Source organism: Halomonas citrativorans, assembly GCF_900163645.1.
Lineage (GTDB): Bacteria > Pseudomonadota > Gammaproteobacteria > Pseudomonadales > Halomonadaceae > Vreelandella > Vreelandella citrativorans.
In genome coordinates, this window is sequence record NZ_FUKM01000048.1 from 1 (window position 1) to 57671 (window position 57671).

At 53.6% G+C, this 57671-nt stretch carries 50 protein-coding genes and 1 pseudogene (1 of these 51 running past the window's edge); 12 read left to right on the forward strand and 39 right to left on the reverse strand.

Annotated features, from left to right (window positions below):
• From CZ787_RS11190 to CZ787_RS11205, 4 genes and pseudogenes are all read left to right on the forward strand, one after another.
• Nucleotides 1–1151, forward strand: a 1151-nt coding sequence (locus CZ787_RS11190) for an RHS repeat domain-containing protein (protein ID WP_176372211.1), incomplete at its 5' end; no start/stop codon positions are given.
• 16 nt (nucleotides 1152–1167) lie between these two features.
• Nucleotides 1168–1563, forward strand: coding sequence for a hypothetical protein (locus CZ787_RS11195; protein WP_087109167.1), 396 nt, complete (start codon nucleotides 1168–1170; stop codon nucleotides 1561–1563).
• Nucleotides 1564–1934: 371 nt separating this feature from the next.
• The gene (locus CZ787_RS11200) at nucleotides 1935–2762 is read left to right on the forward strand and encodes an RHS repeat protein (protein ID WP_087109170.1); all 828 of its coding nucleotides are present in this window, start codon (nucleotides 1935–1937) and stop codon (nucleotides 2760–2762) included.
• A 5-nt stretch (nucleotides 2763–2767) separates the two neighbouring features.
• Nucleotides 2768–2914, forward strand: a pseudogene (locus CZ787_RS11205) (integrase core domain-containing protein); the annotation flags it as partial.
• Nucleotides 2915–3076: 162 nt separating this feature from the next.
• Here CZ787_RS11205 and CZ787_RS11210 read toward each other — a convergent pair.
• The 4 genes from CZ787_RS11210 to CZ787_RS11225 form a co-directional block, all read right to left on the reverse strand.
• Nucleotides 3077–3352 carry a PAAR domain-containing protein gene (locus CZ787_RS11210; protein WP_087109174.1) on the reverse strand — a complete coding sequence of 92 codons (276 nt, stop codon included), beginning with the start codon at nucleotides 3350–3352 and terminating at the stop codon, nucleotides 3077–3079.
• Between the two features lie 76 nt (nucleotides 3353–3428).
• The gene (locus CZ787_RS11215; protein ID WP_254908614.1) at nucleotides 3429–8363 is read right to left on the reverse strand and encodes a DNA repair ATPase; all 4935 of its coding nucleotides are present in this window, start codon (nucleotides 8361–8363) and stop codon (nucleotides 3429–3431) included.
• Between the two features lie 137 nt (nucleotides 8364–8500).
• The gene (locus tag CZ787_RS11220) at nucleotides 8501–10432 is read right to left on the reverse strand and encodes a flotillin family protein (protein WP_087109178.1); all 1932 of its coding nucleotides are present in this window, start codon (nucleotides 10430–10432) and stop codon (nucleotides 8501–8503) included.
• Nucleotides 10433–10455: 23 nt separating this feature from the next.
• Nucleotides 10456–11088: a hypothetical protein gene (locus CZ787_RS11225; protein ID WP_087109180.1), complete on the reverse strand. Its 633-nt coding sequence runs from the start codon at nucleotides 11086–11088 to the stop codon at nucleotides 10456–10458.
• A 524-nt stretch (nucleotides 11089–11612) separates the two neighbouring features.
• On the opposite strand from CZ787_RS11225, the gene CZ787_RS11235 reads away from it, so the two are divergent.
• Genes CZ787_RS11235 through CZ787_RS11245 form a run of 3 tightly spaced genes read left to right on the forward strand, consistent with a single transcriptional unit; the run spans nucleotide 11613 to nucleotide 13957 of the window.
• Complete coding sequence (locus tag CZ787_RS11235) at nucleotides 11613–11885, forward strand: Trp family transcriptional regulator (protein ID WP_087109185.1); 273 nt, start codon at nucleotides 11613–11615, stop codon at nucleotides 11883–11885.
• A 3-nt stretch (nucleotides 11886–11888) separates the two neighbouring features.
• Nucleotides 11889–13301, forward strand: a complete 1413-nt coding sequence (locus CZ787_RS11240) for an anthranilate synthase component I family protein (protein ID WP_087109187.1) — start codon at nucleotides 11889–11891, stop codon at nucleotides 13299–13301.
• Nucleotides 13298–13957 carry an anthranilate synthase component II gene (locus CZ787_RS11245; RefSeq protein WP_087109188.1) on the forward strand — a complete coding sequence of 220 codons (660 nt, stop codon included), beginning with the start codon at nucleotides 13298–13300 and terminating at the stop codon, nucleotides 13955–13957. The genes CZ787_RS11240 and CZ787_RS11245 overlap by 4 nt, the downstream gene beginning before the upstream one ends.
• A 109-nt stretch (nucleotides 13958–14066) precedes the next feature.
• On the opposite strand, the gene rluF is transcribed toward CZ787_RS11245, so the two are convergent.
• The 7 genes from rluF to cysM all read right to left on the reverse strand — a co-directional run bounded on the left by rluF (nucleotide 14067) and on the right by cysM (nucleotide 23915).
• Nucleotides 14067–15101 (reverse strand): 23S rRNA pseudouridine(2604) synthase RluF, encoded by a 1035-nt coding sequence (gene rluF / locus CZ787_RS11250; protein ID WP_087109190.1) that lies wholly within the window; start codon nucleotides 15099–15101, stop codon nucleotides 14067–14069.
• Nucleotides 15102–15137: 36 nt separating this feature from the next.
• Nucleotides 15138–15683, reverse strand: coding sequence for a DUF924 family protein (locus tag CZ787_RS11255; protein WP_087109192.1), 546 nt, complete (start codon nucleotides 15681–15683; stop codon nucleotides 15138–15140).
• A 74-nt stretch (nucleotides 15684–15757) separates the two neighbouring features.
• Complete coding sequence (ppc, locus tag CZ787_RS11260; RefSeq protein ID WP_087109194.1) at nucleotides 15758–18406, reverse strand: phosphoenolpyruvate carboxylase; 2649 nt, start codon at nucleotides 18404–18406, stop codon at nucleotides 15758–15760.
• Nucleotides 18407–18457: 51 nt separating this feature from the next.
• Nucleotides 18458–19279: a nucleoside triphosphate pyrophosphohydrolase gene (gene mazG / locus CZ787_RS11265; RefSeq protein ID WP_087109196.1), complete on the reverse strand. Its 822-nt coding sequence runs from the start codon at nucleotides 19277–19279 to the stop codon at nucleotides 18458–18460.
• Between the two features lie 14 nt (nucleotides 19280–19293).
• Nucleotides 19294–21555: a GTP diphosphokinase gene (gene relA / locus CZ787_RS11270; RefSeq protein WP_087109198.1), complete on the reverse strand. Its 2262-nt coding sequence runs from the start codon at nucleotides 21553–21555 to the stop codon at nucleotides 19294–19296.
• 68 nt (nucleotides 21556–21623) lie between these two features.
• A complete protein-coding gene (gene rlmD / locus CZ787_RS11275; RefSeq protein WP_087109200.1) occupies nucleotides 21624–23018 on the reverse strand; it encodes a 23S rRNA (uracil(1939)-C(5))-methyltransferase RlmD in 1395 nt (464 codons plus the stop codon).
• Complete coding sequence (gene cysM / locus CZ787_RS11280; RefSeq protein WP_087109203.1) at nucleotides 23019–23915, reverse strand: cysteine synthase CysM; 897 nt, start codon at nucleotides 23913–23915, stop codon at nucleotides 23019–23021.
• A gap of 91 nt (nucleotides 23916–24006) precedes the next feature.
• Here cysM and CZ787_RS11285 point away from each other — a divergent pair, with 91 nt between their 5' ends.
• Complete coding sequence (locus tag CZ787_RS11285) at nucleotides 24007–26727, forward strand: ATP-binding protein (RefSeq protein ID WP_087109205.1); 2721 nt, start codon at nucleotides 24007–24009, stop codon at nucleotides 26725–26727.
• Here CZ787_RS11285 and acpS read toward each other — a convergent pair.
• The 12 genes from acpS to rpoE form a co-directional block, all read right to left on the reverse strand.
• A complete protein-coding gene (acpS, locus tag CZ787_RS11290) occupies nucleotides 26711–27088 on the reverse strand; it encodes a holo-ACP synthase (RefSeq protein ID WP_087109207.1) in 378 nt (125 codons plus the stop codon). The two genes, CZ787_RS11285 and acpS, sit on opposite strands and share 17 nt — an antisense overlap.
• 3 nt (nucleotides 27089–27091) lie before the next feature.
• Nucleotides 27092–27922, reverse strand: coding sequence for a pyridoxine 5'-phosphate synthase (pdxJ, locus tag CZ787_RS11295; RefSeq protein WP_087109209.1), 831 nt, complete (start codon nucleotides 27920–27922; stop codon nucleotides 27092–27094).
• A gap of 34 nt (nucleotides 27923–27956) precedes the next feature.
• On the reverse strand, nucleotides 27957–28649 hold the full coding sequence (recO, locus tag CZ787_RS11300) for a DNA repair protein RecO (protein ID WP_087109211.1): 693 nt from the start codon (nucleotides 28647–28649) through the stop codon (nucleotides 27957–27959).
• Nucleotides 28650–28657: 8 nt separating this feature from the next.
• Complete coding sequence (era, locus tag CZ787_RS11305; RefSeq protein ID WP_087109213.1) at nucleotides 28658–29557, reverse strand: GTPase Era; 900 nt, start codon at nucleotides 29555–29557, stop codon at nucleotides 28658–28660.
• Nucleotides 29554–30246 carry a ribonuclease III gene (gene rnc / locus CZ787_RS11310; RefSeq protein ID WP_087109215.1) on the reverse strand — a complete coding sequence of 231 codons (693 nt, stop codon included), beginning with the start codon at nucleotides 30244–30246 and terminating at the stop codon, nucleotides 29554–29556. The genes era and rnc overlap by 4 nt, the downstream gene beginning before the upstream one ends.
• A gap of 65 nt (nucleotides 30247–30311) precedes the next feature.
• On the reverse strand, nucleotides 30312–31115 hold the full coding sequence (gene lepB, locus CZ787_RS11315; protein ID WP_087109217.1) for a signal peptidase I: 804 nt from the start codon (nucleotides 31113–31115) through the stop codon (nucleotides 30312–30314).
• 14 nt (nucleotides 31116–31129) lie between these two features.
• On the reverse strand, nucleotides 31130–32947 hold the full coding sequence (gene lepA / locus CZ787_RS11320; protein WP_087109219.1) for a translation elongation factor 4: 1818 nt from the start codon (nucleotides 32945–32947) through the stop codon (nucleotides 31130–31132).
• A 194-nt stretch (nucleotides 32948–33141) separates the two neighbouring features.
• Nucleotides 33142–34557: a DegQ family serine endoprotease gene (locus CZ787_RS11325; RefSeq protein WP_087109221.1), complete on the reverse strand. Its 1416-nt coding sequence runs from the start codon at nucleotides 34555–34557 to the stop codon at nucleotides 33142–33144.
• 66 nt (nucleotides 34558–34623) lie between these two features.
• A complete protein-coding gene (locus tag CZ787_RS11330) occupies nucleotides 34624–35070 on the reverse strand; it encodes a SoxR reducing system RseC family protein (RefSeq protein WP_176372213.1) in 447 nt (148 codons plus the stop codon).
• A gap of 67 nt (nucleotides 35071–35137) precedes the next feature.
• Entirely contained in the window at nucleotides 35138–35986 is an 849-nt protein-coding gene (locus tag CZ787_RS11335) for a MucB/RseB C-terminal domain-containing protein (RefSeq protein ID WP_254908615.1), read from the reverse strand.
• A gap of 265 nt (nucleotides 35987–36251) precedes the next feature.
• Nucleotides 36252–36986, reverse strand: coding sequence for a sigma-E factor negative regulatory protein (locus CZ787_RS11340; RefSeq protein WP_087109226.1), 735 nt, complete (start codon nucleotides 36984–36986; stop codon nucleotides 36252–36254).
• Nucleotides 36987–37340: 354 nt separating this feature from the next.
• Complete coding sequence (rpoE, locus tag CZ787_RS11345; RefSeq protein WP_087109228.1) at nucleotides 37341–37940, reverse strand: RNA polymerase sigma factor RpoE; 600 nt, start codon at nucleotides 37938–37940, stop codon at nucleotides 37341–37343.
• A gap of 329 nt (nucleotides 37941–38269) precedes the next feature.
• Here rpoE and CZ787_RS11350 point away from each other — a divergent pair, with 329 nt between their 5' ends.
• Nucleotides 38270–39346 (forward strand): 3-deoxy-7-phosphoheptulonate synthase, encoded by a 1077-nt coding sequence (locus CZ787_RS11350; RefSeq protein WP_087109231.1) that lies wholly within the window; start codon nucleotides 38270–38272, stop codon nucleotides 39344–39346.
• 67 nt (nucleotides 39347–39413) lie between these two features.
• Here CZ787_RS11350 and dinG read toward each other — a convergent pair whose 3' ends face one another.
• Both dinG and rhlB read right to left on the reverse strand, forming a co-directional pair.
• Nucleotides 39414–41543, reverse strand: a complete 2130-nt coding sequence (dinG, locus tag CZ787_RS11355) for an ATP-dependent DNA helicase DinG (RefSeq protein ID WP_087109233.1) — start codon at nucleotides 41541–41543, stop codon at nucleotides 39414–39416.
• A gap of 5 nt (nucleotides 41544–41548) precedes the next feature.
• A complete protein-coding gene (gene rhlB, locus CZ787_RS11360) occupies nucleotides 41549–42823 on the reverse strand; it encodes an ATP-dependent RNA helicase RhlB (protein WP_087109235.1) in 1275 nt (424 codons plus the stop codon).
• A 145-nt stretch (nucleotides 42824–42968) separates the two neighbouring features.
• On the opposite strand from rhlB, the gene CZ787_RS11365 reads away from it, so the two are divergent.
• Nucleotides 42969–43217: a hypothetical protein gene (locus tag CZ787_RS11365; RefSeq protein ID WP_087109236.1), complete on the forward strand. Its 249-nt coding sequence runs from the start codon at nucleotides 42969–42971 to the stop codon at nucleotides 43215–43217.
• Nucleotides 43217–44050 (forward strand): exodeoxyribonuclease III, encoded by an 834-nt coding sequence (xthA, locus tag CZ787_RS11370; RefSeq protein ID WP_087109238.1) that lies wholly within the window; start codon nucleotides 43217–43219, stop codon nucleotides 44048–44050. The genes CZ787_RS11365 and xthA overlap by 1 nt, the downstream gene beginning before the upstream one ends.
• 117 nt (nucleotides 44051–44167) lie before the next feature.
• Here xthA and CZ787_RS11375 read toward each other — a convergent pair whose 3' ends face one another.
• From CZ787_RS11375 to CZ787_RS11440, 14 genes are all read right to left on the reverse strand, one after another.
• Complete coding sequence (locus CZ787_RS11375) at nucleotides 44168–45232, reverse strand: hypothetical protein (RefSeq protein ID WP_087109240.1); 1065 nt, start codon at nucleotides 45230–45232, stop codon at nucleotides 44168–44170.
• Between the two features lie 4 nt (nucleotides 45233–45236).
• A complete protein-coding gene (locus CZ787_RS11380; protein ID WP_087109242.1) occupies nucleotides 45237–46007 on the reverse strand; it encodes an energy transducer TonB in 771 nt (256 codons plus the stop codon).
• A complete protein-coding gene (locus tag CZ787_RS11385) occupies nucleotides 46004–46411 on the reverse strand; it encodes an ExbD/TolR family protein (protein WP_087109244.1) in 408 nt (135 codons plus the stop codon). The genes CZ787_RS11380 and CZ787_RS11385 overlap by 4 nt, the downstream gene beginning before the upstream one ends.
• Nucleotides 46404–46946, reverse strand: a complete 543-nt coding sequence (locus CZ787_RS11390) for a MotA/TolQ/ExbB proton channel family protein (protein WP_087109245.1) — start codon at nucleotides 46944–46946, stop codon at nucleotides 46404–46406. Before CZ787_RS11390 ends, CZ787_RS11385 begins: the two co-directional genes overlap by 8 nt.
• Before the next feature lies 1 nt (nucleotide 46947).
• Nucleotides 46948–48312 (reverse strand): MotA/TolQ/ExbB proton channel family protein, encoded by a 1365-nt coding sequence (locus tag CZ787_RS11395; RefSeq protein WP_087109247.1) that lies wholly within the window; start codon nucleotides 48310–48312, stop codon nucleotides 46948–46950.
• Entirely contained in the window at nucleotides 48309–49094 is a 786-nt protein-coding gene (locus CZ787_RS11400) for a DUF3450 family protein (protein WP_087109249.1), read from the reverse strand. The genes CZ787_RS11395 and CZ787_RS11400 overlap by 4 nt, the downstream gene beginning before the upstream one ends.
• A 282-nt stretch (nucleotides 49095–49376) precedes the next feature.
• Nucleotides 49377–49784 carry an NUDIX hydrolase gene (locus CZ787_RS11405; RefSeq protein WP_087109251.1) on the reverse strand — a complete coding sequence of 136 codons (408 nt, stop codon included), beginning with the start codon at nucleotides 49782–49784 and terminating at the stop codon, nucleotides 49377–49379.
• Between the two features lie 44 nt (nucleotides 49785–49828).
• On the reverse strand, nucleotides 49829–50800 hold the full coding sequence (nrdF, locus tag CZ787_RS11410; RefSeq protein WP_087109253.1) for a class 1b ribonucleoside-diphosphate reductase subunit beta: 972 nt from the start codon (nucleotides 50798–50800) through the stop codon (nucleotides 49829–49831).
• A gap of 86 nt (nucleotides 50801–50886) precedes the next feature.
• Complete coding sequence (nrdE, locus tag CZ787_RS11415; RefSeq protein ID WP_087109677.1) at nucleotides 50887–52992, reverse strand: class 1b ribonucleoside-diphosphate reductase subunit alpha; 2106 nt, start codon at nucleotides 52990–52992, stop codon at nucleotides 50887–50889.
• A gap of 59 nt (nucleotides 52993–53051) precedes the next feature.
• A complete protein-coding gene (gene nrdI, locus CZ787_RS11420) occupies nucleotides 53052–53489 on the reverse strand; it encodes a class Ib ribonucleoside-diphosphate reductase assembly flavoprotein NrdI (RefSeq protein ID WP_087109255.1) in 438 nt (145 codons plus the stop codon).
• Nucleotides 53490–53496: 7 nt separating this feature from the next.
• Nucleotides 53497–53718, reverse strand: a complete 222-nt coding sequence (nrdH, locus tag CZ787_RS11425) for a glutaredoxin-like protein NrdH (protein WP_087109257.1) — start codon at nucleotides 53716–53718, stop codon at nucleotides 53497–53499.
• Nucleotides 53719–53970: 252 nt separating this feature from the next.
• Complete coding sequence (locus CZ787_RS11430; RefSeq protein ID WP_087109259.1) at nucleotides 53971–54582, reverse strand: superoxide dismutase; 612 nt, start codon at nucleotides 54580–54582, stop codon at nucleotides 53971–53973.
• A 222-nt stretch (nucleotides 54583–54804) separates the two neighbouring features.
• A complete protein-coding gene (locus CZ787_RS11435; RefSeq protein WP_087109261.1) occupies nucleotides 54805–55731 on the reverse strand; it encodes an electron transfer flavoprotein subunit alpha/FixB family protein in 927 nt (308 codons plus the stop codon).
• Nucleotides 55732–55787: 56 nt separating this feature from the next.
• The gene (locus CZ787_RS11440) at nucleotides 55788–56537 is read right to left on the reverse strand and encodes an electron transfer flavoprotein subunit beta/FixA family protein (protein WP_087109263.1); all 750 of its coding nucleotides are present in this window, start codon (nucleotides 56535–56537) and stop codon (nucleotides 55788–55790) included.
• Between the two features lie 392 nt (nucleotides 56538–56929).
• On the opposite strand from CZ787_RS11440, the gene CZ787_RS11445 reads away from it, so the two are divergent.
• On the forward strand, nucleotides 56930–57671 hold the start of the coding sequence (locus CZ787_RS11445) for an electron transfer flavoprotein-ubiquinone oxidoreductase (RefSeq protein ID WP_087109265.1). 923 nt of this gene lie beyond the right edge of the window; the window shows 742 of its 1665 coding nt (coding positions 1–742); it begins with the start codon at nucleotides 56930–56932; its stop codon lies off the right edge, out of view.

Genomic DNA, 57671 nt, shown 5'->3' on the forward strand with positions numbered 1-57671 from the left:
ACGACGGTGCGGGTAATATGATCGAGCGGCAACAACCGGACGGCGAGCGCCTGACACTCGGCTACGACGGCGCCAACCGCCTGGTAAGCCTCACCCACACCCGCGCCTACGGTCATACCACGGAGGCCGCCTACCGCTACGATGGTCTGGGCCGCCGGATCAACAAGACCGTCCGCCACACCAACGGCACTACTGCCACTACCCACTTCGGCTGGGACGGTGACCGCATCGTGCGGGAAGAAAGTGACAGTCAGCGCTCGACCATCGTCTACGAGCTGGGCAGTTTTGTGCCCATGCTGCGTATTGATGATACCCAGCAGGGCCAAATCCTCAGTGCTTTTGTCACGGATGCGCTGGGTACGCCCATGCAACTGGTTGCCGTCAACGGCGACACGAAATGGCAGGCGCAGCCTGATGATTGGGCGGCGGTGAAACATCAGCGCGGCAATACAGCGCAGCCGATTCGCTTCCAAGGGCAGTGGCACGATGAAGAAAGCGGGCTCTATTACAACCGTCATCGGTATTATGATCCGCAGCAAGGCAGGTACATTAGTCAGGATCCGATTGGGCTCAACGGCGGGACGAATTTGTATGGGTATGTCGCTAATCCAACAGGGGCGGTGGACCCGCTAGGTTTAGTAGGCCAAGTATGTGCAATACCTGGTCCTACTATGGCGGCTTGCGCTTCTGCAGCGCAATGGCTTGCAGGATTAGGAATGGCAGTGACTACAGCCGCTGTAGCTGTTATCTTTGGGCATAATTCTAGCGCGCAAGATGCGGATCAAATAGCCAATGTGCGCCGTTCGGCGGCTGACATTAGTGAGCTCAATGAAAGGAATTCATCTCAAACATACTTCCACTATACCAATGAAGAAAACCTATCTTCAATTATGTCATCAGGTGTTATACGAGCAGACAGCCGGAATCGTGTATTTATGACTACTGAGGGCAATTACTCTCCTGAAGTAGCTCAGCAAGCTCTTTTCATGGGTAGGAGAGGCCAAAGCGCAACACATATGATGTCTTTTCAACTGAGAGACGGTGTACAGTTATTACCTGGCACTCAACCTAATGAGTTAATTCACAACGGCTCACTAAGAATTGGCCGACAAATTAAAAGTGTGACCTATGCCGGGCCCAATCTAAATTAAAAAAGGGTGGATGATTATGACATTTGAAAGTTATTTTGAACTCTTATTTTTACACCGAGCCTTACTTGAAGCTAAATTTTCAGAATCGCCGAACGACCGAGATGTGCCAGTTAGCCCTCAGATAGCAAAAATATCTAATCAAACTGTCGAAGAAATTATTGCTATCTTAGAAAGACAGGAAAACAAGAAAGAAGCAGATAGCTGGAGAGCATGGAGAGAAACTTTAAAATCGCGTCCTCGAGAGCGGGAAATTATAAAATTAAATATAGCCTTAATGAAAGAAAGCAATACTTGGGCCTCACTTTCTAGCAATGAGAAAAAAGATACTATTAAAGACCTTGCTGCGCCATTTTTTATAAATAACGATGAAATTGAAGAAATCATTGATACATTTAAAAACTCAGCACCATAGAATAATTTAATTAAATTGAGGAAGGGTGACCAATTCTCTGTAAAAAAAGTGAACTGAAAACGTATGATAAAACCATCATCGAAAACCGACACTTAATTTCGTGGATCAGTCATACGGTGAACGAATTAGATGATGTAAGCTGTTTTATGAACTTAATCAATGTGAGCAATACTGAAATTGCGCCATCTAATATTTAAGAGCAGGTATCTAATGCCCTGTCTTTACATTAAAGCGGTCGAAATATAGTTAAGCACCTACTATGACAATTCTTTCATGCTCGTAGCCCACAGCGTGCGTGGTGGCATAGAAGCCTTGGGACCGCCCACACCCGCGCCGACGGCTCGCTGCTCAAGCGCGACGAGAACGGCCAGGTGATCGGCCAGGTCACGTCGGATGGACAGCGCTGGACCCTCGAGCGCGACGCCATGGGCGATACGACCAGCGCAGAAGGCCCCGAGCATCAGCGCTGGCAGATTACACGCAGCGAGCGCGGCCAGCGGCTGGCCACCCAACTGCCGGACGGCACCCACAGGCACCACCACTATGACCCGCAAGGTCGCCTGGTCGAGCTGGAAGGCCCCCAAGTCTTCCACCAGCAGTTCTTCTTTGATGACCATGGCCGCCCGGTGCAACGTATCGAGGCTGACGGCAGCCATCAAACCACAGCGTTTGATGACATCGGCCGCCTGAACGAACTCACGCTGGGCAATGGCGCGGTCTACCGCTTTGCCTATGACGACATGGACCGCCTGGCCAGCGAGACCGGTCCGGATAATCGCGAGCAGCAGTACCGCTATGATGAGGCGGGCCAGTTGGTCGAACGCATCGAAGCTAACCGCACAGGACCGGATGGTCAGCCACTGGCCACGCGCTACGCGTATGATACCGCCGGTCGCTTGACCGCTCGCCATCTACCGGCCACCGAACACGCCCCGGCCAGCAGCGAACACTACCGCTGGGGTGCCAACGGTCAATTGGCGAGCGTGACCAACGACCATGGGGAAGTGACGTTCAGCTACGACCACGCCCAGCGGCTGACTGGCGAACAGCAGCGGCATACCGGTATGGAAGGCGGCAGTGGCAGTGGCAGTGGCAGTGGCAGTGGCAGTGGCAGTGGCAGTGGCAGTGGCAGTGGCAGTGGCAGTGGCAGTGGCAAGAGACATTACCAGCCTAAGAGAAGCCTGAATAGATGTGGTTAGTGGATCGTTTACAATGGTTGGAATTGCACCCGTTCGACTCGGTTAGTCATGCCCAGGAACTCGCGACTGAGTGGCTATGGCAATACAATAACGAGCGGCCCCATACCGCTATCGGTGGTGTCCCTCCCCGGCAGCTACTGATGACAGCTTAAATTTCTACGAATAGCCGCTTCGTAAAATGGGGTGATGTCGACAAATACGTCACCCGGCTAACCACTTCGCTGCCAAACCAAGCTTTTTCACGGTCACTGTAGACTCTGAGGTTTACTGGCCAATACCGAAAACGCTAAAAGCACTTCTACCTAAAGAGACGGTTATTGACCAATAATGACCGTTCCTGAGCCGGTGATAACGGTATTGCCATGGGAGCCAACACTGCCCAAAATCGCGGCGGGTTTTCCGTTGACAAAGACTGTGGATGAAACTGCTTGAGTAATTGGGCTGCCACACGCGGATTCGTCGCCCAGCCTTGCAGCAGACAAACTGTCATAAAAAACATCCGGCGAGCCCTTTACCAATGGGTTTTTGCCATGCCCTGGTATAGGGCATGAGGTCATATCAGTAACACGTGCGGCTGGCTTTCCACTCATGATAGAGCTCCTTACGAGGGTGACGTTTATTGATTAAATCTAATAGAAAAACGTATAGGTAAAACGTTAAGCGACATTAGCTCTCCTCCGGCCTTGCCTTTCCCCACTGACCAATGCCTTCAGCAATCAAACTCAGTTGACGCACTACCAGAGCACCGGTTTCCTCGTCTCCGCCCGTTAACTGCCGGCGCTGAAACTCACGCTTGATGCTCTCCCAGCGCTGGCGCTCTCCGTCATCCAACGTATCGCGCAGCTCTTTGAGTTTTAGCAGATTCTCTTCAGCGCCTTGGGTAAGCAGTTGCGCTTCGCCCACGTAGTGGTCGTCAATGATGGCTTCAAGTTCACTCTTACTGAGAATAGGCGATATCTTTTCTGCTAGACGATTCATGTTCCGGTAACTGCCTTGAAGCCGGAAAGGCGGCTCGGTACGGTACTCATCAGCCTGGGCACTGGAGGCGATATACTGCTGATTGACGCGTAAAACCACTTCGCGCACTTTGAACATGTTCTTCAACACGGCTACGATCTCTTCACGTTCAGCAGCGCTGTAATCGTGTTCAAAATCGGTGCTGGGAACCTCGCGCCCTGCAGCTACATCGGCAAACCGATAGAAGTCGTCCAGCCCCCGCGTTGCCAGCGGCGCCAGCACCGTGTTGGCGCTCATCGAGTTCTCGATATAGGAGAGCGCGAACACCTCCTCCATACCGCTTAGCACGTCACCAAGGTTATACACATCGGCGCGGTTGGCGAGCATATCGGGCACCTTGAATACGTCACCACTTTCCGTATATGGGTTACCCGCCATGGCGATACAGAAGCGTTTGCCGCGCATATCATAGGTTTGGGTGCGCCCGTTCCATATACCGTCAATGCGCCGACTGCCATCGCATAGTGAGATAAATTTCTGTAGAAATTCAGGGTGCGTATGCTGAATATCATCAAGGTAGAGCATGACGTTATTACCCATTTCAAACGCCAGATTGAGTTTAACGAGCTCAGCATGGGCAGTGGAGTGCGTAGCAGCTTCAGGATCTAGCGAAGTAACATCATGGCCAAGACTTGGGCAGTTGATCTTCATAAAAATCAGCCCCAGACGATTAGCGACATACTCCATCAAGGTGGTTTTACCGTAGCCGGGCGGAGAAATCATCATCAACAGACCGCTGTTATCGGTACGCCGAGTATCTCCTACGGTGCCCATCTGCTTGGCAAGGTTATCGCCAATGATCGGCAGGTAGCTTTCGGTAATAAGCTTGTTGCGCACGAAGGAGTTGAGCGGCTTGGGCGTGTACTCTTCGAGTCGTAAGCGCTCGCGCTGCTCGCGGAGGATACCCTGGCGCCGCTCCTGAAGCGCTGACCAGTCTCGGATCACGACCTGCTGGTGGTGGCGTAACCGCTCCTGAAAATTATCCAACTGTAATGCCAGCTGCTGTTGGCCAAGCTGCTCGTGCTGGCCCAGCAGGCCCTCTACGGTAAAGGCTAGCTCAACGCTGTGCGGAACACTTTTAAGCCGGTCAGCGGTGTTGAGCATGGCAATGGCTTCGGGCAGGTAATGCAGCCACGCCTCCTGTTTGGCTTGCCGGGCATGGGCTTGAAGCCAGTGCGATGTGATCGTCCAACGTGCGCCGGGCTGGCCCATGACAACGGCCAATGCTTCTTGAAAATGCGCGTAGTGCCCTTGACGCTGCATAGTAGTGGTGAAGCTCTCCACCAAACTGGCAGCGTACTGCGTAACCGGAAAACTCTCGCCCTCCTCTGCCAGCTGGCGCACTAGATACTCATTGGCACTGGCCAATTGGCTCGGTGAGTAAGCAAGCTGATGCGTTTTAAGGAACGCTTCCAGCTGCGGCTCAACCTCTTGCATCAAGGCGCGAATCAAATCGTCGTTATCCATGATCCGACACAAAATACCGGCTGACAGACAGCGTGCCCTTAGGTTGCGCGCAGCGTTTTCATCGCGCAGACGATCCGCCCAAAAGAGCATCGCCAACGCCCTGGGCAGCGGCCCAAATCCAAGCAGCCCCGCGCTTTGGCGCGCAGGCCACAGCGTACGCACGATCAGCGCAGCGTCATGATCATGAATGCCTTTCTCATAGCCTTCTCGGTAGCGCGGGGAGGCAAAGTTGGCGATTTGTCGCTGCAATTCTTCAATATCTTCGACATTGACCTGCTTGGCCCCAGGTGTCGACAGCGTCTGCATAAACAGATAGGCGAGGTACTCAGCGCGATAGACAGCGCGGCTTTCCGAAGGCAGCGACATGTTCCAGTAATCATGCAGCTCCGTCAGGCGGGGATCTTCAAGAGGCTCGTAATATTGAGTACCCGTCAGGTGCAGCATAATGCGCTCATCACGGGGCACCAGCGTCAGATCAAGGTTCTGCTGGTTAACACTAAAACGATGACGCGGCCCCAAGCGAATGACGTTGCCACCGGATTCATAAATATCGGCACGGTCTCGCACGCTGCGCATCGCTGCATCCTGCGACGCACGCAACCGCCCGGCGATATCATCCGCCTCAAGGTTGGCACCTATATTGCGCAGCTCATCCACCATGCTGCGCACTTTGCCCACCATGGCATCGGCGGCAAAGAAGCTATGCAACTCTTCCAGCGTTTCAAAGCGTTCCGTGCGGCGCGTAACATTGGCTAGAATGCGCTGGCTGGCATCGGCCAGGGTGGACACACGGCGCTGGCGTTCATCCTGAAGCTGCTGGCGCCGCCCTTCGATGCTTTCATGGGCGCTTTCACGCTGCTCAAGAATCGTGGTCAGGAATTCATCGAACTCGCCGAACTGACTCTCCAGCTCCTGCAGTTGGTCGAGCATACGGGTCATTAGCTGGTCGCAATCGTCCGGCTCGCGTAACGCCCCTACCCCATTGGCAAGACTTTGCTCGAACAGACGGATTTGCGCTGCAAACTGCGCCTGGGCTTCGGCACTGCCCTGCTCGCGCAGACGAATCTCCGCTTCGGAACGCTGCTGGTTGATAGACGCATAAATACTCGAAATATTTTCGGTAATGCGCGTCTGCTCAATGGCATCGCCACCCGACATGGAAGACAGCAGCCCTTGGATCATATCCAGCCCTGCGGTCAGCTCACGATAACGCGCAACATATTCTGCCAGCTGCAGGCGGGTTTCTGCCTCACCCACCTGCGCCTTAAGCTCTGCCAAGGTTTCACGGTAACCATCCAGCGCTTCAGGCTGAGCCAGAAAGGTAAAGGTCTGCTGTGTCAGCGATGCTTCAGCCTTATCCAAGGCTTGTTCCAGCGTTTGCAGGCGTTCTTCGTCAAGATAACGACGTTCCCGCAGCGCCATTAACCGCCCACGATGATCACGCAACCGCTTCAGATAGGTCACGAAGACATCGGGCGCTTTCCAGCTGCTGGGTTTCAGCTCACGCAGTAAGTCGGCCTGCTGTTTACCTACCTCTTCAAGCGCTTGAGCGGTCTGAGCGCGGATAGCCTGTACTTTTTCGTATTCGTCGAGCATCAACTCAGCGGTATGCTTGAGTTGTTCGAGCGCTTTATGGATAGCGCTAAAGTCAGGTTCGCCAATCCAGTAAAACTGATTCAGCGTTCGGTCGACGCGGCGAATAATGGCGTTGAAGTGCCGCTCGGTCGCCTGCTGTTCGCTGGATAACTGAACGATGCTGTTGAGCTCAGCGATACCGCGCACCAGTTCCGGATTACCGATTCGCCCAAGCGGTGTATCGTTACGCACCGCGTCTTGTGCATGGAATCGCTCCGACATAAACGGCGTGGCCCAGACCTGGATGGGATGAACCAGCGTTGGCTCTTCTTCGGCATAGAATATCGCCAGGTGTCCGTTTTCAAGCAGTGCCGCGCCGTGGCCAACCATCGGTGCATCCACCTGTTTGCGAATCAGGTTATAGCGGTACAGCACCACCTGCCCGGTTTGCGGTGCATAGAAGACGTAAAGAACATCTTCACCATTAGGCGAGCGCACCATGCGCTTGAAACGTAGATCCTCTTCAGGCACTTCATAGGTGGTTAGTTCGCCCGTATTCAGGTAGAACCCCGATGGAAAAATCAGGCCATGATTTTCCGGCAGCTCAATCACCGACCCTGCCATGGCATCGACACGCTTAACGTGTTGCTCAGCGCGGTTAAAAAGATAGTAACGCCACTGCTTTTCGCTAAAAGGCAGGATGCGGATAAGCAATACCGCCCCCAGGTCGGCATATTCAAAGGTGGCATCGTCCAGGGACTGGGAGTCAGAATCGACCGGATCGGTAAAGATGCCTTCGCCGCTACTGGTGTTATTTTCGATCTTGAATGTGATGTTACCGCGCAGATTATCCACGAACACGGTATCAAGAATATTCAGGTGAGGCGCGCGCCCCTGCTCCTGCAAGTCGCGCCCCGCCTCTTGCCAGGCAAAAGCGAACCGCTCTGGAAACACCAAATCGCGCTCACCGCGATTATCGATATAACGGTTTACCTCACCCTGAGCCGTCAACTCCCACCGAAAAACCCGCACATCACTGAGCTTTTCGCCAATCTGAAAAGCAATCAGCAGTTTGTTATTTAGCGTTACCAGCCGCACCAGCGTGGCGTGACTGTAGTACTGCTGCAGTTCCCGGAAGTCCCGAGTGAACTGCTCATCGGTCAAGAAGCTGTCCGTGAGAGGCGCTTCTGCCAGCTCTAATCCGTCTTCATCGTCCTTGAGATAGTAAAGCGCAAAAATATCTTTAGCATCCAAGGCTTTACGCAGCCCCAGCTGCACATTGAACCCAAACAAAATTTGATCGCCAATGCGCACCATGTCGCGAGCGATAGCGTTGTTTTCAGTACGCACCCGGGCACGGCCTAACAGCGCCATGCTGCTGCTTCCGAAAACGCCTGCGCGTGCTTCGTTCAACTGACCGACGGATGTATTCAGCTCACTGCCCTGAGCTCGCAGGCGGCGTTGAATGGTCTCGAATGCTGTGCTTTCTCTAACAATATTCTCGACCGACGACGGCTCCTTCGACATAGCGTCCTTCGACATAGTGTTCATCCTGAAAAAAGTGCTCAAGCGAAATAGCAAAGACCGCAGCGTGATGACACATGCGGTCTTGGGAAGGCTACGGAATATTCGGCTGTATCATGCCAAGCAAGGTGGCTCTTGATGAGCCGCCTCTTTTATCAGGCCGATTCCGAGGACTTGCTCGACCCCATGGCACGGCTGGCAAGGCCTGCCAGCGTGGCTTGAAGCGCCGGGGACTTGTCGAGTACCCCCTGCACCGTCTTGCCATAGCCAAGGCCGGTGGCAAATTTTTCGAAGATATCGCCGTCGCCGCCAATCAGTTCGAACTTGGCATTGTGCAGAGCCGCCGACATGACCTTGCCATTTTCGAGCATGCCCGTGCGCTGTGCTTCAATTTGCGCCATGACTTCCTTCTCATGAACCTCCAGGTTCATGCGGAATTCTTCAAAGTGGCGCGCCTCTTCAGACATGTTGTCGTAAGCACGCAGTTTCTCGACCAAGCCATTCGCTTCGGCCTTGGCCATCGCTTCGCGGGCCTGGGCTTTTGCAGTACCCAGTTTCTCTTCGCCCATTGCTTCAGCTTCAAGGCGCTGTTCGAGCACACGCACTTCCGCCATACCCGTATCTTCATCGGCTTTAGCGGTGGCGGTTTTCACTTCAGCCAAGGCCATGCCTTCGCTACGCTGGGCGTGAGCGCGGGCTTCAAGCACTTGGGCTTCGGCCAAACCATCTGCTGCCAGCAACGCCTGCTGACCGCGTGCCTGCTTCTCTTCGGCCGCAGCGCGCTTCTCAGCAGAATCCAGCTCCGCCTGAGCACGGATGATGGTCTCTTCGGCTTCCAGTTTAGAACGCTCAAACGCCGCTTCGGCTGCGCGCACTTCCTTGAGCTTGCTCTCTTCGGCAACCGCCTGCGCCGCCGTCAGGCTGGTGACCTTTTTACGCTCGGCTTCGGCGCGGTTGCGCACATCGTTGATGTTCTCTTCTTCTTCAGCCACATTCCGCTCAACGGCGATACGCTGGCTGGTGATATCGGCAATTTCCTTGCGCTCTTCTTCCAGCGCTTTTTCCATGCCGATACGCTCAATTTCTACCGCGCGCTCGCGGTTAACGTCTTCAAGCTCTCTGGCCTGACGGATCCGCACCTCCTCGATTTGTACGGCACGCTCGCGCGCCTTGGAGGCCATTTCAATCTGCCGCTGCTTGTTCTCTTCGGCAATCGCCAGCTCTTCGTCGGTCTTGATACGCGCCGCTTCACTCTTGGAACGCTCCTGATGAAGCACCTGCTCGGCTTCTGACTCTTCACGCGAACGCAGGCTTTCGATCTCACGACGCTGGCGAGCCTCCGCATCGGCCTGGGTACGCTCAAGCTCTAACGCTGCTTCGCGGGCCGAGACATTCTTGCGCTGAATTTCGAGTTCCTGATCACGCTCCAAACGGTTGGTTTCAACATTGTGCTTCGCCGTAATTTCGGTGATGCACTTGATACCTTCAGAATCCAGAATGTTATGCGGATCAAGCGAGCTCTTGGGCGTCTGCTCCAGATAGTCAATCGCGACATCTTCCAGCACATAGCCGTTCAGATCCTGACCAATGGTTTCGACGATGGCATCACGGAACTGCTGGCGTTCATCAAACAGCTGCATGAAGTCCATCTTCTTACCGACGGTCTTCAACGCTTCGCTGAATTTGGCATTGAACAGTTCATTTACTGCATCGCGGTCAGACGCCCGGTTCACTCCCACCGACTTGGCTACACGCAGCACATCCTCAGCAGTGGCATTCACCCGCAGATAAAACGCCACGCTGATATCGGCGCGCAAGTTATCGCGGCAGATCAAGCCCTCTTTACCGGTACGGTTTAGCTCAAGGGTGATGACGGAAATCTTCATGATCTCCGCACGGTGAATAACCGGCAGTACCATCGCGCCGGTGAAATACACCTTAGGTGTCGTCGAGAGATCATTGACGATCAGCGTCTCGCCCTGATCAATCTTGCGGTAAAACGCCTTGAACAGTGATAAGAGCGCCATGATAGCGACGACAATAACGCCAATGCCTACTAACAGCGGCATAACCCACGATAAGTCCATTTTCTTCTCCTACATCCAAGCAGTTAATCGGCTAAGCCGGTTTTAAAGTCCTTCTCAGGCATTACCCAGTAAGCGTCTTCGTCGGCGAGATAATGAATTAGAATGGCACGGTCGCCGCGCGCTAAGGGCGTATCACTGCGAATCTGTAATATCAGGTGGTCACCTTCGATATAGGCATCGGCTCGGCCCCGCGCTCTATCAACACTGCCAGAACGCACTGTACACAGCGTACCAGTTAAGCGCTTCTCAGCGGACAGGTGCTGGGCAGGTTTAAATAGAGGGCGTAAAGGGCGAATCACAAAAGAGGTAACGAAGATGCCTATGGCAAAACTAGCCAGAAGTAAGACAATATGAAACAGCCAAAGTAACAAACCAGGACTAAGTTGTGCGCCTAAAAGAAGCTCACCAAAATAACTAAATAACCAGCCGCCTAAAGCGACGAGCGTAATCACTAACGGCAGTGGTACACCCTGAAGACCCAGCGTTGCCAGCAAACCGCCGACCCCCATGGCGCCATCACTGCCCAAGTCTCCCTCTGGCACATCGCTATCGACCATACCGGATAGCGAAATAAGCCAATAAATAACGGCAATGCTTAACAGCACGGTAAAAATGACGGTTGGAAAACCAGTGATAATAGAAAAAAATAGAGGCATTTGCCTGAGATTCCTTAAACAGAGCGTAAGCGCCACCATACAGCGATGCCGCTCTAATAAATCCTTTTCGTATCGGTAAGGGCAGTGCAAAGAGGAAACGATATCGCACTGTTCAATGAAGGCAACCAACCCGAACAGCAAACGCTGAACACCCCTAAAATCGACCAGACGAAACTACAGGAATACTTCTTAAAATCAACAAATCAGTGGCTATTTGCGATATTGCTTACAAATGCCATAGCGAATGTCTTACAAAGAGATTGGCTTAAGGAGACTCTAAAAAAAGTATCTGACATCAGCGATAATATGCTATCTGTAGTGGTTCAATAAAACCCTAGCATCCTCTCCTATTTAGATAACTTGATACGCCAGTGCCCTGCCCCTTGCTGCGCCTAATTGCTCGTAGGGCTATTCCATCGAACGACTTGCTCTTTGAGTGACTTGCCCCTCGAATGACTTGACTTCTTCGCCAACCAATATATCGTACTAGTACGATAGTACAGCATTCAAATATTGGTGCGCTCATGCCTATATCCAGTTCTACCGATGATGTTTACCAAACTGAATTGATTAATTACCTTGTGGCCATTGATAGCTCTGAGGCCATGAATGAAGCACTTGAAAGCCTTCTGACGCCGGCGGAGTATCAGGAAATCAGCAAACGCCTGCAGATTTTTAATTTACTGCGTGATGGCGTGCCACACCGCAAAATTGCTGAATTGCTGGGAGTTGGCATTGCGACGGTTTCTCGCGGCTCGCGCGCGCTAGGCACTTCTCACTCATTACTGGATCGCTGAATCATGACTATCCACGCTCAATCAGATGCTGGCCCGCGTCCGTTTACTCTGTCGCGTAAGCCCCACTACGTCACACTTGCCGCAGACTGTGACTTTTTTGGCCTATTCAAAAAAATAGAGAAGCAGTTCGATACCTGTTACATGCTTGAATCGCTGGGTGAAGACAGCCACATCGCCCGTCATTCAATCATTGGATTTGATCCTGAATATACCATTTACGCGAATGGCCAAACGCTGACCATCGAGGACCGTGCGGGCAAGGCCGAGCACTACCCAAGCGATAATCCTTATGAATTACTGCGCAGCCTGATCCCGCAAAATATTATTTCGCGTAAGTATGCTGGTGGGCTGAGCGGGTATTTAGGCTATGACGCGATGCAGTACTTTGAGCCTACGCTTTCCTTAAAAGCCAATGATGACTTTGATACGTTTCGGTTTGGGCTTTATAAAGATGGGCTTATCCACGATAAGATGACCGGCGAGGTAACCTACTTCTACTACGACCATAGCCGCTTTGATTTCCTGCAAACACTTATCGACGCTGAGGATATCGAGAGCGACGATCTGAAAGTTACCGCGCTTGGCGACACCATGAGCCAAGCAGAACACGCCGCAGCGGTCGCCAAGGTCAAGCAGGATATTATCGACGGCAAGGTGTTTCAGTGTGAAGTCGGGTTTAAAAAGCGCTTTCGTATCGAGGGCGACACGGTCGCTCTGTACGACCAGCTTCGTACGATTAACCCTTCACCCCAGATGTACTACATGAAGTTTGGTGATCAGAAGCTGATAGGAGCAAGCCCCGAGCTGCTGTTTCGCCTGCGCCAGGGTGAAATGGAAACCTTCCCGCTGGCAGGCACCACTACCCGAGGCCAAACGCCCCAGGAAGATACTCAGCTGGCCCGTACCCTGCTTAACGATCCTAAAGAGATTGCCGAGCACAATATGATTGTTGATCTACATCGCAATGATATTGGCCGGGTTGCCCAGTTTGGCACGGTCAAGGTGCGCAGCCTGATGGACATTAAGCGCTTTAGCCATGTTCAGCATATTTCCAGCGAAATCGTCGGCATTATTGCCGAGGGCGAAGACATGTTTAGTGCCTTGGCCAGCAACTTCCCTGCGGGCACGCTTACCGGTGCGCCCAAAATTGAAGCCATGAAAATTATCGATGACCTGGAAAACGATGGCCGGGGCCCTTACGGCGGCGCGGTTGGCCAGTTTTCGTTTAACGGTGACTGCACTTTTGCGATCCCGATTCGTACCGTGTTTGTCAGCGGCGAGCGGGCCTATGTGCAGACCTGTGGTGGCAACGTTTTTGATAGTAACGCCGCCGATGAGTATGAAGAAATACGCCGTAAATTTGCCGGTACGCGTAAAGCCTTAGCCCCCTTTATGGATTCGGAGAGCCTGGCATGAAAGTGTTAATCATCGATAACTACGATTCGTTCACCTATAACCTGTACCAATTTATTGGCGAGATTCTCACTACAGAAAAAAACCGTGGCGCGGTGAATGACTTTGAGATCGTGGTAAAGCGCAACGACCAGGTTCAATTTACCAATATTGTGGCAATGGCGCCGGACCGTATTATTATTTCGCCGGGGCCTGGCTCGCCAGACGACCCACGCTACTTCGGCGTCTGTGCAGAGGTCATCAAAGAGCTGGGGAAGACAACACCGCTGTTAGGTGTCTGCCTCGGGATGCAGGGGATTGTTCATGTGTTTGGCGGCCAAGTGGTGAAAGCACCGCTCCCCATGCATGGCAAGATCAGTCCGGTTACGCATAATCAGCAGTCGGTATTTAAAGGCGTGCCGGACCAGCTTGAGGTGATGCGTTACCACTCGCTAATTGCTGATGCAGGCTCGCTACCCGAGTGCCTGGAAGTGACCGCTGCGGTGGGTAGTCTGGAGGCGATCCACTTTGAACAGCGAGAGCACTGGGAAGCCACTGGGGAGTTCGAGCTGATGGGCGTCAAGCACCGCGACTATCCGATCCACGGCATTCAGTTTCACCCCGAATCATTTGCCACCGAAGGGGGTAAAGAACTGATTGCCAACTTCTTGCTGGAATAATTCATTTTAAAATACACCACAAAAAAAGCGGGAGGCCCTTTAATGGCGTCTCCCGCTTTTTAATGTTGGCGAGTGGTTTAACGACCTTTACCTTCATCGCCTAAAAAGCCTAGTGTTTCGTTTTGGGACGCGGCGCTTTTCCTCGCGCTGCTGGTTTACCTGCCCCAGGCTGCCCTTTACCGAAAGGCTTACCATTACGTTTACCTTGGGCTGCCGGTTTGCCGCCCGCTGCGGCTTTTGCTTTTGGGTGAGCTTTGGAAGTACCGGGCTTGCCCTTGGCGTTTGAGCGCGATTTACTGCCCGCCGCTTTGCCAGCGCTATCGGATTTTGCCCCCGTTCCCGGTTTTCCCTTACGTGGATGTTGCCCAGTAGGTGCCCGAGGCTTGGCTTTCGGCTTAGCCGGTTTAGGAGGCGCTGCACTATCGTTAGCGCTCTCCGTCAGGGCAATGATGGTCTCCACCTCTTTGGGCGTTAAATCACGCCAGTCACCCAGCGCCAATCCCTTCAAAGACACATTCATGATCCGCGTGCGTATTAATTGGGTAACGTCATAACCGAAGTATTCGCACATCCGGCGTATCTGGCGATTTAACCCCTGCACTAGCGTGACAGTGAACACAAAAGTGGACACTTTCTGCACCTGGCACTTCTTGGTGACCTGGCCAAGAATCGGCACACCCTTTTGCATCCCCTCAACAAATTCCTCCGTAATCGGCTTGTTGACCGTTACCTGGTACTCTTTTTCGTGATTGTTGTTGGCACGGAGGATTTTATTAACCAGATCCCCATTATTGGTTAAAAAAATCAGCCCTTGGGAGTCTTTATCCAGCCGACCAATGGGGAAAATACGTGCTCCATGTTTTACGAACTCAACAATATTGTCTTTTTCACTCGATTCAGTCGTGCTCACAATACCAACAGGCTTATTGAGCGCAATCAGAATAAAGTCCTCTTCCTCTTGGGGTTCAATTTCCTGACCATTCACCTTTACACGGTCACCAGCCACTACCTGGTCACCGGTTGTCGCACGACGGCCGTTGATCCAGACATTGCCCTGCTCTACATAGCGGTCTGCCTCACGGCGCGAGCAAAGGCCGCTTTCACTAATATATTTATTGATTCGAGTCGATTTTCGTAATGACATAACACGCCGTAAGGCTAAAAGTGGATAAAAGCGCCGCTAGAAAGAGGAGCCAGGCTGTTCTAGAAAGGCGATTTCTTCATCGCTGGACGCTCTCCCCAATAGCATATTGCGATGAGGGTAACGACCAAAGCGGTCAATAATCGCCTTATGACGAACTTCAAAATCAAGATTGTTTTCAAGCCCTGGCTGGTCGAAGAGTACCATTGCCTGGGCATGAATCGTTTTCGATTCGCTATGCATATAAGGCATATATACAAAGCTGCGCTCTTCAGGCGTTAACGTCATGTCGGCACCTGCTGCCACGGCTTCCTGGGCGAGGGCAAGCGCGAGTGCATCAAACGCAAACGCGCGGGCATTATCGCGGTACATATTGCGCGAAAACTGATCAAGCACAATAATTTCGGCCAGACGCCCCTGCGGTGTATCCCGCCACGTATAACATTCGCACTGGACAACATGGCCGTGCAGCTCTCCAAAACGCGCCATGATAGCGGCGTCCATCTCGGTGTCTTTCTTAAACCACTGCGCCGGGGTTAGTTCATTAAACCAAAACTGCAACACCGCTTGAGCATCCAAATTCATTGCCGCCTCCTGAGAACATACATAAATGCCGCCAGCCGTACTGGCGGTATACGCATTTCTAATGTTGCCGCTAATTAACCCGTATTGCGCAGCCCCGCCGAGATACCTGCCATAGTCACCATTAGCGCCCGGGAAAGGTCACCGCTGATCGCGCCATCGGCGTCGCGGTTACGCTGTAAAAGCTCAGCCTGCAGCCCATGCAGCGGGTCAATGTAGGGGTTACGCACGTCAATGGCCTGGCGGATCAGTGGCGTCTTCTCAAGCAACTCATCCTGCTCGAGTATTTCCAGCACCACGTTTTCCAAGCGCTCAAAACGCTCGCGAAGCTTTTTGCCTAAGGCTTTTAAGGATGGCTCATCCACTAGCCGGTGCTCGTAGTACGCCGCAATGGCCACATCAGCTTTGGCCAGTAACATTTCCAACATATCCAGATAGGTGCCAAAAAATGGCCATTGATCACGCATTTCCTGGAGCAGCTCGCGTCCGCCGGGCTCTTCCAGGCGCTGCAGGAACGCTTCGCCACTGCCTAGCCATGCGGGCAGCATTAGTCGAATTTGGGTCCAGGCGAAAATCCACGGAATCGCACGCAGCGTTTCCACGCCACCGTCCTGACGCCGCTTGGTGGGGCGTGACCCCAGCGGCAGCCTGCCTAGTGCCCCTTCTGGCGTTACCGCACGGAAGTAAGGCACAAAGTCAGGGTCCTCGCGCACCACGCCCACATAACCGACGTGCGCAATGTGAGCGAGCTTATCCATCTCTTCGCGCCAGCGGGGGTCAGGCGCCGGTGGCGGTAGCAAGGTGGCTTCAAGCACCGCGCAAGCGTAGATCTCCATTGACCGCAGCGCGATATCCGGCTGGCCGAACTTGAAGCGAATCATTTCTCCCTGCTCTGTCACCCGCAAACTGCCGTTTACCGAGCCCGGTGGCTGCGACAAGATCGCTGCGTGAGCGGGGCCGCCCCCACGGCCGACGGTGCCGCCGCGGCCGTGGAACAGGGTCAGGTCAACACCGTGTTTTTCACACACATTAACCAGCGCTTCCTGAGCCCGATACTGCGCCCAGGCAGCCGCCAGTTGCCCGGCATCCTTGGCAGAGTCGGAGTAACCGATCATGATTTCCTGACGGTCATTAATCAGTGCTCGGTAACCAGGCAGAGACAGGAGCTGTTCGACAACCGCACCCGCGTGATCCAGGTCGTTGAGGGTTTCAAACAGTGGTGCAATGGGCAGCGTGACTTGGCCACCCACCTCTTTCATTAACAGCGCAACGGTCAGTACATCTGACGGCTCGCCAGCCATGGAAATAATGTAGGTACCCAGTGCCTCTGAATGCTCTTGGGCGATGACCTTAAAAGTATCCAGTACTTCACGACACTCGGCAGAACACTCCCAACGGCGTGGGATCAGGGGTCGGCTAGACGCCAGCTCTTCCAACAGGAACGCCTGGCGCTGAGCTTCGCTCCACTCCTGGTAGTGTCCCAGGCCTAATGTGCTGGTGAGTTCTTCGATCACTTGGGCGTGGCGGCTGGCTTCTTGACGTAAATCCAGCTTGGTCAGCGTTACTCCAAACACGGCGACGCGGCGCAGCGTATCGAGCAAGGCACCATTGGCAATGGTGTCCAAACCCACATCGCATAAAGAGCGGTAGCAAGCCAGCAGCGGCGCATAAAGTTGGTCGCGAGTTTCAATAATCGGCCCGCCGTCGTAATTGCGGCCATCAAGCTTCGCCTTGGCCCAGTCCCGGGTTGCTTCCACCTTGGCTAAAAGGCGTTTAAGCAGCTCGCGATACGGCTCGGCGACATCGCCCACTTCTGCTTTTAGTGCGCTATTGGCCTTCCACATGGAAAGCTCAGTTTTAAGCTGTTCCAGGTCGCGCAGGTAAAGGTCTGCGGCCATCCAGCGCCCCAGAAGAAGCACTTCTCGGGTGATTCGTGAAGTAACATTAGGGTTGCCGTCCCGGTCGCCCCCCATCCATGAAGCATAGCGAATGGGTGCAGCGTCCAGCGGAAGGCGCTCACCAGCAGTATCCAGCAGTAGATTATCCAGATCACGATGGAAGTCAGGCACGGCTTGCCATAGCGAGTTCTCGATAACCGCAAACCCCCATTTGGCTTCATCAACCGGGGTTGGCCGCTCATGGCGAATTTCATCGGTATGCCATGCCTGGCTAATCAATTCTTCTAACCGCCCGTGAGCACGCGTACCGCGCTCTGGATAGTCGCCAGAACCTTCGATGGCGGTTAGGCACTCATCAATTGCGTCGTATTTTTGGATTAGTGTACGGCGAATAACTTCTGTCGGGTGGGCAGTAAGCACCAGTTCCACCCGCATATTGGCGAGTGTTTCGACCAGCTTACGAGGTGAATTACCCGCCAGTTGGGCCCGCTCAAGCAGCCCGTTGAGGGTTGGCTGGGTGCCGGGTTTGTAGTCTTCTACACGGCGAAAACGTGCGCGATAGTGCTGCTCGGCAATGTTGGCAAGATTCAAGAACTGGTTAAAGGCACGCGTAACGGGTAGCAGATCACGCTCGGGTAACTGACGTAAATACTCAATAAGTGCGCGCTGCTGGAGTGAGTCACCTTGACGACCTTGCTTGGCATGCGCTCGGATCGTCTCAATTTTATCTACAAATGCCTGTCCCAGGTCGTCCGCTATGGTGCGTCCCAGGCTATCTCCTAAAATGCGTACGTTATCGCGCAGCGATTCGTGCAGGTCGTGACTCATTGGCAAGGCCTCCTAGCGGGGTCGCGTCATTATTAATGATCAATTTATGCTTTATTCTTGATGTTTAGCCGCCTGCCAGTGAGCTTCCATCTCTTCCAGCGAGGCTTCCGTTATCGGTCGATGGGCTGCGCTTAAGGCATGCTCCACATAGCGAAAACGACGTTCAAATTTACGGTTGGTTCCACGCAAGCACTGTTCAGGATCAGCACCCAGACGGCGGGCTAAATTGGTTACCGCAAACAGTAAATCACCGACTTCTTCCTGAGCATGGCGTGTATCTCCTGTCGCCAGTGCTTCTTCTACCTCACCCAGCTCTTCACGAATTTTATCCAGAACACCCTGCGTATCGGGCCAATCAAAACCTACCCGGGCAGCGCGCTTTGAAAGCTTGTTCGCTCGGCTTAACGCAGGCAACGCGCGAGGTACGTCATCAAGTACCGAAGGCGCCTCAATGACACGTTGGGCGCGCTCTTCCGCCTTAAGTGACTCCCAGCGCTGATTAATCTGTTGGGTCTGTAGCGCTTCAGCGCTAACACCTGGCGGCCTACGCGAGCCAAGCGTACCCTCCGGAAACACATGCGGGTGCCTGCGCAGCATTTTAGCCGTCAATGTATGTACAATATCGTGAAAATCAAAGCGCTGCTCTTCTGCACCAAACTGAGCGTAATAAACGACTTGAAAGAGTAAATCGCCAAGCTCCCCCGGCAGTTCATCAAAGGCGCGCCGCTCAATGGCATCGGCAACCTCGTAGGCTTCTTCCAGCGTATGAGGAACGATACTGTCCCAGCCTTGCTTAATATCCCACGGGCACCCTTGCTCGGGGTCGCGCAGTACCTGCATTAACGTCAGCAGGTCATCCAGATCATAGCGCATCAAGCCGCTCCATATTAGGCACCTTTTTCAGGGTCTGCGTTTCGCAGGCGGCGCACTTCGGTCACATTGGGCAGTTGCTGAATACGTGAGAAGAGCCGCCCCAAAGATTCAAGTCCATCCACTTCTAACGTAATCCTCAGGCGGGCGATGCCTTCGTTGGTATCCGTTAGCGTATTCACCGCCAGCACATTGACTTTCTCATTGCCTAGAAGGCCCGTCACATCGCGCAGTAGGCCCGAGCGATCCCAAGCCTGGATTTCGATAGTGACCGGATAACGCGTATGGGCGCGCTCGCCCCATTCTACTTCAATGATCCGCTGGGGCTCTTCCATACGCAGTTGGAGGATATTGCTGCAGTCCTGACGGTGTACGGTAACTCCTCGCCCTTGGGTGATAAACCCCACAATCTGCTCACCCGGAACGGGGCGGCAGCAGTTAGCCATGCTGGTTTTAAGATTGCCCACGCCAAGCACGGTAATGTCACTTTTAGGGGGTTTGTTCGGCTGCTTGCGCGGTTTGGCAAGTAAACGTTCCAGCTGTTCCTGATCGTCAGTCTCGCCAAATAACTGCTGGGCCTGGTTCAATACCTGCCCGATACGCAGGTCGCCTGCCCCGATAGCGGCATACATATCATCAGCGTTTTGATAATTAACCGCGTCGGCCAATTTGGGTAGGTCCAACCCGTCGACATCAAGACGGCGCATTTCGCGCTCAAAAAGTACCCGGCCCTCTTCCAGGTTCTGGCCTCTGGCCTGATGCTTAAACCATGCCTGAATTTTGGCGCGCGCTCGTGACGTGCGCACATAGCCAAGATTAGGATTGAGCCAGTCGCGGCTTGGCCCGGCTTTGGTGGCGGTAAGAATTTCCACCTGCTGGCCCGTTTTAAGCTCATAGGTCAGCGGAACAATGCGCCCGTTAATTTTGGCACCCCGGCAACGGTGGCCAATTTCGGTATGAACCCGGTATGCAAAATCAATCGGGGTGGCAATACGCGGCAAGTCGATAACATGACCGTCAGGCGTAAAGACATAGTTGCGGTCCGGGGCAACGTCGCTTGAAAGCCCTTCGCGCAGATCACCAAAATCACCCACTTCGTCCTGCCACTCAAGCACTTGACGCAGCCAGGCAATTTTTTCTTCGTAGCTGCGACTTTTCGCGTTGGTGTCGTGCCCTTTATAGCGCCAGTGGGCACATACCCCAAGTTCTGCGTCGTCATGCATGGCAAACGTGCGGATTTGAATTTCGAGGACTTTGTTTTCAGGCCCGACCACCGCAGTATGAAGCGATTGATAGCCATTCTTTTTAGGGTTGGCTATATAGTCGTCAAATTCGTCTGGAACATGGTGCCAGCGCGAATGAACAATCCCTAATACGGTGTAGCAGTCGGTGACTTCTGGCACCAAAATGCGTACTGCACGAACGTCGTGTACGTCAGAAAATTCGATCCCTTTGCGCTTCATTTTACGCCAGATCGAGTAAATATGTTTGGCTCGGCCACTCACGTCGTGATGGGTAATATGCTGAGCTTCCATCAACGTTTTAAGCGTTTCGACCACGTCATGAATATAGTGCTCTCGATCCAGGCGCTTCTCAGCAAGCAGCTTGGCGATCGCCTTGTACTCTTCTTCGTGCAGATAGCGAAACGACAGGTCTTCAAGTTCCCACTTGATTTGCCCCACTCCTAAGCGATGCGCGAGGGGTGCATAAATGTCGGCGACTTCGCGGGCTACCTGCAGACATTTTTCAAGCGGAGCATCCTTGACCTGACGCAGCGCACAGGTGCGCTCGGCGATTTTAATGAGCGCAACGCGAACATCGCTCACCATATTGACCAGCATTTTACGCAGGTTTTCCTGCTGATTATGCTGGGCCATACCGTGGTTGGGAGCGTGTGGATAGCTGATGGCAGCCATTTGCAGGACGCCATCAATTAACGTGGCAACTTCACTGCCAAACCGTTTGGAAACGGCCTCCAGACTCAACAGTCCTTCGCGCACGGCGCGATAGAGCACTGCCGCTTCCAGGGTCGCCTGGTCAAGCTTTAGGTCTGCCAAAATGTCTGCCATTTCAAGCCCCATACGGAAGCTTGAACCAAGAGATAGCCATTCACGATGAGTACGAGGCGCCTCACGTTCGAGTTGCTCTGCCAGTTCGCAGGCTTCAATAAGACGCTCAGGCTCGCTTAGACGCACATCTTCTTGCAGGCGCGTTAACCATTGTTGTATGTCTACCCCGCCGCTATCCATTAGCGGCTGGTCTTCACGCACTTTCACCATGACTCTTACTCATCCCTTCAGGGTATTCGTCTTGACGGCGAATACCGTGGCTTGATGCGATAGGCGGACTAGCCTTCGTACTCGAACAGCATAAGCGATTCCATATGTGCAGTGTGCAGGAACATATCTGCCACTGCTACTTGCTTAATACGATAGCCTGCCTGCACCAAGTACGCCGCATCACGGGCAAGCGTTGCCGGGTCACACGACACATACGCAAGCCTGGGTACCGGGTAACGACCCAGCGCCTTGCACACTGTTTCTGCACCGTTACGCGGTGGGTCCAGCACCAGTGCATCAAGGTGCTGCTGGTTTTTCAACAAGGTCTCAACCGCTGCGCTATCGCTTAAATCAGTCTGTTGTGCACTTACGTCTAGCCGGTTACGCGCCGCATTGCTGCTGATGCGCGCAACCATTGAAGCGCTGCCTTCAACGGCATGTACCTTGGCACCGCCCGAGGCGATGGGCAGGCTAAAGTTACCCATTCCGGCAAACAGGTCCATAACATGCTGGCCAGGCGCGGGGGCAAGCCATTTCACCACTTGCGCCACCATTTGTTGGTTGACGTCAGCATTAACCTGTAAAAAATCGCCGGGAGCAAAGGTGAGCGTGAGCGGTGGTTGGCCTTCTATCTGCAGGGTCTCTTCCAGCACCGGTTCAGCGCTGTACCAGTGTAGACTGGCAGACTCGCGGCCCAGCCACGCGCCAAGCGCAACCCCCTGTTGCTTGGCAAACGCCTGCCAGCGCTCGGCATCCAGCGCATGTGCTTTAAGCTGGCGGACCAAGAGCACGCATTCCGACGCAGTGGCCAATAACTCGATATGGCCCACCAGACGCGGCGCCTCAAGCGTTGCTAACAAGGCCCTCAAGGGAGGCAAAAGCGCTTGTAAGGGCTCCACCAATACATGGCACTGATGAATATCGACTAACCGATGACTATGGGCTGCGCGAAACCCTAGCAACACGTTCCCCTGCCCATCTATTTTTACGCCTAGTCGCGCTCGGCGGCGATAGTGCTCCGAACTGCCATGAAGCACATGGGGCGGTCCCAGCTGAATACCCTGACGAGCAAACAGCTCGCACAGAACGTCTTGTTTATGCGTGCGTTGTGCTTCAATCGCCATATGCTGCAATTGGCAACCACCGCACTGGCCAAAATAAACGCAGGGGGGCTCAACGCGCTGTTGCGAACGGTGTAGCAGCGCTTTTACATGCGCTTCATCAAAGCGTTTGCGGTTGACATGCACGGCAGCGTCAACACGCTCGCCGGGAAGCGCCCGGTCAATAAACACGGTTTTACCTGTGGCGTCATGAGCAACTCCCCGGCCATCATGCGCCAATCGCTCAACCACCAGCGCATCACTCGTGTCAGAAGCACTTGTTGATTTAGCAGCGGGCTGGCGTACCAGCCCTGATTTGCCTGATGCAGCGCGCGATGGGCGCCGCTTACCCAGCATGGCCATTTATAGCTCCGGGCCGAATAGGCCCATTGAGAGGTAACGATCCCCCCGATCACACACAACAAACACGATGACCGCGTTTTCTACTTGCTCAGCAATACGCAGCGCACCCGCAAGACTGCCGCCCGATGAAACACCCGCCAGAATGCCCTCTTCACGGGCCAGACGGCGCATATTGCTTTCAGCCTCTTGCTGGCTTATATCCAGCGTAATATCTACCCGCGGGGCTTCAAAAATCTCGGGCAGGTACGCCTGCGGCCAACGGCGAATACCGGGAATGCTGGCGCCATCAGAGGGCTGCAAGCCGACAATCTGAATAGCGTCGTTCTGCTCCTTGAGGTAGCGAGATACCCCCATAATAGTGCCCGTTGTGCCCATGGAGCTTACAAAATGGGTAACCTCCCCCTGGGTTTGCTGCCATATTTCAGGCCCCGTTGTACGGTAGTGCGCCAAGGGGTTGTCCGGATTGGAAAACTGGTTCAGCGGCTTGCCTTCGCCCCGTTCAATCATGGCATCGGCAATATCCCGGGCCTCTTCCATACCACCGGCCTTACTGGCAGAAATCAGCGTCGCGCCGTAAGCCACCATGGCCTGCTTACGCTCCTCCGACGCATTCTCAGGCATCACCAGAACCATGTTGTAGCCTTTGATAGCCGCCGCCATGGCGAGCGCAATACCAGTATTTCCCGAGGTTGCCTCGATCAGGGTATCGCCTGGTTTTATTTCTCCACGCGCTTCCGCTTCGTTCAACATCGAAAGCGCGGGACGATCCTTTACCGAACCAGCGGGGTTGTTGCCCTCAAGCTTCGCCAACAGCGTATTGTTGCGCCCAGCAGTGATCCGCTTCAAACGCACCAAGGGAGTGTTGCCAACCACATCCTCTAGCATGGGATAATTCATCACACGTTCCTTATCATTACCGTTATGCTGCATTATATCGGTGCTGTCGTACGCTGGACAGGCAACCACATTGAATCAACGAGTTTCTTCCATGTCTTTAAACACGCGTTTGCTGTTCGCGCTACTCGGCTTTCCGCTTCTGGTGTACGCCATGATGGCTATTTTGCTCATGGTACAAAGTGATACAGCTGAACGTGCTGCGCTTCACGAGCGACTTAAAGATGCCGGTGAGCTATTAACCCCAAGTTTCCAGCTCGCCATGGTAGACGCAGACTTCCAGCGTATGGAAAGGCTTTCTCGACGGCTGCTGGACCGTTATGGGCTTAGTTCTGTCAGCCTCTTTGATGAGCAAGGTAACCGTTTGTTCGTGCTAGGCCGCTCCACCCCACCTCATCTACGTTTAACAGCGCCCAGTGCCCCCCTGATAGAAGAAGAAGAGCATATTTGGCGACTTCTAGTCCCTCTTGATAGCGCGCTCCCCAACATGAACCCGACAGGGGTGGGCTGGCTTGAAGCCGAGGCAAACGCCCGCCCCTTGACGCTTGAACGCTACAAACTGTTGGCCAGTTTAAGCCTGGGCGGCATGCTGTTAGGGCTACTGCTTTTTCTGGGTGCCTTTGCTGTTAGTCGGTATATTTCCCGGCCTATTGAGGAAGCTAACCAGGCCTTATATCGCTTATCTCGTGGCGACTATCGGCTGCAGTTAACGCCTGCACGACCAAGCGAACTTCGCCAACTAGCCGTTCATGTGAATAGCCTGGCTGAGCACTTTCAGCAGTCGCAGCGCGATATGCAGACCCAGATTGAGCAGGCGACCAGCGAATTGCAGGAATCAATGGAAACCATTGAAGAGCAAAATATCAAGCTCGACCTGGCCCACCGCAGCGCGCTTCGTGCTAATGCCGTTAAATCCGAATTTTTAGCCAATATGAGTCATGAGATACGCACGCCACTCAATGGCATTATCGGTTTTTGCCGGTTACTGGGCCGCTCCAGGTTGGATAACCGCCAACAGGGGTGGTTAGAGCACGTTCACCGTGCCTGTGACAACCTGCTAATGCTCGTCAATGACGTGCTCGATTTTTCCAAACTTGAAGCAAATCGCCTCACACTTGAAGAAGTCGACATTGATATTGTATCGCTTTTGGATGAAGTGATTGGCTTGCATGCGCCTGAGGCGCAACGTAAACACCTGCACTTGGTGGCAATGATTTACGATGATGTGCCTACGCCGCTTAGCGGCGACCCGCTGCGTATTCATCAGGTGCTTAGTAACCTGATCGGCAATGCACTCAAGTTTACCCACGAAGGCGACGTTATTGTTCGTGTGATGCTCGACACCCAGGAAGGTCAGCACGTGGTACTGCGTATCAGTATTAGTGATAGCGGCATTGGTTTGAGTGAAGAGCATCAAAAACAGCTTTTTAGCGCCTTTTCCCAAGCAAAACCCAGCCATTCACGCCAATTTGGCGGTAGCGGGCTGGGCTTATCGATTTGCCGCCAGTTGATTGAGCGAATGGGCGGCACTATCAGCGTGGAAAGCGAGGTAGGCCACGGCTCAACGTTCTCATTTACCCTTCCACTATTGGCTAACCAAAGCGGCGAACGCCCCGCAGAGCTTACTCTGAAAAGCCCGGTCGTACGTCTTTATGAAACCCATACGCCTACTCGCAATACGCTTGAGTACTTGCTAGAGCGCTGGGGGGCTACCCCCGTCGCCTTTACCGCTAATGAACCCGAAGATCTGCTGATGTTATGCCTGGATCAAGATGAGTTCGAAATAGGGAAGAGAGACTACTGGCGAGATTTGATTGATCAAGCCGCCTGCCCCGTATTGATTCTGGCAAATACCACCAGCTATGACTTACCGCCTTGGGAGCTTCCTCATGGTGGGGAAATGCTCTGCAAACCTTTCACTCGAGCCCAGTTGGTCACGACATTGCGCCATTTGCTGCAGCCCGCAGATCAAGAGATAGCGTCCGCTCAATCAAAAGCGCCTCCGCCAACGGACGCTTCCGTCATTGATATTTTGATCGTTGATGACAATGCCTCCAACCGTGAGCTGCTTAAGGCGCTGCTTGAAACGGATCAGCTACGTATTACGCTTGCCGATAGTGGGCATGAAGCGCTTGCCTTGGCAGTTAATTACACGGCTGACATGGTGCTAATGGATATTCGTATGCCGGGTATGGACGGCGTTGAAACCAGTCAGGCGCTGCGCCGTATCAATAATCACTGGTCACGCTGCCCTATTATTGCGGTAACCGCTCATGCCTTAAGCAGCGAACGTCAGCAGTGGCTGGCGGCTGGGCTGGATGATGTACTGATAAAGCCTGTTGATGAGGCGCAGCTACAACAATTGTTGCTGCGTTTTTTGGCCGTAACCCCTTCTCTGCCTACCGTTACATCAACGGCAGCCTTGCAACGAAAAGGCACTACTGAATTTGCCAGTGAAGCACTCGCGGCCGTCGATTTAACCATGGGCACAAAGCTTGCGGGCGGTAAAGAGAGCGTTGCCTATGCACAGCTTATACGCCTGATTGACAGCCTGGATGAAACAGAAACGCAAATGCGTGCCGCCTATGCCCAGAAAAACCTGGCGATGCTGCTTGACTGGGTACATGGGCTCAATGGAGCAAGCCGTTACTGCGGCGCACCTGAGCTAGCCCTATTGGTAGAAACCCTTGAGACGCGGTTACGCACCAGCGGGCTCAGTCATGTGGGCAGCCTCCTGGAAGCGTTGTACACCGCAATGGCACGCTTGCGTACTCATCGAAGCAGGCTGGCCCGTGGGCCTAACGCTCCAGAATGACAAAGGCAACTGCGTACTCCGCTTCATCACTTAGCGTGATATGGCTGGTCGTCGCACCGGATGCCTGCATTAGCCGCTTGGCCTCACGACTCAACTGTAAAAAGGGCTTCCCCAGGTGGTCATTAACCACTTGGATATCCCCCCACTGCATGCCGCCTCGAAGGCCAAGCCCTAGTGCTTTTACAAACGCTTCTTTGGCGGCAAATCTTTTCGCCAAGTAAGCCACCGGTTCGCCTTTTTGCTGCCATATCGCGTATTCGTCAGTTCCCAAAATACGCTGAGCAAAACGTGACCCATGGCGCTCAACTGCCCGGGTAAAACGCGCTACCCGGGCAATATCAGAACCAATCCCCACAATCATGTGTTAGTGACCACAGCAGTCATGATGACCATGCGTATGGTCATCTGCATGGTCATGTTCATGATCGTGAGCATCTAAAGCCGCCATCAACCCCGCTTCCTGGCCTGCAATAATAAGGCGCTTCATTTCCTGGACAGCCTCTTTGAGGCCAACAAACAGCGCCCGAGCAATAATTGCGTGACCGATATTCAGCTCATTCACCCCAGGCAGTGCGGCTATTGCTTCTGCATTATGGTAATGAAGTCCATGCCCAGCGTTAACCACCAGCCCCAGGGAAACGGCCTGCATCGCTGCTGCGGTTAAGCGCTGATACTCAGCATTTGCGGCGTCACTCCCCAGCTTCTCTTCTGCATAAGCACCGGTATGCAGCTCAATCGTTGGGGCACCAGCGCGATGAGCCGCATCGATTTGTGCTTCGTCAGGGTCGATAAACAGCGATACATCGCAGCCTGCGTTTTTAAGCCGCTCACATGCTTTGGCAATCGCCTCAAAACTACCGACCACATCCAGCCCGCCCTCTGTGGTGAGTTCTTCACGCTTTTCTGGTACCAGGCATACGTGTGCTGGGCGCACCTCTTCAGCCAGCGCCAGCATCTCTTCGGTCACCGCCATCTCTAAATTCATGCGGGTATTTAACACTTCCGCCAACAGCCTGACATCGCGAAGCTGTATATGGCGGCGGTCTTCGCGTAAATGCACCGTAATGCCATCTGCGCCCGCTTCTTCAGCCAACAAGGCAGCCTGTACCGGGTCCGGATAGCGGGTACCACGTGCCTGACGCAGCGTGGCGATATGGTCGATATTAACGCCCAGTAGAATGCGCGGAGGATGCATAACTATCTCCATTCCAAAAAATCATAAGCATGAACTATGGCTGTCGCCGGCGGGCCAATGCCATCATTAGCTCCCGGGAGCGCAGCGCAGTAGACCCCAAATGCGGTGCCAGAGCCGCCCGCATGACCGATTTAAGAACGCTCGCGAGCCCCGTATGCTGCCAGTCACCCTGCTCAATATAACGCAATGCGCGCCCTTCAAGCCCCTGCTCTGCGGGAAGAAAAGCACGGCTTTGTGCATCAAACCGATAGCGGGCTTGCGGGTCCAGCACGTTATTATCTGGCGTGCAAAAGCGCGGGGTAGCTTCAAGCGCATCCAACAACGCCCATTCATACCGCCGCAAGGCAAGAGCGCGCTCGGAAGGCATTGGAAGCGCTTCAAGCAACGCCGTATAGAAGGCAAAAACATCTGGCGCAGCGAGTTCTAGCGGCAGCAGCCGGGTGGCGATTTCATTCGCGTAAAGACCGCATAGAAGGCCCTCTCCTGCCAGTAATGCCGTTTGTCCACGCGACTCCATCAATGTTAGTCGTTTCAAATCGCGTTCGCCGCGCCAGCTAACAAACAGTGGCGTAAACGGCTGTAGTCGTTGACGCGATTTGGACCCCGGCCGCTGCCCTCCGTGGGCAACGGCGCGGATACGGCCATTATTAAGCGTCAGCAAATCGACTAACGCACTGGTTTCACGGTAGGGCTTGCGGTGCAGTAAAAAAGCGGGCTCCGCTGACATTGCGACACTCAATCGAGGTCGTAACCCAGGCTTTTCAGGGCACGCTCGTCATCGGACCAACCGCGCTTCACTTTTACCCACATATTCAGCATGACCTTGGTGCCCAGCGCGCGCTCCATATCCAGGCGCGCCTCGCGGCCAATGCTCTTGATTCGGTCACCGTTTTCGCCGATCAGGATGACTTTCTGCCCTTGGCGTTCCACCAGAATCAGCGCGCTGATATGAGTGATGCGCTCGGTTTCGCGGAACTCTTCGATCTCAACGGTCATCTGGTAGGGCAACTCGTCACCCAACTGACGCATGACTTTTTCACGCACCAGCTCAGCGGCCATAAAGCGCAGGCTCTTGTCGGTAATCTGGTCTTCTGGGAAGAAGTGCACGCTTTCTGGCAGGTATTTAGCCACTTCCTCTTCCAGCGTTTCTACCTGAGTGCCGTGCTTGGCTGAAATAGGCACAACGGCTGCAAACTCACGCCGCGCACCCACTTCAGCAAGCCAAGGTAGCAAATCGCCCTTATCCTGTAGACGATCCACTTTATTGACGGCGAGAATAACCGGTGCCTTAACATGCTCAAGACGTTTGAGTACCGCCTGGTCTTCGTCAGTCCAACGGGTACGATCAATAATAAAGACCACACAGTCAACATCACGAAGTGCTTGGGTAGCCGCCTGGTTCATAAAGCGGTTGATGGCTTTATTACGGTCTTTGGACATGATGTGCATGCCCGGTGTATCCACGTAAATAAACTGCGTATCTTCAACCGTCTTAATACCCATTACCTGATGGCGCGTGGTTTGCGGACGCCGAGAGGTAATTGAGATTTTTTGCCCCAGAATACGATTCATGAGGGTTGATTTGCCTACGTTAGGCCGTCCAACAATGGCCACAAAGCCGCAGGATTGGCTCATGATTTGTCTCCTGGTTTTTTCTCAAGGTACGAAAGCGCTTCTTCTGCCGCTTGCTGTTCAGCATGGCGGCGGCTAGGGCCTTTACCGGTGGTATGCTTGCTTAGTAGCTCAATGTAGCACTCCACGGTAAAGGTCTGGGCATGCGCCTCGCCCTTTACAGAGACCACTTCATAGCGCGGCAGCGCTGACTGACGCGACTGCAAAAACTCTTGTAAGCGTGTTTTAGGGTCTTTCTGGGTATCTTGTAACGAGATATTCTCTAGACGCTCGGCGTACCAGGAAAGCACGCGTTCCCGGACAACGTCCATACCGGCGTCCAGATAAATGGCACCAATTATCGCTTCAACCGCATCGGCGAGAATCGACTCACGGCGATGCCCTCCGCTTTTCATTTCCCCAGACCCCAAGCGCAAGCATTCGCCAAAGGTCATTTCACGGGCGAGTTCAGCAAGCGTTTGGCCTTTCACCAAACGCGCGCGAAGGCGCGATAACTGCCCTTCCCGCGCCTGAGGAAAACGTTGAAACAAGGCTTCTGCGATAACGAAATTAACAATTGAATCACCCAAAAATTCCAGGCGCTCATTGTTACGACCACCGTAGCTTCGGTGCGTCATGGCCAGTTCCAAGAGCGTTTCGTCGCCAAAGGTATGGCCGATTCGTCGGCAAAAAGCGTTTAAAGGATTACTCACAAGGCTCCTACGTCATTGACGTTAACTATTAGTGACATGACTAACCAAGGCTGACATAAACTTATTCATTCAATCCGTCGCACCGTATTAAAGCTGGGCAACCCGCCGTCCCAATGCATCCAAACAGCAAATGCACGACCCACGATATTCTCTTCCGGTACAAACCCCCAGTAACGGCTATCGTTGGAGTGATCGCGATTATCGCCCATCATGAAGTAGTGACCTTCAGGCACTTCAACTTCGCGCATTTGCGGTCCTGGGTCGCGGGGGTTGTTGTAGATAGTATGGCGCACGCTACCCAACTGCTCTTCTAATAATAGCTCTTGTGGCGAGGCATCGGGGCCTTCTTCCAATAACGTTTTAGTGACCAGTTCGCCGTTCACATAAAGCTGCTTATCTTCGTAGCGAATACGGTCGCCCGGAAGGCCTACCACCCGTTTGATAAAGTTGACCGATGGCTCATCCGGGAAGCGAAACACCATCACATCGCCACGCTCAGGCTCACCAACCTCCAAAATACGGTTGTGAACCACCGGCAAACGCAAGCCGTAGGCAAACTTGTTCACCAGGATAAAATCGCCTACTTCAAGCGTGGGCCGCATTGAACCCGATGGAATTTGAAACGGTTCGACAATAAAACTGCGTACTACCAATACCACCAGAAGTACCGGGAAAAAAGAGCGCGCATAATCGACCGGCCAAGGCTCTTTTAAAAGTTTTTCCTGTGTTGGTGCGTCAAGGTTCCCAGCAGCGGCTTCCTCTGCTTTCGCCAACCGCTCACGACGCTTAGGCCGCAACCAAATCACATCGATAAAATAAACGACCCCTGAAATTACAACGGCCAATACCAGCAGTAATGAAAAATCCATAAAGGAAACCTTCCCTAGTCGTTAACCTTGAGCACAGCGAGGAAGGCATCCTGGGGAATTTCAACGCGCCCCACCTGCTTCATCCGTTTTTTACCGGCTTTCTGTTTTTCCAGCAGTTTTTTCTTACGGCTTACATCACCGCCATAACATTTTGCCGTTACGTTTTTACGCAGGGCTTTTACGGTAGAGCGCGCCACTACCTGACCACCGATAGCGGCCTGAATGGCCACGTCAAACATCTGGCGCGGAATTAGCTCTTTCATTTTTTCGACCAGCAGCCGGCCGCGGCTATGAGCATGATCACGGTGGATGATCACCGCGAGGGCATCGACCTTTTCGCTATTGATCAGCACGTCCAGGCGCACCAGCTTGGCCTCTTCGAAACGCTCGAAATTGTACTCAAGCGACGCGTAACCGCGGGAGATGGATTTCAGGCGGTCGAAGAAGTCCATGACCACTTCCGACATCGGCAACTCATAGGCTAACTGAATCTGGTTACCCAGGAACTGCATGTCTTTCTGGGTACCACGGCGCTGCTCACACTCGGTAATGACATTACCCACGAACTCCTGAGGCACCAGAATACTGGCCCGCACGATGGGCTCACGCATCTCATCCACGTCTGCCATATCCGGCAGCTTGGAGGGGTTGGAGACGTAAGTGACGTCACCATTTTTCATCGCAAGCTCGTATACCACGGTAGGTGCGGTGGTAATCAGATCAATATCGTATTCGCGCTCAAGCCGCTCCTGGATAATTTCCATGTGGAGCGTGCCCAGGAAACCTACGCGAAAACCAAAGCCCAAGGCATCCGAGTTTTCCGGCTCATACTCTAAAGAGGCATCGTTAAGCGCGAGCTTTTCAAGCGCATCTCGGAAGTCTTCGTAGTCATCAGCACTGACGGGGAACATGCCGGCATACACCTGAGGCTTCACCTTCTGAAAACCAGGCAGACGCGGCACGTCGGACGTTTTGGTATGCGTGATAGTGTCACCCACCGGCGCACCGTGAATCTCTTTAATACCTGCGACAATAAAGCCCACTTCACCCGCACGCAGGATATTGGTCTCTTTGCGCAACGGAGTAAAAATGCCCACTTCAGTGGCGTTCCAGTCGCGGCCCGTTGACTTGATTCGGATCTTGTCGCCCTTGCGCAGCGTGCCATCAAACAAGCGCACCAGCGAGACAACACCTAGATAGTTATCAAACCAGGAGTCAATAATCAGCGCTTGCAGAGGTGCATTCCGGTCACCTTTGGGCGGCGGAATATCACGCACTAAACGTTCAAGCAGTCCATCAATGCCGATACCGCTTTTGGCGGACACCTGGCAGGCGTCAGTGGCGTCGAGACCAATGATCTCCTCAATCTCTTGCGCCACCTTGTCCGGGTCGGCCTGGGGTAAATCGATTTTATTGAGGACGGGCAATACTTCCAAGCCCTGCTCGATGGCGGTATAGCAGTTAGCCACCGACTGCGCCTCAACCCCTTGGCCCGCATCTACGACCAGCAGCGCCCCTTCGCAAGCATACAGCGAGCGCGATACTTCGTAGGAAAAATCCACGTGGCCTGGTGTATCGATGAAATTAAGCTGATACACCTCGCCATCGGCCGCAGTGTAATCGAGCGTCACCGATTGCGCTTTAATGGTGATACCACGCTCGCGCTCAATGTCCATGGAGTCGAGCACTTGCTCTTTAAGCTCGCGCTGGGTCAATCCACCGCAGGTTTGGATCAAGCGATCAGAGAGCGTTGATTTCCCGTGATCGATATGAGCGATAATTGAGAAGTTTCTTATATTCTTTAAATTACTGCTAGAAACGTCGTGGGACATCGAGAGTGGTCTGCCTTAGTGGTACGTAAGCGGCTTTATTACCAGCCGCCTCGAGAGTTTAAAGCCCGAAAACAGCTGGCATGTTGGCCACTTTGCCTATTTCCGTTAAAAAGATAAGCGCTATTGTAGCGATATGTGCGGGATAGGAACAGCAGTCCGGCGAGAACCGCCGGACTGGGTAGGCAGAGAAGGGATTATTCCAGGCGTAAAGCTAAAAACAGTGAGCGACCCTCACGGTAAACACGCACTGGAATTGCCCGATCACTTGGTAGCTGTTCAACAATGTCTAACAACTCATCCGGAGAAGACACGCTGCGGTGATCAACACTTACCAGTACATCGCCAACGTGGAGGCCCGCCTGAGCGGCAACGCTATCAGGCTCCATCTGACGCACTTCAACGCCCCCCTCAATATTCAAGCGCTCACGCATCGCGTCATCCAACTCGGCAACCGAAATCCCCAAACGCACCTGATTGTTGCTTTCATCACCCTGTGAGGCTGTTTCGGAATCGGGCCAATGACCCAGCGCTACCGTCTCCGTTACCTCTTCGCCATCGCGCATTAAGGTAAGTTCCACATCACTTCCAGGAGCAACACGACCAATTAAACGCGGTAGTGTGCTTGAGCGATCAACCTCTTCGCCATTGACACCTGTAATCACGTCACCAGCACGTAAGCCGCCTTGCGCTGCAGGGCCTTCCGGGTCAAGGTCAGCAATGAGGGCCCCACTTGCGTTTTCCATACCAAAGGATTCGGCCAAATCCTGAGATACAGGTTGAATCATGACGCCTAGCCAACCACGATCAACGCGTCCCTCTTCACGCAGTTGATCAGCAACGTCCATGGCGACATTAATGGGAATCGCAAATGAAAGCCCCATAAAGCCGCCGCTACGGGTAAAGATTTGCGAGTTAATCCCGACGACTTCTCCGTCAAGATTAAACAGCGGCCCACCGGAATTACCTGGGTTGATCGCCACATCCGTTTGAATAAAGGGAACGTAGGCATCACGCGGCAATGTGCGATTAATCGCGCTGATAATGCCTGCAGTGACTGAGTGATCAAACCCAAACGGAGAGCCAATCGCAGCCACCCACTCACCCACTTTAAGATCGTCAGAATTGCCAAGATTCAAGACCGGTAATTCAGAAGCATCAATTTTTAAAAGTGCAACGTCGGTCTGAGCATCGCTGCCGATCAACTCAGCGGAGAGCTCTCGACGGTCATTCAAGCGCACCAATATCTCATCAGCATCCTGGACAACGTGGGCGTTAGTCATGATATAGCCATCATCGCTAATCACGAACCCAGACCCCAGCGACTGACGCTCTTCACTACGTCCTTGTCCGCCACTGCCTGGCGGCGTGGGAAAACTATCACCAAAAAAATGCCGGAAAATTTCAGGTATCTCTTGCCCGCCGAACCCACCCATGGAAGGGCCGCTGCTGCGTTGCACGGTACGGCTGGTTGAAATATTGACAACGCCTGGCGCAGCCTCTTCAACCAATTCAGTGAAATCGGGTAAATTATAGGCATAGGCATTTTGGCCTATCATCAATAATGTAACTAACCATAGCCATAATGCGGAAGGAAGAACCAAGCGCTTCATGTAAGAGCTCCTAATAAAGCAGACATCAAACGAAGGAAGTGCAACTCACCATGAGATGCAGGACGCCTAACTGACCAATTGAGGGCGAAAGCGTTCCGTTCGCCCGCTAAGCAATTTTTTTAAAATCACACATCCAACGAACAGCGTCATAAAAAAACTGGCAGGTGCCCACCACACAGCCCCGTCTAACGCTGCAACCCCTCCTGATAACAGTAGCGCAACCAATAGCGGCAGCGCATAGACAAGCAAGGCTAACAGGGTAATATCAGAACGGCCAAGAGTAAGCGTTACGCTTGTGCCAAGCGGGTAGTGCTCGCAAAGTTGAGAGGAAACATAAGAGGTTTTTACTTCGATACGCTGGTGCTGCTGACGCGCCAACACGCCCATGCCACATCCACGGCCCTGGGCACACTGCTGACAGCTCTCTTTCACCGACACATCGACTAACAGCCCACGCGGGGTGTAGCCAACAACGCGACCGGTGCGCAGCAAGGCATCACCTTCAGATTTCATCAACGCACTAATACCTTGGCTGAACTGATTGAGCTGGAGAACATGCGCACAATGTAAATAAGAAAATTTAGTCGAACTCAACCGATTGAACAATACGCTGAAGCATTGAAGGGGGAACTTCACCAATACCGACTAGCTGCCAGTACTGCTCGCCTTCAGCATATTCATCAACCGCTATCGACGAAACACCAATTTGATGGACGCCGCGATTCAACTCTTGCGGCCCCGCTTGAGGCTCGGCAAAAATGCTAATGGTGGCCAAACCGTCGCTATACAAACGCTGATGCGCGTCGTCATCCTGGGAGAATGTCGGCTGAGCGACAAAGCCTTCGGGCAGCCATGAAGGCTGCCAAGCGGGCTCTGTGCTGACGGGCAACGCATCAATGACAACCGGACCTGTATAGCGCTCGGGCTCATTTAATTGTGTTATTTGAAAGGTTTCTAAAATACGACCCGTTGAGTCACTTAACACGTGTTTTAACAATAAGCCGGTTGTATTATCCAACCACCATTCATGGGTATAACGCTGCTGGTCGTGCGGCTCAAATCGAAGCGTTGCTGCCTCGCGCCCAGCGACTCGGACGTCTTCATCCAGTGAAATATCATAAAAACGAGAAGTGTGCTCAACCCACCCATCCAGGGAAGGAAATGCACCGTTTTTACTCTCTGCTGACCAAGCCAGCTGCCCTACCCGAGAGCGGCGTTCGACACTTATAGAGGGACCATCAAGCAACTGAACAACTTGCTGGCGAATACCATCCTGAATGCGATGTGAAAGCGCTAGCGTGCGCACATCAATGGCATTAATCGCAACAGCCCGTGCTTGAAAAGTATAACAATGGCTCGCTTGTAAACTTCTTTCCAGCCACAGCTGAACATTGCCAGATGCATTTTCAGAGGGCGCATCCGCACACATGTCAGGTTCATCAGTTTGTGCATATAGCTGTAAAGGCAACAGGCTAATGCTCAATAACGCAGCAGAAGCCACCCACCTGTTTCGCCAGGTCACCATCATCCGGGGTATTCCCTTATCTATCGGTAGCCACTCTTAGCCTGCTATTACATACAATCTTTCAAATGCCTATCTAGAGATTAAGGCATGTTCCCGAGCCCTGGTTTTACGAATACGCGTTTAAAACTCGTATTCAGGTGCCACACTCAGGAAACATTGTAATAACGTGTTAGCGTTGGCCTAGCGGTTCAGTGACAGAAGAACGCATCAACGGCATCCAGCTGTCGCCATTGCCATAAGCGGCGCCCTGAGAATGCTGCTCTAGATACGACTGCAGAAGCCTAATCTGATCAACGTCAATAGTGTTAACTTGCTGCGCGGGAGCACTTTGAGCCACGGCGGCTGAAGCGAACCCCGTCTCGCTTACGTTCATTAGCCCGTTTTGCGCTTGACCATTAACCCGAAAAGGCGTTGGTTCAAACATCGGCATACCGGCAGAGGTCATTGATGCTGGCTGCGAGGCGGCAAGGTCGACAGGCTGAACCTGACCCGCTGCGCCTCCTCCCGTCGAGGACGTTGCCGCAATAGTGTTGCCTGGTTCAATACTTTCACCGTCAGCACCAAAGAACTGAACACCAGTAATCACCATAAGCGATACTGCTGCCGCAACACCGGCGCCGCGAGCAAAAGAGATGTTACTTGACCGAGCAGGAGTTGACGCTGGGGCGTCAGCCGTCATCGGAGCAGGTTCATCCTGTAAACGCGCCATAATACCGGCGGAAAGGTCGGCACTCACATCAACACTCCGCTCACGCTGCATCATGCTACGAGCCAAGTGGTAACGTCGCCACGTATCTGCCGCATCAGCATCATTTGGCAGTGCCTTCAACACTCGGCGTAGTTCCAGCTCATCACTTTCGCTATCCATTAACGCTGAAAGCGATTCCCGTGTGTTTTGACTCATACTTCACACCCTCACACTGTGTTAAATGAAGCCTTACCGCAGCACGGCAAATAAGCAGCGACCGCTGTAACAACTCCACTGGCCAAGATCTGATAACAACTCGCTTAGTGCAATGCACCTCGCATCATGTTGCCTCATTCTTCGGTACATCAGCCGCTCGATGCGACATGGTAGCTAGAGCGTCACGGCTGCTTGTTCTCATCCGTTTAACGGAAGCAGCTGGTGTGTATGACGCTTTACCTGCCAGACAGTTCACAAAAAAAGGAAAAACGTAATTTTCTGTGTCCTGACCGTTACCTGCAACTTCTACCTGCAACTTCCAGCAGCACTGTGTTTATTCAGTTCTATCGACCACTATTCATCGCGACTGTTCCGTGCGGTCGTCACTAACGGTCGAATGTGTTCATCCACCGCTTCACGCGCGCGAAAAATCCGCGAACGCACAGTCCCCACTGGACACTGCATTATCTGAGCAATGTCTTCATAGGCAAGACCATCCAGTTCGCGCAGCGTAATCGCCGTACGTAGATCGTCCGGCAGCTTTTCAATCGCCTCATAAACGGCGGCTTCAAGTTGATCACGTGCGATAGCGGCTTCTGGCGACTCGGCATCGGCCAGTCGGCCGCTCTGATCGACAAGCTCTGCATCCACGATGTCCAGATCGCTACCAGGTGGCCGTCGGCCCCGAGACACCAGGTGGTTTTTAGCCGTATTGATAGCAATACGGTACATCCAGGTATAAAAAGCACTTTCAGCACGAAACTTACCGAGCGCTCGATAGGCTTTGATAAACGCTTCCTGGGCCACATCCTGGACCTCAGAGTGGTCGTGCACGTAGCGGCCGATCAAACCAATAATTTTATGCTGGTATTTTTTTACCAGCAGATCAAACGCGCGCGTATCGCCTTTCTGGGCACGTTCGACAAGCTGTTGATCCGTTTCCCGAGTGCCCATTCACACGCCCCTCCAGCTCGTACGACATGCGTAGAGCCCTATTTCTGTCACCCCTTTTGAGCGGGCCTTCACAGCAAGCAGCATAGCGTCCCTTGGGCATTAATTAATGACAATGATGACAGCGGCGACCAATATGCCGCTGTGTTTATGGTTCATAACGTTAAGTGTTACGCGTTCTGTACGAGGCATCAAGCGCTTACACACTACTTGCAAAATCTTGAAGCTGACACTGCTCAACGCTTTCAAGTTCCTCAAGAATTGATTTTTACCACCCTGACACGCCATAGTAGGCGTTATTTTTCGCTCACTACGCACGCATAGGTAGCTAGATGTCAGAACAACAGGTTCATAACCTTAACGTCCTCGCCCAGGATGTCCTCACCACACCCGACGCGCTCAAGCAGGCGGTTCCTCTTACCGACACAGCTGAACGTACGGTCATCGAAGGGCGTCAAACCATTCAGAATATTCTGGATGGTAAAGATCCACGCCTTTTAGTCGTCGTCGGCCCCTGCTCTATCCACGATGTAGACGCAGCGCTGGATTACGCCCGCCGCTTGCGCAAACTGGCCGACCAGGTGAGCGATAGTCTTTATATCGTGATGCGCGTGTATTTTGAAAAGCCTCGCACAACGGTCGGCTGGAAAGGCCTTATCAACGACCCGCACCTCAACGACTCCTTTGAGATTGATGAAGGCCTGCATATTGCGCGCAAGCTGCTGGTCGACCTGGCGGAACTTGGCTTGCCGCTGGCGACCGAAGCACTCGACCCCATTTCGCCTCAATATCTTCAAGACTGTATCAGTTGGTCAGCTATTGGTGCACGTACCACTGAGTCACAAACGCACCGCGAAATGGCCTCAGGCCTCTCCTCACCGGTCGGTTTTAAGAACGGAACCGATGGTAGCCTGGATGTCGCTATCAATGCGCTGCAGTCCGTGGCGAGCCCGCATAATTTCCTAGGCATTAACCCAGCCGGTCAAGTGGCCATTATTCGCACCCGGGGTAACGCATACGGCCACGTCGTTCTACGGGGCGGTAACGGCAAACCCAATTACGACAGTGTTAGCGTGACGCTGGCCGAAAAAGAGCTTAAAAAAGCCAATCTTTCTGCCAACATCATGATCGACTGTTCTCACGCCAACTCTAATAAAGACGCGGCTTTACAGCCGTTGGTATTGGAGAACGTGACCAACCAGATCCTTGAAGGCAACATCTCTATCATCGGCTTGATGGTGGAATCCAATATCGGCTGGGGCAATCAAAAAGTCCCTGCGGACCTAAGCCAACTGCAGTACGGCGTTTCCATTACTGATGCCTGCATCGACTGGGATACAACGGTTGAAACGTTTACCCGCATGAACGATAAGCTGGCACCGGCACTTGCCAAGCGCATTGCGCAGTAACTCGACTGCATGCACATGCCCCGCTATGGCGTATGCCATAGCGGGGGTTCAGATGATTGCAGGTGGCTTATGGGTGAATCTCGCGCCTGAACGGTGGTAAAGCATCCAGTAACGCCTGACCGTAGCGCCGGGTAATCACGCGCTTGTCCAGCAAGGTAATCACCCCCTGGTCACTCTCTTTACGAATTAGCCGCCCACAGGCCTGCACCAGTTTAATCGAGGCATCCGGCACGCTAATGCGCATAAAAGAGTTCCCGCCCTGGTTCTCGATCCATTCAGCAAGCGTCGCCCCTACCGGGTCATCCGGCACTGAAAATGGCAGCCGCGTGATCACCACATGGGTCAAGTAGTCACCAGGCAGATCGATTCCTTCGGCAAAGCTTGCTAGTCCGAAAATAATACTACCTTTGCCCTTGTCGACCGCCGCGCGATGCCGCTCAATTAACTCTCTTTTGGGCAGCGCATCCTGGGCAAGCACCCGCTCTCTGATTGCCGCTGGCAGGCTTTTCTCTACCGCGCGAAGCTGCGCACGAGAAGAAAACAGCACCAAGGCCGCCTCTTTATCGGTCAACTGCGTGACAAACTGAGCGATCGCATTTTCATGCGCATCGCGATCACCAGGGTCAGTCGCCTCCTTTGGCACACGCAGCACCGCATTGGCATAATCAAACGGGCTGGGCAACGCCTGGTAGCGGTACCGATTAGCTAACCCGGCGCGCTCCTGAATGCGTTCAAATCGACCCAGTGCAGTAAGCGTTGCCGAGGTGACCACTGCACCATGGCAGCGCCCCCATAAATGCTTGGCAAGCGTATGGGCCGCTGATACTGGGCTTGCAGAAAACTCAATCTCGGGCTCACCCGCCACCCGGCTTAGCGTAAGCCACCGAGCACTCGGCGGGGCGTTAGGTGCATCCTGCTCACTAAACGCTTGCCATAAGGCGTGGGCTTCCAAGGCGCGGCCATGCAGCAGCGCGACCAGTGGCAGCCAGCTTTCCGCTTGCTCGCGATCAAGCCCGGTCTGCTTATCAGGGTCAAGGCTTTCACGCAGAATATCGCTGATACTCTCCAGGCAACGCGAGAGCGTGGCAAACATCACCAACAACTGCTGCGCCTGTTCACGCAGCGCATCAGGCACTTGGCCTTTTTCAAACCGCGATTGCAGTGTGCTTTCTTCATCTGACAGCCCATTGGGCCGCTCCGCCAGCTGATGCCCTACGCTAAATACATCGCCCAGCACAGGCTCCAGGCCATGAATAGCCTCGGGGAGGCTTGCCAGTAGGCGTGCGATGGTGGGCTGCACCGCCAACGCCTGATTCAGGTCGGTCAAACTGCTTTTAAGCGTATTTAACCAGCGCACACAGCCGTGTACGGCAAACCGGTGGGCGAAATGCGAAAGCGCCTTATCAGGCAGGTGATGACCTTCATCAAATACAAAAATGCAGTCGGAAGGATCCGGTAAAATCGCCCCACCTCCCAGTGCCAAATCTGCCAGCACCAGGTCATGGTTGGCAACGATGACATCCGCATTTTCAAGATCACGACGCGAGCGAAAAAAGGCACAGGCGCCAAAGTGGCCACAGCGCCTACCGGTGCATTGGCGGTGGTCTACCGTTAGCCGCCGCCAGTGGGCATCATCAATGGTGGTGGGCCAGTTATCGCGGTCGCCCTCCCAATTCCCCTGCCCATAGGCGTCCGTCATATCAGTGGCAAGCACGGTAAAATCGCTGCTTTCCGTTTGCAGGGACTGCTCGAATAGCGAAAGCGTCGGGTTAGGCTCAGCGCCTTCCATGACCTGATCCAGCTTGGCCACACAGACATACCGGCCGCGACCTTTTGCCAACGCGTAGCGAAAAGCGATGCCGCTATGGCTGGCAAGCGCGGGCAAGTCCTGATTCAGCACCTGCTCTTGCAATGCAACCGTAGCGGTCGAAATAACCAACCGCTTACCACGAGCTTTCGCAATGGGTAATGCAGCGATCAGATACGCCAGCGTTTTGCCGGTTCCGGTGCCCGCCTCCAGCACACAGACATGGCTGTCACTGGTCCGCTTGCCTTCGCTATCGCTTTCGATATCCCCTAACGTGCGGGCAATCTCAGCAATCATCAGACGCTGCCCGTAGCGCGGAGTCAGCTCAAGCTTTTCTACCACGCGACGATAAGCGTCCTGAATATCGCTTTTTAGGGCATCATCAAGCATGTGCTTTACAGCATACCTTCCGGCGGATGTTCGCAGGGTAGTTTGCCGTTGATATAGCGTTCGATCTCAGGCAATGAGAAGGCATCTTCTTCGCCCACAAAGCTGATTGAAACGCCTTTGGCGCCTGCACGACCGGTACGACCAATACGGTGCACGTAGTCTTCCGGGTCTTCAGGCAGCGTGTAATTGATGACGTGGCTTACGTCTTCAATATGAATACCGCGGCCTGCCACATCCGTGGCAACCAGCACTTGGATTTCACCCTCGCGGAAACGCTCAAGCGTAGTGATGCGCTGGTTTTGCGGTACGTCACCCGACAACATGGCCGCACTGATACCGGCTTTTTTCAGCAGATCATCCAGCTTACGAACCAAATCGCGGCGATTACCGAATACCATCACACGCTCAAAGCTCTCTTGCTCAAGCAGGTTTACCAACAGGCGCTGCTTATCGTCGTCCGAGACAAGATAAACACGCTGGTCAATATCCGCCTGGTTTTCAACCGTGACTTCAATCTCAACGTGGGCCGGGTTAACCGTCCACTGATTGGCCAGATTGAGAATATCGTCTGTAAAGGTGGCAGAAAACAGGAACGTCTGGCGCTCTTCTGTCTTCGGCGTGTAGCGAATAATACGCTTCACGTCAGGAATAAAGCCCATCGACAGCATACGGTCGGCTTCATCCAATACCAGCACTTCCACTTCAGAAAGGTCGATATCGCGCTTTTGATGGAAATCCAGCAAGCGGCCTGGCGTTGCGACCAGGATATCAATCTTTTTGCCTAGGCTTTCGCGCTGCTTTTGATAGTCCATTCCACCAACAACGCTGGCCACGTTCAACTGCGTAAAGCGAGCAAGCGCCTTGGCGTCTTTTTCGATTTGCAGGGCCAACTCACGCGTAGGCGCAATAATCAGGGCTCGCGGCGCACCGGGCTTTTGACCATCCGGTGCAGGCTCTTCAAGGAAGTACGCCATTACCGAGATCAAAAATGCAGCCGTCTTGCCGGTACCGGTTTGCGCTTTACCAACAATATCGCCACCCAGCAGCGTTGCACGCAGCGCTTCAGCCTGGATCGGTGTGCAGTACTCAAACCCTTGGGCATGAATGGCGCGCATCAACGGTAGCGGCAGATCAAAGTCATGAAAGCGCCATTTGCCAGCCACGGCAGGCACCTGAAACTGACGAAGATCCCAGCTCGACTGGCGGCGACGCGGTTTCCGACGGCGACGTTTCGGCTTGCGGTTCTGGGCCGATGCTATGGTCTGTTCCGACTCGCTCATAGGCTATGTATCTGTCCATTACTGTGAATGTTAGGCATCACGAAGCGCGTATTGTATCAGGGGTTGGCGCTAAGAGCGCGTCCTGCTGTCGAAGGTAGGCCAGAGCCTGTTAGAATATGGCTTAATTCGACATAAGGAGCGCGACATGACGCGTAAGAAAAAAACACGTTCTTTGGCTGACAAGGTGACGATTCGCACCGGGCGCCGCAAAGACTATAAACAGTGGCGCCATGATAACCCCGACCAGGTGACCTCTTCACGCCGTTTTGTCGCCAAAAAGCAGCAGCAGCGTAAACTTCAGGCAGTGCGCAAGCTAGCGCGCCAACAGGAGGGACAAAGTATCGCCATCCATCCTGACAAAGGGGCGGATCACACGCCAGAGGATAAATCGTAATGCGGTTGGTTTCTTTCAACATCAACGGCATTCGCGCTCGGCTTCATCAGTTGCAGGCCTTGATTGATACCCAGCAGCCTGACGTTATAGGCCTGCAGGAAACCAAAGTACAGGACAGCGAGTTCCCCTTGGCCGATGTGGAGGCCATGGGCTACCACGTTTATTACCATGGGCAAAAAGGTCACTATGGGGTGGCATTAATGTGCCGTCAAAAGCCCCAGGACATCTTTTATGGCTTTCCCGATGATGGCGAAGAAGCGCAGCGGCGCATGATTGGCGTACGCTTGCTAGCTGACGACGGCGAATCAGTCACCGTTTGGAACGGCTACTTCCCACAGGGTGAAAACGTTAGCCATCCGACGAAATTTCCCCATAAAGCGCAATTTTACCGCCAACTAACAAGCCTGCTCAACGAACATTACCGCGCGGACGAGCGTCTAGCGATTATGGGTGATTTTAACATTTCACCTGAAGATCAAGATATCGGCATTGGCGAGGCGAGCCGCAAGCGCTGGCTGCGTGAAGGCAAAGCAAGTTTTCAACCGATTGAGCGCGAATGGCTGGAGGGCATCAAAGCCTGGGGACTAACCGACAGCTATCGCCTTTGCTACCCAGAGAACAATGAGTGGTTCAGTTGGTTTGATTATCGTTCCAAAGGCTTTGATCGCGAACCCAAACGTGGCCTACGGATCGACTATATTCTGGTGACACAACCGCTTGCCGACTGCGTTCAGGCAGCGGGGATCGATTATGAGCTGCGCGCCATGGCACGCCCCTCCGACCACGCGCCTACCTGGAGCGATTTTGCGATTACGCTCAGTCCTTCAGCGTAATTGTTCTGTACAAAACCTCTGCACAAGCTCTTTGCCGTAGCCCTTTGCATAGCCCTTCTGCATAACCCCTCTGTGTAAGTTACGCGCCGGGCGTTAATCTTCTCAGTCATTCTGACGTTAATTGAAATTGGCCAGCCATTGGCTGGCTTCTTCATCGCCCAACTCAGCAGCCTTGGAAAGTGCCTGTTCGGCCTGCTCTTCACTTCCCCAGGCATAAGCCAACTGCCCATATTGGCGCCAGTCCTTGGCCGCCTGGGTATATTCAGCCAATGCTTGCCAGGCACTTAGCGCATTGTCGACGTGCCTGGCCTGCTGCCAGGACGTGGCGAGCAAGCGTAACGAGCGCTCATCTCGCTCAAGCTCCCCCTTCGCCAAGGCATTTTCCACATGCTCAGCGGCCCGCGCAGGCGTTCCTCCGCTTCGATGCAACTGAACCAGTAGCCAAAAGTCATCCTTTGATTCCAGCTTGCCCAACTGCCACGCCATTTCCCACAAGCCAGCGGCAACGCCTGGCTGGCCTGCCTGCTGGGCAAGCCCCGCTGCCTGCTGCCACGCGTCTCTATCGCTTTGAGGGCCCAGGCCCTCAACCAACCAGCCAAGCGCCTGCTCGTTTTGCCCTGAATGGCGCAGTATGGCAAGCGCCAGTGCTTGCTGGCTCTCATCAAGCGCTTGTGTCTGCTCAACGGCCTGATTCAGCCGCTCAGCGGCAGCATCCCACTGCGCTTCTTGCGCCATCAAACGCACCAACTGCCATAGCGTGGCGGTATCCTGCTCGCTCTCCAGCCATTCGCTCAATAAATCAATGGCCTGCTCATTTTGCCCCGCCACACGCCGCAGCGACGCTTCTTCACGCAGCCAACGCGCTGCCTGCTCTGCATCCACACCGCTGGTCTGACGCGCCAATGCGAGATGATCAGCGGCCTGAGCAGGCTTTTCTTGGCGAGCCAAAGCGCTTGCCGCCAGCTGATGGTAGAGCGCACTGGCCCAACGGTCAGAAACATTTCCTCCAGCCAATCGATTCGCCTGGGCAGTGGCGCGTTCAGCCACCGCTTCAAATGCGCCGCTCTGTAACTGCTCCTGCTGCGCTTTTAAATCACGAATGACATCACCTGGAAGTGGCGCATCGGCTTGGGCGGCAGAGACCCAAACACTGAATATTAGAATCCACGCTAAACGCTGCATACCGCTACCTCAATTGAAACTCTATGCGCTGTGTGGCACGCCGGATCTGCTGGCTGCTGGCAAACTGCCACTGCCCAATAGCCTCTTGGGCGGCATCATCAAATACACGCCGTGGCTGAGAATCCGTCACTCGAACGGAGGACCGGTCAACGCTGCCATCGCGACGAATAATAAATACCACCTCAACGAAACCTTCCATACCTCTGCGCTGCGCGCGCGGTGGATAAGTGGGGTTAACACGATTGGTAGGCGCTACCTGCCCGACACTTACTGGCTCGTTGGAAGGCGGCGCTTCGGCTACTGGGGCCGCTTCACGCTGAGCGGGTGCCTCCGTGGGCGTCGCTACTGGCGCTGCTTCCGTCGGCGGCTCAGGGGATGGCTCAGGTGCAGGTTCCGGCTGCGGTGCGGGCTGAGGCTCAGGTTGAGGCTCGGGCGCTATTTCCGTTAACTCCGGCAGTTCATCATCCATCTCCACCGGCTCGACGGGCACGTCAGGTAGCTCTACATCAGGCAGCGTAATCACACTATCGGTTACCGGAGGCGGCTCGGGTGTCGGCATGGGCGGCGGCGCCTGCTGAGGCGTGGCTTGCGCAGGCTGCGGCGCTGGCGCCTCTTGCTCAGGCGCCACTTCTGGCGCTTCCACCATATTCATGGTCATGGTCATTATCGGCGTTTCAGGCTCGCTTTCTGGCGGCGTTACCAGTAATGCCAGCAGCCAAAACAGACCCACTGCCAGCGTAATTCCCACCAGAAAGGACACCGCATGACGTATCATGGCGCACTCCGGCTCGCAGCGACGGCCACCTGCTCTACCCCAGCCTCTTTAAGGCGATCCATAACTTCAATGAGCAGCCCCGTCGTCGATGCCCGGTCCGCCTGAATCACGGCAGACCCTTGCTCGGTCAACATACCGGCCACTTCCCGCCCTACGTGATGGATATCCACTGGCTTACCGTCCACCCAGACAGCACCTTCAGGCGTAATAGCCACCAGCACCTGCGCTTCCGGACGCGGACTCGCCGCACTGGATTCAGGGCGCTCAATTTCAATGCCGCTCTCTTTAATAAAGCTGGTCGTTACGATAAAGAAGATCAGCATAATGAACACCACATCGAGCATGGGCGTCAGGTTGACTTCATTGCTTTCTGCGTTTGCGTCCATTGAACGGCGTCTACGCATCATTCTCCTCCAAGGCACGTGCCAGCCGGTCATGCAACCGCTGATCTTCTCGACGAATCACGTGCTCTAAACGACTAATAAACAGAAGCCCCACGACCGCAATCGCCATGCCGGTTAACGTTGGCAGCGTTGCACGCGCCACACCATCGGCCATCGCGCGCGCCTGATGCGTGTCACTCATCGAGAGGCTATCAAACACGGTAATCATGCCAGTAACAGTACCCAGCAGGCCTAGTAAGGGGCAGAGCGCGACCAGCAGTTTTAACCAGGGTAGCGGACGACGAAGCTTGGCCACCAATGCTTCTGTCCACACGTGGCGTAGCGTGCGCGCGCTCCAGCTACGGTGGTCGCGGCGCTCCGCCCAGCGACGAATCAACTGCCGACGGGCGGAACGCCAGGTAATGCGGTAGTACCACCAGCGCTCTATCGCCATACCGAATACCAGCACCGCGACCAACGCCAGTACGACCAGAACCGCACCACCGGCATCGACTAGCCGCTCTACCGGTTCAAGCCAGAGAGGTAGCGTGGGCATATCAATTCACCGACGTAGCATGAACAGTAGATTGAGCTTCCAAATGATCCGCCAAGGTCGCACTCGCCTCGCCTTCAATCACTTGGCTTAAGTGACGGCTGCGGCTTGAAAGCGCCGTTTGTGCAAACAGCAAAGGTACCGCCGTAATGAGGCCTAGTACCGTGGTGACCAATGCCTGACTAATCCCCCCTGCCATGAGCTGCGGATCGCCGGTACCAAACACGGTAATCGCCTGAAACGTTACAATCATGCCGGTCACCGTTCCCAACAACCCCAGCAGCGGCGCAATAGCAGCCAATAGCTTAACAATGGGCTGACCCCGCTCAATGCGCGGTAATTCTGCTAGTACCGCTTCATCCAAACGCGCTTCTAACGCTTCAGGGGTTTGGTGCTTATCCATCTCTTTAAAGCGTAGCAACACGCGGCCTAGCGGGTTATTCGACTGCAACTGATTAAGCGACTGACGTTGACGGCGCACGCGAAGACTCTGTAGCACCAAGTAGGCATATTGCCCCAGCGCCACCAGCAGACCCAACACCCCCAGCACGACGATGACATAACCGACATACCCACCCTGCTGGAAACGCTCCCACAGGCTAGGACGTTGAGAAAGCGCCTGTAAAACGGGGCCTTGAGTGGGGTCAATCAGGAACTCCCTGCTTTCTCCCCGATGGTAAGCCGCGAGTACACTTTGAATTTCATCTGGCGTACGCGGGACTTCGGCCAAATGACTGACGCCACCTTCTTGACGAAGTAGTGCATTTTCCGTAAAGGCGGCGAAGTCACCCAATCGAACCACGTTACGGGGCGCGATCGCGCCGCTGGAATCCGCGACCGGAAGCTCCAAACGTTCAACCTGCCCAGTTTTTGCAGCCAGCGTTGCCAGACTGTCGACCACGTTTTCTAGCTGACTACGCTCAAGCACTTCCGCGTTATCCAGGCGAGGCGGCAGTACCTCTTCTTGCAAGGTTAACCAGCTATCTTCACCCAATCCATTGCGCACTTCGGTACTGTGTCGCGCAAGGTTTGCCAACAAGCCGGAAAGCGCTTCACCCTGTTCGTTCTGTCGCTCGGTTAGCTCACTGGCCTGCTCAGCCTGCTCGGTTTGCTGGGCTTGCAGCGCTTCACGCTGCTCCTCGGCTGACTGATGGGCGGCGCGAGCCTCTTCAAGCGCTGCATTTAACGCTTGTTGATCTTCCAAAAAGCGCGCCAAGCGCTCCTGGTCACGCGCCTCAGCGGCCTGGCGTGCTTCCCGTAGTGATGAAACAGGCTCACTTTGCGCCGAGACACCGAAACTGACGGCGACAAGTCCTACCAACAAACCAGCACTTATCAGGCGTTGCAGACGTTGACGATTGACGCTCATGGCTGACCTCCCTGCTGTTCTGCAACCGTAATGGATAGCGGCAACCTCAATAGATCCGGCGTGCGCTGGTCAGCGGCGATGCGCAGGCCATTGCGGACTTCGCGCCGTGCTCGCTCATCCAGCGGTAGCCATTCATGGTTGGCGGCATCCCAAACACCCCCTTCCCGAGCGTCTGGCGTCAGGTAGTAAAATCCAATTCTACCGACGCGTAGATAATCCACTTCCCGAGCGTTGCCTTCAGGGCTTTGCAAGCGTCCACGCCAGTTATCAATGTCACGGCCGTACTCAAGCTCTACTCGCCATGCTTCTAATAAGCCGTTGATCCGCTCAACAGCGTCGGTGCTCTGCGTCTCATCAGAGCGCGCGACTCGAGCCAAGCGCTCATCGCGCAAGAACGGCATATCCTGCTCAATCCAGTGCGTTAACTGCGCTTGCATATCCTGCTCGATAAGCGGTAGCGCCACGCGTGTCTCTTCCAGGGTATTCAGTGCAGTACTTAAACGCTGCTGACGTTCGGCTTCTTCTACCAAACGCGCACTTAGCGACGCGTTTGTGGCCTCCATTTGACGAGTCTCACGCTCTAGCCGACGTAACTCTTCTAGCGCCCCCCGGGTCTCTTCATCGGCTGCGTCAATTTGCTGCTGCAGGGCCGCTTGGGTTTGCTGGGCTTCTACACTCTGGGCTGCCTGGCCCGCTGTTTCATCGCTTGCCATTAGCGCACCGCTGACTAGCACAAAGGCTAAGCAACACGTACGCACGGCAAAGAAAGACCTGTTCAGCACGTCGACTCTCCGTTACTGCCTAGCGGGCTTTACCATTAGCCACACTAGAAACTAATTAAGTATAAGAACGATTTGCGTTTAAATTCTACGCGCTAGCCTACCACCATCTCAATAAATGACAATATTTATCATTAACATTAAGACGCTTTTTGCTTTATTTTGGGTATAAAAAAGGGCGCCAAATGGCGCCCCGGTTATAATGTTGATGCTTGATGTCTTTAAACGTTCAACATGACACATGTCTTTGATGACACAGTCTTTGATGATATAGCCTTTGATGACTTAGCCTTTAATGACATAGTCTTTGGTTAGCGGTGCGAGTGGAAGCTCCCACGCCTGCTCACGGCTTACCCATTTGGCTTCAGCGATTTCAGCGGCCGCCTCTACCGGCTCATCAATCACCAGCCCATAGAGCTGCGCTTCAATCGTCATGCCAGGCTCATTCGCCGCAGGGGCCTTCTGTACGCCCAAAGGAAGCAGCCGGTCTTCAGTGACATGCAAACCGAGCTCTTCTTTAAGCTCACGACATAGTGCTGCCAGCGCCGTTTCACCCGGGTCGATCTTACCGCCCGGCTGCATAAAGAAAGCGGTGTCCTGTTTACGCACCAGCAGCAGTCGGCCATCGAGGTCACTTACAACAGCCGCTACGATTTTCAGTACACTGGCCGTGTTTGGCGCTACATCTGGCATGGCCCTTCCCTCTTTTTACCCTTACCGCTTACCGGATGAGACTATTAAAACTCCCAGTCATCATCTTCAGTGGCAATGGCTTTGCCAATAACATACGAGGAGCCAGAGCCTGAGAAGAAGTCGTGGTTTTCATTCGCGCTGGGCGACAGAGCCGCCATAATCGTCGGGTCAACATCGGTCACGCTACTGGGGAACAGCGGCTCATAGCCCAGGTTCATCAGCGCTTTGTTGGCGTTATAGTGAAGAAATTTCTTCACATCTTCCGACAGCCCCACTTCGTCATACAGCGACTCGGTGTAGCGCACTTCATTATCATACAGCTCAAGAAGCAGCTCATACGCATAATCCTTGACTTCCTGCTGACGCTCGGGCGTGGCTTCTGCCAAGGCTTGCTGGAATTTGTAGCCAATGTAGTAACCGTGTACCGCTTCATCGCGAATAATCAAACGAATAAGATCAGCGGTGTTGGTTAGCTTGGCGTGGCTGGACCAGTACATGGGCAGATAGAAGCCCGAATAGAACAAAAAGGACTCCAAAAATACGCTGGCCACCTGGCGCATCAACGGGTCATCAGAGCGATAGCGCTCCAGAATCAGTTCTGACTTAGCCTGGAGCGTGGGATTCTCTTCACTCCATCGGAAAGCATCGTCAACATCGCGCGTGGCGCAAAGTGTTGAGAAAATCGAGCTGTACGAGCGCGCATGCACCGACTCCATAAACGCAATATTGGTGTATACCGCCTCTTCATGGGGTGTGCGAGCATTTTCCATTAGCACCGGAGCACCAATGCTGCTTTGGATGGTATCCAGCAGCGTCAGGCCCGTAAACACGCGAATGGTCAGCTGCTTTTCCTGCTGGGTCAGCGTGTTCCACGATTGAATATCGTTGGAAAGCGGCACTTTTTCCGGCAGCCAAAAGTTACTGGTCAGGCGATTCCATACTTCAAGATCCTTGTCATCCTGAAGACGGTTCCAGTTAATCGCATTCACTCGCGATAAGCGTTGCGTGGTAGTCATGAAATAACTCTCATTAAAAGCGCCGTATTACATACGGCACATTAAGTACAGAATATCAAATACTGGCAATTTGCCAGGCACGGGTATTAAAGCGTGCAGGAAACGCAGCCTTCCACCTCAGTACCTTCCAGCGCGCTTTGGCGCAGACGAATGTAATAAAGCGTTTTAATACCTTTCCGCCAAGCGTAAATCTGCGCCTTATTGATATCACGCGTTGTCGCAGTGTCCGGGAAGAACAGCGTCAATGAGAGCCCTTGGTCAACGTGCTGGGAAGCCTCAGCGTAGGTATCAATAATCTTCTCAGGACCAATTTCATAAGCGTCCTGGAAGTAATCAAACGTGGACTCGCTCAAGAACGGCGCAGGGTAATAAGCACGTCCCAGCTTGCCTTCTTTACGAATCTCGATCCTGGCCGCTACCGGATGGATGCTTGAGGTCGAGTGGTTAATATAGGAAATAGAACCCGTGGGCGGCACTGCCTGCAAGTTGCGGTTATAAAGGCCGTGGGCCATTACCGATGCCTTGAGCTCCTGCCAGTCCTGCTGAGTAGGTAGCGTAATGTCGCTACGCTCGAACAGTCCACGTACTTTATCGGTGCGCGGCAGCCACTCCTGCTCCGTATATTTATCGAAGAACTCGCCCGTTGCATATTTGGAGTCTTCAAAGCCTGCAAACGTATCGTTATGCTCAATCGCCAAGCGGTTCGAAGCGCGAATGGCATGAAAGGCGATGCAGTAGAAATACAGGTTGGTAAAGTCCAGCCCCTCTTCGGAGCCATAATAAATGTGCTCGCGGGCCAGGTAACCGTGCAGGTTCATCTGACCAAGACCAATAGCGCGTGACTTGGCATTACCTTCGGCAATAGAGGGTACGCTACGCAGATTGCTCATTTCAGAAACCGCGGTTAACCCGCGAATGGCGATCTCAACGCTTTCGCCAATGTTGCCGGCGTCCATTACCTTGGCGATGTTCATCGACCCCAGGTTACAGGAGATATCCTGACCCATTTGGCGATAGCCAAGATCATCGTCGTATTCGGTAGGCGTATTGACCTGCAGAATTTCCGAGCACAGGTTACTCATATTGATACGACCAGCAATCGGGTTCGCCCGGTTGACCGTATCTTCAAACATGATGTACGGATAGCCCGACTCAAACTGCAGCTCTGCCAGTGTCTGGAAGAACGCCCGCGCATTGATTTTTTGCTTACGGATGCGCGCGTCCGCGACCATCTCATGGTATTTCTCGGTAACACTGATGTCGCCAAACGGGACGCCATAAACGCGCTCAACGTCGTAAGGCGAGAACAGGTACATATCGTCGTTACGCTTGGCGAGTTCAAACGTAATATCCGGAATCGTCACACCCAGCGACAGCGTTTTAATGCGGATTTTCTCATCAGCATTTTCACGCTTGGTATCCAAAAAGCTCAGGATATCGGGGTGGTGCGCATTCAGATAAACCGCGCCAGCGCCTTGGCGAGCACCCAGCTGGTTCGCATAGGAGAAGGCGTCTTCCAAAAGCTTCATGATCGGGATAATGCCCGATGACTGATTCTCAATACGCTTGATGGGTGCGCCGGACTCACGGATATTGCTCAGCAAAAAGGCAACACCACCGCCCCGCTTGGAAAGCTGCAGCGCTGAGTTAATCGAGCGACCGATCGACTCCATATTGTCTTCAATACGCAGCAAGAAGCACGATACCAACTCACCACGCTGCTGCTTGCCGCAGTTTAGGAAGGTAGGCGTCGCTGGCTGGAAACGACCGCTGATTATTTCATCAACCAAGGATTTTGCCAGCGCTTCATCGCCGCGCGCCAGGGTCAGTGCCACCATACATACGCGGTCTTCATAGCGCTCAAGGTAACGCTTACCGTCGAACGTTTTTAGCGTATAGCTGGTGTAGTACTTGAAAGCGCCTAAAAAGCTTGGAAAACGGAATTTGTAGGCATACGCCTGTTCAAACAACGCTTTAACAAAGGCGAAGCTGTATTGGCCGAGCATCTCCGCTTCGTAATAGCCCTCTTCCATCAGGTAATCGAGCTTTTCTTCCAGCGAGTGGAAAAAGACGGTGTTCTGGTTAACGTGTTGCAGGAAGTACTGACGTGCTGCTTCACGGTCTTTATCCAGCTGTAGTTCACCGTTGGCACCGTACAAATTAAGCATCGCGTTTAGCGCGTGATAATCCATAGTACGCGCTTCGGAAGCTCCCGTAGCCGGCCGTTTGGGTTCAGCCTGGTTTTTCGTGACTAGGTTTGTCGTTTCCAAAACTCTTCTACTCCTTTGCGAACCTTGGCCACGTCGTCGTCGGTGCCAAATAATTCAAATCGATACAGCAATGGCACACGGCACTTTTCTGCAATAACGCGACCAGCCAGGCCATACGCTTCGCCAAAATTAGTGTTACCGGCAGCAATGACGCCGCGAATAAGGCGCCTATTCTGCTCATCGTTAAGAAAGCGAATGACTTGTCCTGGCACTGCGCCTTTTGCCTCGCCGCCCCCGTAGGTGGGCGTGATTAATATATAAGGTGCTGTGGCATGTAGCGTCGGTTCATCACGCCCTAGCGGAAGACGCTGTGCGGCCAGACCAAGTTTTTGTACAAAACGATGAGTGTTACCTGATTTGGTGGAGAAATAAATTAGGCTGCCGACCTTGGGTGTTGCAGCGGCGGCGTCCACCAACATAGCAATTTTACGCCAACGCTTGGATACGGTCCGGGCGGAAACCCGACCAGTGATCATCACCAGCAACGACAACCGGAAGCTGACGGTAGCCAAGGGCCTCTACTTCTTGTTGGGCACCCGACTCGGCCGTAATATCGATAACGGTATACGCTAAACCCTGTTTATCCAGAGCACGGTAGGTAGCAGTACACTGAACACAAGCAGGCTTGCTATAAATCTGGATTGCCATGGTCATTTTCCCCTTTTCATAGCGGTATTTTTCGGGTAGAGCATATCTAGTATCTCCCCCTCTCTGAAGACATCACGCATACTATATATAGACCATGGGAAAATCAATTCAAGCATATATAGTATTTTTTCATCCACAGGTTATTGACAGCTCATTCCCAGCCTACGGCCTGGAAATAAAAAAACCGCCCCACAGAGGGGGCGGCCTTTTGCAGGCGCCAACGGCTGGCATCCTGCCCTACATAGCGCTAAATTAAGCGATAGCAGCCTGGTAGCGACGCTCTACGTCTTCCCAGTTAACAACGTCGAAGAACGCAGCAACGTAATCAGGACGCTTGTTCTGATACTTCAGGTAGTAGGCGTGCTCCCATACATCCAAGCCGAGCAGCGGCGTGTTGCCGTGCATCAACGGGTTATCCTGGTTTAGCGTGTTTTCAACAACCAGCTTTTTATCGGGAGTAACAGAGAGCCATGCCCAGCCGCTACCAAAACGACCTACGGCTGCCTTTTTGAACTCTTCCTTGAAGGAGTCCAAGCCGCCCAGCTCGCTATCGATAGCTTTTGCAACATCGCCCTGGGGTTGACCACCACCGTTTGGTGACATCATCTGCCAGAACATGGAGTGGTTGGCATGGCCGCCGCCGTTGTTAATAACCGCTTGGCGCTTGGCTTCTGGTACGCGGTCCAGGTTCGAAACGAGTTCTTCAATCGCAACGTCCTCAAGGCCTGTGCCTTCAAGCGCAGCGTTGAGATTATTAACGTACGTTTGGTGGTGACGCGAATGATGGATTTCCATGGTCATCGCATCGATATTCGGCTCGAGAGCGTCATAAGCGTACGGCAGTTCGGGAAGGGTATGTGCCATTTTATCATCTCCTTGAGTGGCTTTCGTTGCGTTCACTACATTACATGCGGTCAGCCCGCACCTTTTTCAACCGCCATGGCGATACTTTCTCAGCCTTGGCTGATGCTGTTTCGTATTGTGCCCGTACTTTAGCCAACTACGGGCGATTTATCTAACTGCTCGCATGCAAAAAGCCGGCTCTTGATTCAGCCGGCTTACATCAATCAGATCCCCCAAAACAGCTTATAGCTTGCTCTCTAGTTCAGGCAGAATATCAAACAGATCGCCTACCAGACCATAGTCCGCTACTTGAAAGATCGGCGCTTCGTCGTCTTTATTAATCGCGACAATGACCTTGGAGTCTTTCATGCCCGCCAAATGCTGGATCGCGCCCGAAATGCCCACGGCAATGTAGAGATCCGGCGCGACGATCTTGCCAGTTTGCCCGACCTGCATGTCGTTAGGAACAAAGCCTGCATCTACCGCTGCCCGTGAGGCACCTACGGCCGCCCCCAGCTTGTCGGCAATACCGTCCAGCAGCTTGAAGTTTTCACCATTGCCCATGCCGCGGCCGCCTGAAATAACCACTTTGGCGCCACCCAGCTCGGGGCGGTCGGACTGTGCAAGCTCTTCTTTAACAAAGCTTGACTGGGTGTTTTCAACCACTACGTCGATCGCTTCGACCGTAGCGCTGCCGCTGTCGGCAACGGCATCAAACGCGCTGGAGCGCACGGTAATTACTTTCAGCGGATCATCGCTTTTCACGGTAGCGATGGCGTTCCCCGCATAAATGGGACGCAGGAAGGTATCAGCGCCCTCAATGCCAATGACGTCGGAAAGCTGGCTAACATCTTTCAGTGCAGCCAAACGCGGCAACACATTTTTACCTGTTGTGGAGGCGCTCGCCAGCACATGGGTGTAACCATTGGCTAGTTCCATCAGCAGCGCACCCATGGGCTCAGCCAGTTGGTAAGCGTAAACAGCGTTATCTGCAACCCGCACCTTGCTTACGCCATCAAGTTTGGCGGCTGCTTCAGCGGCGGCCTGGACGCCCTCTCCAGCCACCAGAACGTCAATATCGCCACCGATGGCTTTGGCGGCGGCTACCACGTGAGCTGTGGCGCTGGCGAGTTGGCCGTCATTGATATCGGCAAGTACCAAAATGCTCATTAGATCAGCTCCTTTCAAAGCACTTATCTTGAAGAACTTATCTCAAAGAATTTTTCTTAAAGAACTTTGGCTTCATTTTTTAGTTTATCGATCAATTCATCCACCGACGCAACTTTAATACCGCCTTTACGTTCTGCCGGGGACTCGACTTTCAAAAGGCTTACCTTGGATGCCACCTCAATGCCGTAATCGGCTGGGGTTTTGACATCCATCGGTTTCTTTTTGGCCTTCATGATATCCGGCAGCTTGGCGTAGCGTGGCTCGTTCAAGCGCAAATCGGTTGTCACAATGGCAGGCAGCGTCAGGGCAACGGTCTGCAAGCCGCCATCGATTTCACGGGTAACATTAACCGTATCACCATCAACGACCACTTCTGAGGCGAACGTGCCTTGCGGCAAGTTGGTTAATGCGGCCAGCATCTGGCCCGTCTGGTTATTGTCGGTGTCAATCGCCTGCTTACCCAGAATGACCAGGCCGGGCTGCTCTTCATCAACCACCTTGGCCAGCAACTTGGCAACTGCTAGCGACTCAACTCGCGCGTCGGTTTCGATGTGAATAGCGCGGTCAGCACCCAGCGCCAGCGCCGTACGCAGCTGCTCCTGGGCGGCTTTGGGGCCAACGGTGACGGCCACTACTTCAGTAGCAACGCCCTTCTCTTTTAGACGTACAGCCTCTTCCACCGCAATTTCGCAGAAGGGATTCATGGCCATTTTGACATTGGTAAGATCAACGTCAGAGTGGTCTGCTTTGACGCGGATTTTGACGTTATAGTCGATGACGCGTTTAACCGCGACGAGTACTTTCATAGGTTCCTCGCTTGGCTGGTGGCAAAAGCCGTTAACCAAAGTCGGCACCCGCCCAGCGGACACCGCTTATAAAAGAGTCAGCCTCGCCATACACGATGACGATGCCGAAGAGATTCATGCAAGCGTTTGATAGGCACGCAGTTCAAAACCTTGTTAATTTGCCACAGCCTGCCCAATAGCAACAATACCCATTCGCTACCGCAATAGTCGAACAGTCGCCAAACAGGGATACGTTTGGGCCACTTAGTGTGAAACGCGGCTTTTAGCATCGTAGGCGTGACCTGACCACGGTATTATGCCTATCATGGAGCATAACCAGAAGCAAACGACCGTTTTATATTAAGGCCGTGTTTTTATAAGGCACTGCACTTATGAGAATAAGGAGAGACCAGGTGGAAAATGTTGAACGCGACGTCATGGACTTCGATGTAGTGATTGTAGGCGCGGGCCCTTCTGGACTTGCCGCTGCCTGCCGCCTGATGCAACAAGCAAATGAAGCCGAACATGAGCTCACCGTCTGCGTGGTGGAAAAAGGCTCAGAGGTGGGCGCGCACATTTTATCTGGCGCGGTGTTTGAGCCACGGGCGCTCAATGAACTCTTTCCCGATTGGCAAGAGCGTGGCGCCCCTTTGAACACTCCCGCCATTCGCGACGATGTATACCTGCTGAAAGATGATCAAAAGGCGCAGAAGCTACCCAATTCGCTGGTCCCCAAAAGCATGCACAATACCGGCGGTGATCAAACGCGATACGTGATCAGTGCTGGCAATCTGTGCCGCTGGCTCGCCGAGCAAGCTGAAGAGCTTGGCGTTGAAATTTTCCCTGGCTTCGCCGCCCAGGACGTCATTATTGAAGAAGACGCCGTACGCGGCATTTTGATAGGCGATATGGGCGTTGCCGCTGACGGCACGCCGAAAGATGGCTATATGCCCGGCATGGAGCTGCGCGCCAAATACACGCTGTTTGCCGAAGGTGCGCGCGGCCATTTAGGCAAACGCTTAATCAAGCATTTTTCCCTTGATGCCGGACGCGATCCACAACACTACGGCATAGGCCTAAAAGAACTCTGGGACGTTCCTGCTGACAAGCATGAACCGGGGCTTGTGGTTCACGGCTCTGGCTGGCCGCTGGGTA

Excerpts from the sequence above, each read along its gene's own strand:
- CZ787_RS11195 (WP_087109167.1), top strand. The coding sequence starts at position 1,168 with ATGACATTTGAAAGTTATTTTGAACTCTTATTTTTACACCGAGCCTTA.
- CZ787_RS11210 (WP_087109174.1), bottom strand. The coding sequence starts at position 3,352 with ATGAGTGGAAAGCCAGCCGCACGTGTTACTGATATGACCTCATGCCCT.
- CZ787_RS11215 (WP_254908614.1), bottom strand. The coding sequence starts at position 8,363 with ATGTCGAAGGACGCTATGTCGAAGGAGCCGTCGTCGGTCGAGAATATT.
- CZ787_RS11220 (WP_087109178.1), bottom strand. The coding sequence starts at position 10,432 with ATGGACTTATCGTGGGTTATGCCGCTGTTAGTAGGCATTGGCGTTATT.
- CZ787_RS11225 (WP_087109180.1), bottom strand. The coding sequence starts at position 11,088 with ATGCCTCTATTTTTTTCTATTATCACTGGTTTTCCAACCGTCATTTTT.
- CZ787_RS11235 (WP_087109185.1), top strand. The coding sequence starts at position 11,613 with ATGCCTATATCCAGTTCTACCGATGATGTTTACCAAACTGAATTGATT.
- CZ787_RS11240 (WP_087109187.1), top strand. The coding sequence starts at position 11,889 with ATGACTATCCACGCTCAATCAGATGCTGGCCCGCGTCCGTTTACTCTG.
- CZ787_RS11245 (WP_087109188.1), top strand. The coding sequence starts at position 13,298 with ATGAAAGTGTTAATCATCGATAACTACGATTCGTTCACCTATAACCTG.
- rluF (WP_087109190.1), bottom strand. The coding sequence starts at position 15,101 with ATGTCATTACGAAAATCGACTCGAATCAATAAATATATTAGTGAAAGC.
- CZ787_RS11255 (WP_087109192.1), bottom strand. The coding sequence starts at position 15,683 with ATGAATTTGGATGCTCAAGCGGTGTTGCAGTTTTGGTTTAATGAACTA.
- ppc (WP_087109194.1), bottom strand. The coding sequence starts at position 18,406 with ATGAGTCACGACCTGCACGAATCGCTGCGCGATAACGTACGCATTTTA.
- mazG (WP_087109196.1), bottom strand. The coding sequence starts at position 19,279 with ATGCGCTATGATCTGGATGACCTGCTGACGTTAATGCAGGTACTGCGC.
- relA (WP_087109198.1), bottom strand. The coding sequence starts at position 21,555 with ATGGTGAAAGTGCGTGAAGACCAGCCGCTAATGGATAGCGGCGGGGTA.
- rlmD (WP_087109200.1), bottom strand. The coding sequence starts at position 23,018 with ATGGCCATGCTGGGTAAGCGGCGCCCATCGCGCGCTGCATCAGGCAAA.
- cysM (WP_087109203.1), bottom strand. The coding sequence starts at position 23,915 with ATGAATTATCCCATGCTAGAGGATGTGGTTGGCAACACTCCCTTGGTG.
- CZ787_RS11285 (WP_087109205.1), top strand. The coding sequence starts at position 24,007 with ATGTCTTTAAACACGCGTTTGCTGTTCGCGCTACTCGGCTTTCCGCTT.
- acpS (WP_087109207.1), bottom strand. The coding sequence starts at position 27,088 with ATGATTGTGGGGATTGGTTCTGATATTGCCCGGGTAGCGCGTTTTACC.
- pdxJ (WP_087109209.1), bottom strand. The coding sequence starts at position 27,922 with ATGCATCCTCCGCGCATTCTACTGGGCGTTAATATCGACCATATCGCC.
- recO (WP_087109211.1), bottom strand. The coding sequence starts at position 28,649 with ATGTCAGCGGAGCCCGCTTTTTTACTGCACCGCAAGCCCTACCGTGAA.
- era (WP_087109213.1), bottom strand. The coding sequence starts at position 29,557 with ATGAGCCAATCCTGCGGCTTTGTGGCCATTGTTGGACGGCCTAACGTA.
- lepB (WP_087109217.1), bottom strand. The coding sequence starts at position 31,115 with ATGGATTTTTCATTACTGCTGGTATTGGCCGTTGTAATTTCAGGGGTC.
- lepA (WP_087109219.1), bottom strand. The coding sequence starts at position 32,947 with ATGTCCCACGACGTTTCTAGCAGTAATTTAAAGAATATAAGAAACTTC.
- CZ787_RS11325 (WP_087109221.1), bottom strand. The coding sequence starts at position 34,557 with ATGAAGCGCTTGGTTCTTCCTTCCGCATTATGGCTATGGTTAGTTACA.
- CZ787_RS11330 (WP_176372213.1), bottom strand. The coding sequence starts at position 35,070 with ATGAAATCTGAAGGTGATGCCTTGCTGCGCACCGGTCGCGTTGTTGGC.
- CZ787_RS11335 (WP_254908615.1), bottom strand. The coding sequence starts at position 35,986 with ATGTGTGCGGATGCGCCCTCTGAAAATGCATCTGGCAATGTTCAGCTG.
- CZ787_RS11340 (WP_087109226.1), bottom strand. The coding sequence starts at position 36,986 with ATGAGTCAAAACACACGGGAATCGCTTTCAGCGTTAATGGATAGCGAA.
- rpoE (WP_087109228.1), bottom strand. The coding sequence starts at position 37,940 with ATGGGCACTCGGGAAACGGATCAACAGCTTGTCGAACGTGCCCAGAAA.
- CZ787_RS11350 (WP_087109231.1), top strand. The coding sequence starts at position 38,270 with ATGTCAGAACAACAGGTTCATAACCTTAACGTCCTCGCCCAGGATGTC.
- dinG (WP_087109233.1), bottom strand. The coding sequence starts at position 41,543 with ATGCTTGATGATGCCCTAAAAAGCGATATTCAGGACGCTTATCGTCGC.
- rhlB (WP_087109235.1), bottom strand. The coding sequence starts at position 42,823 with ATGAGCGAGTCGGAACAGACCATAGCATCGGCCCAGAACCGCAAGCCG.
- CZ787_RS11365 (WP_087109236.1), top strand. The coding sequence starts at position 42,969 with ATGACGCGTAAGAAAAAAACACGTTCTTTGGCTGACAAGGTGACGATT.
- xthA (WP_087109238.1), top strand. The coding sequence starts at position 43,217 with ATGCGGTTGGTTTCTTTCAACATCAACGGCATTCGCGCTCGGCTTCAT.
- CZ787_RS11375 (WP_087109240.1), bottom strand. The coding sequence starts at position 45,232 with ATGCAGCGTTTAGCGTGGATTCTAATATTCAGTGTTTGGGTCTCTGCC.
- CZ787_RS11380 (WP_087109242.1), bottom strand. The coding sequence starts at position 46,007 with ATGATACGTCATGCGGTGTCCTTTCTGGTGGGAATTACGCTGGCAGTG.
- CZ787_RS11385 (WP_087109244.1), bottom strand. The coding sequence starts at position 46,411 with ATGCGTAGACGCCGTTCAATGGACGCAAACGCAGAAAGCAATGAAGTC.
- CZ787_RS11390 (WP_087109245.1), bottom strand. The coding sequence starts at position 46,946 with ATGCCCACGCTACCTCTCTGGCTTGAACCGGTAGAGCGGCTAGTCGAT.
- CZ787_RS11395 (WP_087109247.1), bottom strand. The coding sequence starts at position 48,312 with ATGAGCGTCAATCGTCAACGTCTGCAACGCCTGATAAGTGCTGGTTTG.
- CZ787_RS11405 (WP_087109251.1), bottom strand. The coding sequence starts at position 49,784 with ATGCCAGATGTAGCGCCAAACACGGCCAGTGTACTGAAAATCGTAGCG.
- nrdF (WP_087109253.1), bottom strand. The coding sequence starts at position 50,800 with ATGACTACCACGCAACGCTTATCGCGAGTGAATGCGATTAACTGGAAC.
- nrdE (WP_087109677.1), bottom strand. The coding sequence starts at position 52,992 with ATGGATTATCACGCGCTAAACGCGATGCTTAATTTGTACGGTGCCAAC.
- nrdI (WP_087109255.1), bottom strand. The coding sequence starts at position 53,489 with ATGTTGGTGGACGCCGCCGCTGCAACACCCAAGGTCGGCAGCCTAATT.
- nrdH (WP_087109257.1), bottom strand. The coding sequence starts at position 53,718 with ATGGCAATCCAGATTTATAGCAAGCCTGCTTGTGTTCAGTGTACTGCT.
- CZ787_RS11430 (WP_087109259.1), bottom strand. The coding sequence starts at position 54,582 with ATGGCACATACCCTTCCCGAACTGCCGTACGCTTATGACGCTCTCGAG.
- CZ787_RS11435 (WP_087109261.1), bottom strand. The coding sequence starts at position 55,731 with ATGAGCATTTTGGTACTTGCCGATATCAATGACGGCCAACTCGCCAGC.
- CZ787_RS11440 (WP_087109263.1), bottom strand. The coding sequence starts at position 56,537 with ATGAAAGTACTCGTCGCGGTTAAACGCGTCATCGACTATAACGTCAAA.